The organism is Synechococcus sp. CBW1002 (assembly GCF_015840915.1).
Classification (GTDB): domain Bacteria; phylum Cyanobacteriota; class Cyanobacteriia; order PCC-6307; family Cyanobiaceae; genus CBW1002.
This window is the reverse complement of the sequence record NZ_CP060398.1, coordinates 1,632,534-1,687,689: the sequence shown is the minus strand read 5'-3', so window position 1 is coordinate 1,687,689 and position 55,156 is coordinate 1,632,534. Positions and strand designations below refer to the sequence as shown.

At 65.2% G+C, this 55,156-nt stretch carries 57 protein-coding genes, 2 tRNA genes and 2 pseudogenes (2 of these 61 only partly in view); 32 read left to right on the top strand and 29 right to left on the bottom strand.

Annotation, left to right across the window (positions count from 1 at the left end; genetic code table 11):
- On the bottom strand, positions 1–285 hold the 5' portion of the coding sequence (locus H8F24_RS08045) for a cell wall metabolism sensor histidine kinase WalK (protein WP_197171687.1). Its footprint begins 87 nt before the window's first position; 285 of the gene's 372 nt are visible here — the first part of the coding sequence; the start codon lies at positions 283–285; its stop codon lies beyond the left edge, outside the window.
- 154 nt (positions 286–439) lie between these two features.
- Between H8F24_RS08045 and H8F24_RS08040 the strand changes: the two genes are divergently transcribed.
- Entirely contained in the window at positions 440–1,399 is a 960-nt protein-coding gene (locus H8F24_RS08040) for an IS5 family transposase (protein WP_370594819.1), read from the top strand.
- A 180-nt stretch (positions 1,400–1,579) separates the two neighbouring features.
- On the opposite strand, the gene H8F24_RS08035 is transcribed toward H8F24_RS08040, so the two are convergent.
- Positions 1,580–3,178: a photosystem II high light acclimation radical SAM protein gene (locus H8F24_RS08035; protein ID WP_231598185.1), complete on the bottom strand. Its 1,599-nt coding sequence runs from the start codon at positions 3,176–3,178 to the stop codon at positions 1,580–1,582.
- Between the two features lie 262 nt (positions 3,179–3,440).
- On the opposite strand from H8F24_RS08035, the gene psbA reads away from it, so the two are divergent.
- Positions 3,441–4,520, top strand: coding sequence for a photosystem II q(b) protein (gene psbA, locus H8F24_RS08030; RefSeq protein WP_197156957.1), 1,080 nt, complete (start codon positions 3,441–3,443; stop codon positions 4,518–4,520).
- Between the two features lie 122 nt (positions 4,521–4,642).
- On the opposite strand, the gene H8F24_RS08025 is transcribed toward psbA, so the two are convergent.
- A complete protein-coding gene (locus tag H8F24_RS08025) occupies positions 4,643–5,536 on the bottom strand; it encodes an SMP-30/gluconolactonase/LRE family protein (protein ID WP_197171685.1) in 894 nt (297 codons plus the stop codon).
- 402 nt (positions 5,537–5,938) lie between these two features.
- Between H8F24_RS08025 and H8F24_RS08020 the strand changes: the two genes are divergently transcribed.
- Positions 5,939–6,514: a bile acid:sodium symporter gene (locus H8F24_RS08020; RefSeq protein WP_231598184.1), complete on the top strand. Its 576-nt coding sequence runs from the start codon at positions 5,939–5,941 to the stop codon at positions 6,512–6,514.
- 6 nt (positions 6,515–6,520) lie between these two features.
- Here the strand turns inward: H8F24_RS08020 and H8F24_RS20025 are convergent, their stop codons facing one another.
- Positions 6,521–7,360 (bottom strand): helix-turn-helix domain-containing protein, encoded by an 840-nt coding sequence (locus H8F24_RS20025; RefSeq protein WP_304623209.1) that lies wholly within the window; start codon positions 7,358–7,360, stop codon positions 6,521–6,523.
- Between the two features lie 197 nt (positions 7,361–7,557).
- Here H8F24_RS20025 and H8F24_RS08010 point away from each other — a divergent pair, with 197 nt between their 5' ends.
- The 5 genes from H8F24_RS08010 to H8F24_RS07990 all read left to right on the top strand — a co-directional run bounded on the left by H8F24_RS08010 (position 7,558) and on the right by H8F24_RS07990 (position 11,941).
- On the top strand, positions 7,558–9,060 hold the full coding sequence (locus tag H8F24_RS08010; RefSeq protein ID WP_197171683.1) for an arylsulfatase: 1,503 nt from the start codon (positions 7,558–7,560) through the stop codon (positions 9,058–9,060).
- 133 nt (positions 9,061–9,193) lie between these two features.
- A complete protein-coding gene (locus H8F24_RS08005; RefSeq protein WP_370594663.1) occupies positions 9,194–10,204 on the top strand; it encodes a formylglycine-generating enzyme family protein in 1,011 nt (336 codons plus the stop codon).
- Positions 10,205–10,207: 3 nt separating this feature from the next.
- A complete protein-coding gene (locus tag H8F24_RS08000; protein WP_370594664.1) occupies positions 10,208–10,624 on the top strand; it encodes a DUF1622 domain-containing protein in 417 nt (138 codons plus the stop codon).
- Positions 10,621–11,013, top strand: coding sequence for a YidH family protein (locus H8F24_RS07995; protein ID WP_197157172.1), 393 nt, complete (start codon positions 10,621–10,623; stop codon positions 11,011–11,013). The genes H8F24_RS08000 and H8F24_RS07995 overlap by 4 nt, the downstream gene beginning before the upstream one ends.
- A gap of 55 nt (positions 11,014–11,068) precedes the next feature.
- On the top strand, positions 11,069–11,941 hold the full coding sequence (locus H8F24_RS07990) for a bile acid:sodium symporter family protein (RefSeq protein ID WP_197171681.1): 873 nt from the start codon (positions 11,069–11,071) through the stop codon (positions 11,939–11,941).
- Between the two features lie 25 nt (positions 11,942–11,966).
- Here the strand turns inward: H8F24_RS07990 and H8F24_RS07985 are convergent, their stop codons facing one another.
- Both H8F24_RS07985 and H8F24_RS07980 read right to left on the bottom strand, forming a co-directional pair.
- Positions 11,967–13,214 carry a bifunctional 2-polyprenyl-6-hydroxyphenol methylase/3-demethylubiquinol 3-O-methyltransferase UbiG gene (locus H8F24_RS07985; protein ID WP_197171679.1) on the bottom strand — a complete coding sequence of 416 codons (1,248 nt, stop codon included), beginning with the start codon at positions 13,212–13,214 and terminating at the stop codon, positions 11,967–11,969.
- A gap of 43 nt (positions 13,215–13,257) precedes the next feature.
- On the bottom strand, positions 13,258–14,079 hold the full coding sequence (locus H8F24_RS07980) for a hypothetical protein (protein WP_231598183.1): 822 nt from the start codon (positions 14,077–14,079) through the stop codon (positions 13,258–13,260).
- Positions 14,080–14,697: 618 nt separating this feature from the next.
- Here H8F24_RS07980 and H8F24_RS07975 point away from each other — a divergent pair.
- Positions 14,698–16,080 (top strand): mechanosensitive ion channel family protein, encoded by a 1,383-nt coding sequence (locus H8F24_RS07975; RefSeq protein WP_231598182.1) that lies wholly within the window; start codon positions 14,698–14,700, stop codon positions 16,078–16,080.
- Positions 16,081–16,166: 86 nt separating this feature from the next.
- Positions 16,167–17,255, top strand: coding sequence for a chorismate synthase (gene aroC / locus H8F24_RS07970; RefSeq protein WP_197157183.1), 1,089 nt, complete (start codon positions 16,167–16,169; stop codon positions 17,253–17,255).
- A 47-nt stretch (positions 17,256–17,302) separates the two neighbouring features.
- Here the strand turns inward: aroC and H8F24_RS07965 are convergent, their stop codons facing one another.
- From H8F24_RS07965 to H8F24_RS07950, 4 genes are all read right to left on the bottom strand, one after another.
- Positions 17,303–17,983 carry a bifunctional 4-hydroxy-2-oxoglutarate aldolase/2-dehydro-3-deoxy-phosphogluconate aldolase gene (locus H8F24_RS07965; RefSeq protein ID WP_231598181.1) on the bottom strand — a complete coding sequence of 227 codons (681 nt, stop codon included), beginning with the start codon at positions 17,981–17,983 and terminating at the stop codon, positions 17,303–17,305.
- Between the two features lie 113 nt (positions 17,984–18,096).
- Positions 18,097–19,893 carry an ATP-dependent zinc metalloprotease FtsH3 gene (ftsH3, locus tag H8F24_RS07960; protein WP_370594724.1) on the bottom strand — a complete coding sequence of 599 codons (1,797 nt, stop codon included), beginning with the start codon at positions 19,891–19,893 and terminating at the stop codon, positions 18,097–18,099.
- A 139-nt stretch (positions 19,894–20,032) separates the two neighbouring features.
- Positions 20,033–21,211 (bottom strand): sulfate adenylyltransferase, encoded by a 1,179-nt coding sequence (gene sat, locus H8F24_RS07955; RefSeq protein ID WP_197171677.1) that lies wholly within the window; start codon positions 21,209–21,211, stop codon positions 20,033–20,035.
- 117 nt (positions 21,212–21,328) lie between these two features.
- Complete coding sequence (locus H8F24_RS07950) at positions 21,329–22,147, bottom strand: photosystem II manganese-stabilizing polypeptide (RefSeq protein ID WP_197157189.1); 819 nt, start codon at positions 22,145–22,147, stop codon at positions 21,329–21,331.
- Between the two features lie 162 nt (positions 22,148–22,309).
- Here H8F24_RS07950 and H8F24_RS07945 point away from each other — a divergent pair, with 162 nt between their 5' ends.
- A complete protein-coding gene (locus H8F24_RS07945; RefSeq protein ID WP_197171675.1) occupies positions 22,310–22,621 on the top strand; it encodes a hypothetical protein in 312 nt (103 codons plus the stop codon).
- On the opposite strand, the gene coaBC is transcribed toward H8F24_RS07945, so the two are convergent.
- Together coaBC and H8F24_RS07935 are read right to left on the bottom strand one after the other, a co-directional pair.
- The gene (gene coaBC / locus H8F24_RS07940) at positions 22,566–23,960 is read right to left on the bottom strand and encodes a bifunctional phosphopantothenoylcysteine decarboxylase/phosphopantothenate--cysteine ligase CoaBC (RefSeq protein WP_197171673.1); all 1,395 of its coding nucleotides are present in this window, start codon (positions 23,958–23,960) and stop codon (positions 22,566–22,568) included. The genes H8F24_RS07945 and coaBC overlap by 56 nt on opposite strands.
- Complete coding sequence (locus H8F24_RS07935; RefSeq protein ID WP_197157194.1) at positions 23,957–24,169, bottom strand: DUF2555 domain-containing protein; 213 nt, start codon at positions 24,167–24,169, stop codon at positions 23,957–23,959. The genes coaBC and H8F24_RS07935 overlap by 4 nt, the downstream gene beginning before the upstream one ends.
- 127 nt (positions 24,170–24,296) lie before the next feature.
- On the opposite strand from H8F24_RS07935, the gene H8F24_RS07930 reads away from it, so the two are divergent.
- A tRNA-Ala gene (locus tag H8F24_RS07930) sits at positions 24,297–24,369 on the top strand.
- Between the two features lie 221 nt (positions 24,370–24,590).
- On the opposite strand, the gene H8F24_RS07925 is transcribed toward H8F24_RS07930, so the two are convergent.
- Positions 24,591–24,773, bottom strand: a complete 183-nt coding sequence (locus H8F24_RS07925) for a hypothetical protein (protein ID WP_197157196.1) — start codon at positions 24,771–24,773, stop codon at positions 24,591–24,593.
- A gap of 284 nt (positions 24,774–25,057) precedes the next feature.
- On the opposite strand from H8F24_RS07925, the gene H8F24_RS07920 reads away from it, so the two are divergent.
- The 3 genes and pseudogenes from H8F24_RS07920 to H8F24_RS07910 form a co-directional block, all read left to right on the top strand.
- Positions 25,058–25,447 (top strand): helix-turn-helix domain-containing protein, encoded by a 390-nt coding sequence (locus tag H8F24_RS07920; protein WP_231598180.1) that lies wholly within the window; start codon positions 25,058–25,060, stop codon positions 25,445–25,447.
- Between the two features lie 100 nt (positions 25,448–25,547).
- A pseudogene (locus H8F24_RS07915) lies at positions 25,548–26,806 on the top strand (IS256 family transposase).
- 194 nt (positions 26,807–27,000) lie between these two features.
- A pseudogene (locus H8F24_RS07910) lies at positions 27,001–27,741 on the top strand (IS630 family transposase); the annotation flags it as partial.
- Here the strand turns inward: H8F24_RS07910 and H8F24_RS07905 are convergent.
- Both H8F24_RS07905 and H8F24_RS07900 read right to left on the bottom strand, forming a co-directional pair.
- A complete protein-coding gene (locus H8F24_RS07905; protein ID WP_197171671.1) occupies positions 27,685–28,155 on the bottom strand; it encodes a calcium-binding protein in 471 nt (156 codons plus the stop codon). The pseudogene H8F24_RS07910 and the gene H8F24_RS07905 overlap by 57 nt on opposite strands.
- A gap of 157 nt (positions 28,156–28,312) precedes the next feature.
- Positions 28,313–29,827 carry an IS66 family transposase gene (locus H8F24_RS07900; protein ID WP_197154224.1) on the bottom strand — a complete coding sequence of 505 codons (1,515 nt, stop codon included), beginning with the start codon at positions 29,825–29,827 and terminating at the stop codon, positions 28,313–28,315.
- An 87-nt stretch (positions 29,828–29,914) separates the two neighbouring features.
- Here H8F24_RS07900 and H8F24_RS07895 point away from each other — a divergent pair, with 87 nt between their 5' ends.
- The 4 genes from H8F24_RS07895 to H8F24_RS07880 all read left to right on the top strand — a co-directional run bounded on the left by H8F24_RS07895 (position 29,915) and on the right by H8F24_RS07880 (position 32,339).
- Positions 29,915–30,958 (top strand): IS5 family transposase, encoded by a 1,044-nt coding sequence (locus H8F24_RS07895; RefSeq protein ID WP_231597813.1) that lies wholly within the window; start codon positions 29,915–29,917, stop codon positions 30,956–30,958.
- A 372-nt stretch (positions 30,959–31,330) separates the two neighbouring features.
- Entirely contained in the window at positions 31,331–31,492 is a 162-nt protein-coding gene (locus H8F24_RS07890; protein ID WP_197172140.1) for a PCP reductase family protein, read from the top strand.
- 104 nt (positions 31,493–31,596) lie between these two features.
- Positions 31,597–31,794 (top strand): hypothetical protein, encoded by a 198-nt coding sequence (locus H8F24_RS07885; protein WP_197157265.1) that lies wholly within the window; start codon positions 31,597–31,599, stop codon positions 31,792–31,794.
- A 137-nt stretch (positions 31,795–31,931) separates the two neighbouring features.
- Positions 31,932–32,339 (top strand): DUF565 domain-containing protein, encoded by a 408-nt coding sequence (locus tag H8F24_RS07880; RefSeq protein ID WP_197171669.1) that lies wholly within the window; start codon positions 31,932–31,934, stop codon positions 32,337–32,339.
- On the opposite strand, the gene H8F24_RS07875 is transcribed toward H8F24_RS07880, so the two are convergent.
- Together H8F24_RS07875 and H8F24_RS07870 are read right to left on the bottom strand one after the other, a co-directional pair.
- Positions 32,303–33,361 (bottom strand): aspartate carbamoyltransferase catalytic subunit, encoded by a 1,059-nt coding sequence (locus tag H8F24_RS07875; protein WP_197172137.1) that lies wholly within the window; start codon positions 33,359–33,361, stop codon positions 32,303–32,305. The two genes, H8F24_RS07880 and H8F24_RS07875, sit on opposite strands and share 37 nt — an antisense overlap.
- 56 nt (positions 33,362–33,417) lie before the next feature.
- A complete protein-coding gene (locus H8F24_RS07870; protein ID WP_197171668.1) occupies positions 33,418–34,098 on the bottom strand; it encodes a DNA-3-methyladenine glycosylase in 681 nt (226 codons plus the stop codon).
- Between the two features lie 68 nt (positions 34,099–34,166).
- Here H8F24_RS07870 and H8F24_RS07865 point away from each other — a divergent pair, with 68 nt between their 5' ends.
- Complete coding sequence (locus tag H8F24_RS07865; RefSeq protein WP_197157276.1) at positions 34,167–34,310, top strand: hypothetical protein; 144 nt, start codon at positions 34,167–34,169, stop codon at positions 34,308–34,310.
- 17 nt (positions 34,311–34,327) lie between these two features.
- On the opposite strand, the gene H8F24_RS07860 is transcribed toward H8F24_RS07865, so the two are convergent.
- The gene (locus tag H8F24_RS07860; protein ID WP_197157278.1) at positions 34,328–34,630 is read right to left on the bottom strand and encodes a DUF6679 family protein; all 303 of its coding nucleotides are present in this window, start codon (positions 34,628–34,630) and stop codon (positions 34,328–34,330) included.
- Positions 34,631–34,693: 63 nt separating this feature from the next.
- On the opposite strand from H8F24_RS07860, the gene H8F24_RS07855 reads away from it, so the two are divergent.
- Both H8F24_RS07855 and gatC read left to right on the top strand, forming a co-directional pair.
- Positions 34,694–35,464 carry a creatininase family protein gene (locus H8F24_RS07855; protein WP_197157280.1) on the top strand — a complete coding sequence of 257 codons (771 nt, stop codon included), beginning with the start codon at positions 34,694–34,696 and terminating at the stop codon, positions 35,462–35,464.
- 37 nt (positions 35,465–35,501) lie between these two features.
- The gene (gene gatC, locus H8F24_RS07850) at positions 35,502–35,795 is read left to right on the top strand and encodes an Asp-tRNA(Asn)/Glu-tRNA(Gln) amidotransferase subunit GatC (protein ID WP_197157282.1); all 294 of its coding nucleotides are present in this window, start codon (positions 35,502–35,504) and stop codon (positions 35,793–35,795) included.
- 4 nt (positions 35,796–35,799) lie between these two features.
- Here gatC and crtR read toward each other — a convergent pair whose 3' ends face one another.
- Together crtR and H8F24_RS07840 are read right to left on the bottom strand one after the other, a co-directional pair.
- Entirely contained in the window at positions 35,800–36,834 is a 1,035-nt protein-coding gene (gene crtR, locus H8F24_RS07845; RefSeq protein ID WP_370594818.1) for a beta-carotene hydroxylase, read from the bottom strand.
- Between the two features lie 56 nt (positions 36,835–36,890).
- Positions 36,891–36,972 (bottom strand) — tRNA-Leu (locus H8F24_RS07840).
- 64 nt (positions 36,973–37,036) lie between these two features.
- Between H8F24_RS07840 and H8F24_RS20155 the strand changes: the two genes are divergently transcribed.
- Both H8F24_RS20155 and ileS read left to right on the top strand, forming a co-directional pair.
- Positions 37,037–38,014, top strand: a complete 978-nt coding sequence (locus H8F24_RS20155) for a Ycf66 family protein (protein WP_197171666.1) — start codon at positions 37,037–37,039, stop codon at positions 38,012–38,014.
- A 199-nt stretch (positions 38,015–38,213) separates the two neighbouring features.
- Complete coding sequence (ileS, locus tag H8F24_RS07830; RefSeq protein ID WP_304623211.1) at positions 38,214–41,099, top strand: isoleucine--tRNA ligase; 2,886 nt, start codon at positions 38,214–38,216, stop codon at positions 41,097–41,099.
- Between the two features lie 30 nt (positions 41,100–41,129).
- Here the strand turns inward: ileS and H8F24_RS07825 are convergent, their stop codons facing one another.
- The gene (locus H8F24_RS07825; protein ID WP_231598179.1) at positions 41,130–41,444 is read right to left on the bottom strand and encodes a hypothetical protein; all 315 of its coding nucleotides are present in this window, start codon (positions 41,442–41,444) and stop codon (positions 41,130–41,132) included.
- Positions 41,434–42,087 carry a DUF3177 family protein gene (locus H8F24_RS07820; protein ID WP_197171664.1) on the bottom strand — a complete coding sequence of 218 codons (654 nt, stop codon included), beginning with the start codon at positions 42,085–42,087 and terminating at the stop codon, positions 41,434–41,436. The genes H8F24_RS07825 and H8F24_RS07820 overlap by 11 nt, the downstream gene beginning before the upstream one ends.
- Positions 42,088–42,122: 35 nt before the next feature.
- On the opposite strand from H8F24_RS07820, the gene H8F24_RS07815 reads away from it, so the two are divergent.
- Genes H8F24_RS07815 through H8F24_RS07800 form a run of 4 tightly spaced genes read left to right on the top strand, consistent with a single transcriptional unit; the run spans position 42,123 to position 46,544 of the window.
- A complete protein-coding gene (locus tag H8F24_RS07815) occupies positions 42,123–43,409 on the top strand; it encodes an FIST N-terminal domain-containing protein (RefSeq protein WP_197171663.1) in 1,287 nt (428 codons plus the stop codon).
- A 26-nt stretch (positions 43,410–43,435) separates the two neighbouring features.
- Positions 43,436–44,170, top strand: coding sequence for a tRNA (guanosine(46)-N7)-methyltransferase TrmB (gene trmB, locus H8F24_RS07810; RefSeq protein WP_197172115.1), 735 nt, complete (start codon positions 43,436–43,438; stop codon positions 44,168–44,170).
- Entirely contained in the window at positions 44,167–45,486 is a 1,320-nt protein-coding gene (locus H8F24_RS07805) for an IctB family putative bicarbonate transporter (RefSeq protein ID WP_197171661.1), read from the top strand. The genes trmB and H8F24_RS07805 overlap by 4 nt, the downstream gene beginning before the upstream one ends.
- On the top strand, positions 45,486–46,544 hold the full coding sequence (locus tag H8F24_RS07800) for an N-acetylglucosamine kinase (protein ID WP_197171659.1): 1,059 nt from the start codon (positions 45,486–45,488) through the stop codon (positions 46,542–46,544). Before H8F24_RS07805 ends, H8F24_RS07800 begins: the two co-directional genes overlap by 1 nt.
- 4 nt (positions 46,545–46,548) lie before the next feature.
- Here H8F24_RS07800 and glmM read toward each other — a convergent pair whose 3' ends face one another.
- Positions 46,549–47,985, bottom strand: coding sequence for a phosphoglucosamine mutase (glmM, locus tag H8F24_RS07795; protein WP_197171657.1), 1,437 nt, complete (start codon positions 47,983–47,985; stop codon positions 46,549–46,551).
- 84 nt (positions 47,986–48,069) lie between these two features.
- Positions 48,070–48,297 carry a hypothetical protein gene (locus H8F24_RS07790; RefSeq protein ID WP_197171655.1) on the bottom strand — a complete coding sequence of 76 codons (228 nt, stop codon included), beginning with the start codon at positions 48,295–48,297 and terminating at the stop codon, positions 48,070–48,072.
- A gap of 64 nt (positions 48,298–48,361) precedes the next feature.
- Here H8F24_RS07790 and H8F24_RS07785 point away from each other — a divergent pair, with 64 nt between their 5' ends.
- Positions 48,362–50,437, top strand: coding sequence for a lytic transglycosylase domain-containing protein (locus H8F24_RS07785; protein WP_231598178.1), 2,076 nt, complete (start codon positions 48,362–48,364; stop codon positions 50,435–50,437).
- Here H8F24_RS07785 and H8F24_RS07780 read toward each other — a convergent pair.
- Both H8F24_RS07780 and H8F24_RS07775 read right to left on the bottom strand, forming a co-directional pair.
- Complete coding sequence (locus tag H8F24_RS07780; RefSeq protein WP_197157302.1) at positions 50,382–50,876, bottom strand: hypothetical protein; 495 nt, start codon at positions 50,874–50,876, stop codon at positions 50,382–50,384. The two genes, H8F24_RS07785 and H8F24_RS07780, sit on opposite strands and share 56 nt — an antisense overlap.
- A 13-nt stretch (positions 50,877–50,889) precedes the next feature.
- The gene (locus H8F24_RS07775; protein WP_197157304.1) at positions 50,890–51,303 is read right to left on the bottom strand and encodes an NIL domain-containing protein; all 414 of its coding nucleotides are present in this window, start codon (positions 51,301–51,303) and stop codon (positions 50,890–50,892) included.
- Between the two features lie 91 nt (positions 51,304–51,394).
- Here H8F24_RS07775 and H8F24_RS07770 point away from each other — a divergent pair, with 91 nt between their 5' ends.
- On the top strand, positions 51,395–51,958 hold the full coding sequence (locus H8F24_RS07770) for a thioredoxin domain-containing protein (RefSeq protein WP_197157306.1): 564 nt from the start codon (positions 51,395–51,397) through the stop codon (positions 51,956–51,958).
- Positions 51,959–51,992: 34 nt separating this feature from the next.
- The gene (gene thyX, locus H8F24_RS07765) at positions 51,993–52,718 is read left to right on the top strand and encodes an FAD-dependent thymidylate synthase (RefSeq protein WP_197171651.1); all 726 of its coding nucleotides are present in this window, start codon (positions 51,993–51,995) and stop codon (positions 52,716–52,718) included.
- A gap of 79 nt (positions 52,719–52,797) precedes the next feature.
- Here thyX and H8F24_RS07760 read toward each other — a convergent pair whose 3' ends face one another.
- The 3 genes from H8F24_RS07760 to H8F24_RS07750 form a co-directional block, all read right to left on the bottom strand.
- The gene (locus H8F24_RS07760) at positions 52,798–52,944 is read right to left on the bottom strand and encodes a hypothetical protein (RefSeq protein ID WP_197171650.1); all 147 of its coding nucleotides are present in this window, start codon (positions 52,942–52,944) and stop codon (positions 52,798–52,800) included.
- Positions 52,945–53,292: 348 nt separating this feature from the next.
- Complete coding sequence (gene dcd, locus H8F24_RS07755) at positions 53,293–53,886, bottom strand: dCTP deaminase (RefSeq protein WP_197171648.1); 594 nt, start codon at positions 53,884–53,886, stop codon at positions 53,293–53,295.
- Complete coding sequence (locus tag H8F24_RS07750) at positions 53,886–54,527, bottom strand: cob(I)yrinic acid a,c-diamide adenosyltransferase (RefSeq protein WP_197171646.1); 642 nt, start codon at positions 54,525–54,527, stop codon at positions 53,886–53,888. Before H8F24_RS07750 ends, dcd begins: the two co-directional genes overlap by 1 nt.
- 328 nt (positions 54,528–54,855) lie before the next feature.
- On the opposite strand from H8F24_RS07750, the gene ntcA reads away from it, so the two are divergent.
- Positions 54,856–55,156, top strand: the 5' end (the start) of a protein-coding gene (gene ntcA, locus H8F24_RS07745; RefSeq protein WP_197157314.1) for a global nitrogen regulator NtcA. 434 nt of this gene lie beyond the right edge of the window; 301 of the gene's 735 nt are visible here — the first part of the coding sequence; it begins with the start codon at positions 54,856–54,858; the stop codon falls past the right edge of the window.

The window sequence follows — 55,156 nt, the reverse complement described above, 5'->3', positions numbered from 1 at the left end:
CTGGGCAATCGCCAAACCCAGACCTGTGCCTCCCATCGCGCGGGAACGCGACTTTTCAACGCGGTAAAAGCGTTGAAATAAATGGGGCAGATGCTCTGCAGAGATGCCAGGCCCGGTATCACTCACGCTGACCTGAACGGAGCCCCGCTGAGCAACAGCTGTCACGGTGACAGCTCCCGAAGCGGGGGTGTGTTTCACAGCATTATCCAGCAGATTCAAAAACAATCGAATCAGATGATCTGGACTTCCCTGAATCTGGAGATCAGGGGCCAGATCAGTGACCAAGGGCACCTCGAAAAATCAGCAAGCTGGTTGATTACGATGGAATAGCGATAGAATCAGGAAATCAGACTGCATGCCAGCGGTGGGCAAAAGAGGGTTTTGGGACGAACAGCATAGGGTCGCAAAGCTCCAAGAGAAGAAGCCGGTTCTCTAGCGGCTGTCTGATTCGATCCCATGGGAAAAATTCCAGCCGATACTTGACCAAGGATACGCGCAGGATCGCAAGAGCAATGCAGGGCGTAAGCGGATTGATCCGCTGATCCTTTTCAAGATGCTTGTTCTCCAGCAGCTATTTAACCTCAGCGATGATGAGTTTGAGTTCCAGGTGAATGACAGGCATTCCTTTGAGGAGTTTGTCGGGCTGGGTGTGATGAACAGCATTCCTGATGCAACCACAGTCGCCTTGTTCAGGGAAAGGCTGCGCAAAGCAGGAGTGATTGAGGAGCTCTTCGAGATGCTCGAGGCATACCTCCGCTCACAGGGACTCCAAGCCCGTGGTGGTCAGATTATTGATGCGACTCTCGTACCTGTCCCCAAACAGCGCAACACCCGTGACGAGAACAAGGAAATCAAAGCAGGTAGGCTGCCGGAAGGCTGGGAAGAAAACCCAGATCGCCTGCGGCAGAAGGATCTAGACGCTCGCTGGGTTAAAAAGAACGGCATCAACTACTTCGGTTACAAGAACAGCATCTGCATTGACGTCGACCATGGCTTTATCCGCCGATATGCCATTACACCTGCCAATATTCATGACAGTCAGATGCTTCCACGGCTGCTGGATCCGGAGAATGAACATGATTATGTCTGGGCAGACTCAGCTTATTCAGGTGAGTGCTTTGAAGATCTGCTGAGCTTGGGGCGCTTCGAAAGCTTGATCCACGAAAAGGGCGCTCGCAATCACCCGCTCAGCGACGCCGCCAAGGACCTAAATCGCGTCAAGTCAGCCATCAGAGCGTGTGTGGAGCATGTCTTCGGCTGCATGACAATGTCAATGGGTGGGAAGCTGACGCGAAAGATTGGGCTGGCAAGGAACGAGGCATGGTGGGGGCTCAAGAATCTGGCCGTCAACTTCCTTCGCTATCTTCAGCGCATCAGCCATGAACCAGTGGTGGCATGAATCCTCGAAGGAGTGTCCGATAGCGCAGTAAAAAGCTCACTCGCCGATACAAAATTCTGCTGCATGCCGCCATTGGCGGCTTTTTGCATGCCTGAAGAACACTGGGAAACAGCTAATTTTTCGAGGCGCCCTAAAGACAGACGGTGTCAACCAGGCCCTGAGGCTGTGACGACGGCAGCATCAATGGGTGGCGGTGGCCATGGCCCGACGCCCTTCCACCGGCGCATGCAGTGCCTCCTCCAGGGGAGCGGTGCCGTAGTCGCGCTCCAGCAGGGCCATCACGGTGCGACCGAAATCAGCGGGGTTGCGTTCAAAGGCCTCCAGACAGATCCGGCCGAACGTGCTGCCCATCGGCTCGGGGTTCCAGAGCAGCTTGCGGGCCGTCCAGGGGAGCATGCTCATCGGGTCGTAGCCCGGCTGAATCAGGCCCTGCTCGAAGCCATACTGCTCGAGATGGGTGTGGGGCTGCAGGCCGATGAAGAAGATGGCTGGCTCCACCTTGTCGGCGCCGAAGATCCGCTCCAGTTCGCGGTGGTAAGCCACGGTCTGGCGGATCGTCTCGGGCCGCTCATCGATCACGTTGAACGAATAATTCACCGATACATGCTCGCGGAAGCCGGCCCGGGCCAGCAGGCGGCAGTTCTCTAAAACAGTGCGCAGGTTGTAGCCCATGCGCATCTTGCGCACCAACTCCTGGGATCCGGAGGTGATACCGATCTCGAAGTAGTCCATGCCGGTGGCCACCATCAGCTCCGCCAGCTCGGCATCGATGTTGTCGGCACGGATGTAGGCGGCCCAGCGGATGTCGGTCATGCCATTGGCCTGGATCGCCCGCAGCAGCTGCTTGGCGTCTTCGATGTAGCGGCGGGCGGGGATGAACTGGGCGTCGGTGAACCAGAAACCGCGAACGCCCCGGTCGTAGAGCTGCCGCATCTCCCGCACCACCTCCTCCACCGGGTTCACCCGCACCGCCTTGCCTTCCACCACGGTGTAAACGCAATAGCAGCAGTTGTGGGGACAGCCGCGCTTGGTCTGCACCCCCACGTAGAAATCGCCCCCTTCCAGATACCAGTTCAGCTGGGGCCAGATCGTTTCGATGTAGGCGTAGTCGCAGGCGGTCTTGCTCAAGCTCCGCGGCTGCTCGTGAATCAGACCAGGCCTTGGCGCCTCACCCACCACATAACAGCGCTCGCCGCTGAGGGAGTCCCCCCGCAGCAGCTTCTCCAGCAGGGGCTCGCCCTCCCCCACGGACACCACCGTGCCCCGGGGGAGGCTGCGGCCCAGCTGCTCGTAAAACACACTCACAGCGCCGCCACCGATCACGGCACGGGCCTCGGGCGCAAAGCGCCGCGCCCGCCGCAACCCGCGACGCACCAGCCGCAGGTTGCGCCACAGCTCGCCGTAGAAGGCACCCATCAGCCGCAGGCCGCCCATGGCACCGCGCAGCCTCCGCATGGGATTGCGGGCGTAGAACACCTCAAAGGAATTCTGCAGCGGATTGCCGCCACGGCCGTCCACCGGCGCATAGATCTGAATGTCTCGCCAGGAGAACACCAGCAGGGTGGGGCGGAAGGCCTCAATCGTGTGGAGCAGCACCCGCTCCACATCCAGCACCGGCAAGGCCGCCAGATCAAGAATGCGCTGCGGCAGCCCCGGGAAAACCTTGTGCAGGTGATCGGCCAGGTAGATGGGCCCGATCGGGAAGATGGGGTTGCAGGGCAGTCGCACCAGCAACACCCGGTGCTGGCTCGGGGCGCTCCGATCAGGCAGGGTGCTCACTCCGATCCGGCTCCGGCGGGGTCAATGGTTGACCGGGGTGGACGCTAACAAGCACGACCGGAGGGCGAGGGGGCCAGCCCAGGGGCAGAGGGAGGGGAAGCCGCCCCAGCCAGAAACTTCATGAACCCCCCTTTACAGATCCGCAACATTCCTTTACGCTCATGCACAGGCGGATCGCCTCTGTGGAGGGTTTCCCCTCAACGGAAATCCGTCCATACCTCTTCCGGAGCCTCCAGGCCCTGGATTACCAACCCCTGTTCTCATGACCACCACTCTCCAGCAGCGCCAAGGCGCTTCTGCGTGGAATCAGTTTTGCGAGTGGGTCACCTCCACCAACAACCGCCTCTATGTGGGCTGGTTCGGTGTGCTGATGATCCCGACGCTGCTGAGCGCCACCATCTGTTTCATCGTTGCCTTCATCGCCGCTCCCCCCGTCGACATCGACGGCATCCGTGAGCCCGTTGCCGGCAGCCTGATCTACGGCAACAACATCATCTCCGGTGCTGTTGTTCCCTCCAGCAACGCCATCGGCCTGCACTTCTACCCCATCTGGGAAGCCGCCAGCCTCGACGAGTGGCTGTACAACGGCGGTCCTTACCAGCTGGTGGTGTTCCACTTCCTGATCGGCGTCTTCGCCTACATGGGCCGCGAGTGGGAACTGTCCTACCGCCTCGGCATGCGCCCCTGGATCTGCGTCGCCTACAGCGCCCCCGTGGCCGCTGCCAGCGCCGTTTTCCTGATCTACCCCTTCGGTCAGGGTTCCTTCTCTGACGGCATGCCCCTCGGCATCTCGGGCACCTTCAACTACATGCTGGTGTTCCAGGCCGAGCACAACATCCTGATGCACCCCTTCCACATGCTGGGTGTGGCCGGTGTGTTCGGCGGCAGCCTGTTCTCCGCCATGCACGGCTCCCTGGTGACCTCGTCGCTGGTGCGTGAAACCACCGAGAGCGAGAGCCAGAACTATGGCTACAAGTTCGGCCAGGAAGAAGAGACCTACAACATCGTGGCTGCCCACGGTTACTTCGGTCGCCTGATCTTCCAATACGCCTCCTTCAACAACAGCCGCAGCCTCCACTTCTTCCTGGCCGCCTGGCCTGTGGTCGGCATCTGGTTCACCGCCCTGGGCGTGAGCACGATGGCCTTCAACCTGAACGGTTTCAACTTCAACCAGTCGATCCTCGACGGCCAGGGCCGCGTGGTGAACACCTGGGCTGATGTGCTGAACCGCGCTGGTCTGGGCATGGAAGTGATGCACGAGCGCAACGCTCACAACTTCCCCCTCGATCTGGCCGCAGCTGAAGCCACCCCGGTGGCTCTGATGGCTCCTTCGATCGGCTGAGGCTAAGCCTCTATCCAACAGGCATTCGAATCATCGATCGCCTTTCGGGCCCTTCTCCTCAGGAGAAGGGCTTTTTTTTGTCTTGGGCTCGGATCGATCTGATCCATCAGCCGGCAAAGCGATCAGCCGGCGAAGCGATCCGCCGCGGAGCCGCACACCCCCACATCCACGCAGAACAGGCCTCCAGCCAAGGGCTGCTGGGCACAGACCTCGGCCCCGAGGCCACGACGCGCCGTGGTGATGAACAGACGATCGAGGGACGGGCCTCCAAAGCAGCAGGAGGTGACCTGGCTGCAGGGCAGATCGACGATCCCGATGCAATCGCCGCTGCGGGGGTTCCAGCGGGTCACGGCCGAACCGCCGTACAGGGCGACCCAGAGCATGCCCTCCTGATCGATGGTCATGCCATCGGGCAGGGCGTTCCAGTCGGAGGGAATCTGCAGGCAGGATTGAGCTGGTCCGGCAAGCTCACCATCTGGAGTGAGGGGATAGGCCACCACCTGCAGGGTGGGGGAATCGATCAGATAGAGACAAGACGCCTCCAGGTCCCAGGCCAGTCCATTCGCAATGCTGAGGTTGGGCACCAGGCACCGACTCTGCAGCGACGGCTCCAGGCACCACAAGGCGCCAGCCCCCGGGGTGAAATCCAGGGCCATCGAGCCAGCCCAGAAGCGGCCCCAGGGGTCGCACTTGCCGTCGTTGAATCGGTTCAGGGGTTGCTGGAGTTCCTGATCGTGCAGCACCGTGAGCTGGCCGGAGCTGGGATCGAGTCGGTGGAAGCCGTTGGCGCAGGCCACCAGCAGATCTCCCCGCTCCGTGGGGACCACACAACCGACCATGGTGCCGAGATCGAGCCAGCGATTGTCCCGGGTCTCCACGTCAAACAGACCAACCCGACCTGCCTCGATATCCACCCAGAGCAGACGATTGGCCTCGGCCCACCAGGTCGGCCCCTCACCCAGCAGCGCGCGGGCGTCCAGAACGCACTCGGCGGACCATCGGGGGAGCGAAGCCATTGACGGATCACCGCTGGCCGGAGTCTGACGCGATGCTCTCTACTCGGCAGGAAAGGGTGGGGAATTTAGGTTGACGCCGCTGCCGATCACCCTCGGCCCTTCCAAGCTGAAGCTGAATGATCGCCACCATCACCCTGTTCACGATCATGTTCGCCCTGGGAATGGGCCTGCAGCCCCAGGCCTTCGGGGCAATCCTTGAACGACCGGTCCTGTTCGCCCGTGTGCTGGTGGGCTCCTGCGTGGTGGTGCCCCTGATCGCCCTCGGGCTGCTGCTGCTGCCGATCAGCGCCGCCCTCTCCACACCGGCTCGCCTGGCCATCGCCTTGATGGCGATCTGCCCGAGCGCACCTCTGACCCTGCGCAAGGCTGGCAAGAAGGGGGGGCGACCGGGAACTGGCTGCGGTGCTGCAGGTCGGCGCCGCCGTGACCGCGATCGTCTCGATCCCCGTTCTGGCGGATGTGTATCGGGCCGCCTTCGCGGTTCAAAGCTGGGATCTGGGCCCCCAGGAAGTGGCCCAGCAGGTGGGCCTGTCCCAGGTGCTGCCTCTGCTGCTGGGGTTGGTGCTGCGCCAGCGCTGGCCGCAATTGGCGCAGCAGTGGCAAGGGCCGCTCGACAAGCTCGCCAACGCCCTCCTGGTTCTGCTGCTGGCCGTGGTACTAGTCACCACGGGCCCCCTGCTCCTTCCCTTCGTGACCGCCAACTGGATCGCCCTGGGATTGATGGCAACCCTGGTGGCGCTTTGCCTGGGGCTGGGCTATGGCCTCGCGGGAGCCGCACGTCACGAGCGGATCACAGTCTCCCTGGTGACCTCGATGCGCAACCCGGGTCTGGCCCTGCTGTTTGCCGGCACCTATGCCCCTGAGATGCCAGCCATCAAGATTGCCATCCTCGTTTACGTGCTGGTCACCGTGGTGCTGTCGATTCCCTTGCTGCAGACGCTGAACCGTCAGCCAGTCCAGGCGAAGGCGAACAGTTGATGGGCGCTAACCGCCCCCAGCCAGGGTCTGGCTGGGAAGCTCGCCGAACAGGCGGCGGTAGTCGCGGGCGAAATGCCCCGCGTTGAGAAAGCCCCAGCGCAGGGCCAGGCCACCGATCGTCACCGCCCGGGGATCGGCCGTCAGCAGCTCGCGCCGGATGCCATGCAGGCGATGCAACTTGATGTAAGCCATCGGTCCCATGCCGAGATGCTCCTGGAAACCCTGGAGCAGGCTGCGGCGGCCAGCATGAAGCTGGCGGCAGAGGGCATCGAGCGTGATCGGCTCCTGGGGATGCTCCCGCACCCACTGCTGGGCCTGCTTGACCAGCTCAAGCCTGGTGGGAGCTGGGAGGAGGCTGGCCTGGCAGCTGGAGCCCTGAACCATCGCCTCCAGCACCAGGGGCAGCAGGTCGCGGCTGAGCCCTTCGGGCGGCGGCACGGGGCTGGTCAGCAGGGCCAGCAGGAACCCTCGCAGACGACGATGGCGTTCGGGGCTGATCGCGAGGCAATTCGACGCAAGACCGGTGGCTTCGATATCAGCCCAGCCGAGGTCGGTGCTGGAGCGTTTCAAACGACTGGGCTGCAACAGGATCACACCAAGATCCAGAACTTCCGGCGTGGAGAGGTGAACGTCCGAGCGAACATCGAGACCGAACAGCATGTCGGGACCCACGGCCACACCATGCGCCCGCAGCGGAGTAAGGCTGGGGCCAGGGCTCTGGGTGAGATCGAGGGCCAGCACCTGCTGATCAGCGGGCTTCGGTCCAGCGACATGGAGCCTGCGGTTGAGCTGTAACCGCATCAGCCGCAGAGGTCCGAGCCGCCTCAGGGCCAACTGTCCGCGCATGGGGCCATCAGACAGCTGGCAGATCTGCAGATCCAGGCCGGCCTCTGAGAGATGAACGGCCAGCTGTTCAACCCCGTCGAACGAACGCGGCCGATCCATGAAGGCTTGCACTTTTTGAGTGCCCCAAGCTTGCCACCCTCTGCACCATGGGTCAGTGGTGTTTTAGACGCCCTCTCCCGCGCCCCTGAGCGACAGCCATGCCCAACGGAAAGCCCAACGTCCTGATCCTCTGGGGCGACGACATCGGCCAGAGCAACCTCAGCTGCTACAGCGATGGGCTGATGGGGTACCAGACCCCCAACATCGACCGGGTGGCCAAAGAGGGAGCCCGCTTCATCCACTACTACGCCGAGCAGAGCTGCACCGCCGGCCGGGCAGCCTTCATCTCCGGCCAGAGCGTGCTCCGCACCGGCCTCAGCAAGGTGGGTCTGCCCGGCGCCAAGGTGGGCTACCAGGACGAAGATCCCACCATCGCCGAGCTGCTCAAGCCCCAGGGTTATCGCACCGGTCAGTTCGGCAAGAACCACTTCGGGGATCGGGATGAATACCTGCCCACGATGCACGGCTTCGACGAATTCTTCGGCAACCTCTATCACCTCAATGCCGAAGAAGAGCCGGAGCTGCGCGACTATCCCCCTGAATCGGATTATCCCAACTTTCGCAAGAACTTCGGCCCCCGCGGCGTGTTGCACTGCTGGGCGAATGGCGACGGCACCCAGCGCATCGAGAACACCGGTCCGCTCACCAGGAAGCGGATGGAGACAGCCGACGAAGAGTTCATGAAGGAGGCCAAGCGCTTCATCAGGGATGCAGTGGCCTCCGGCGAGCCCTTCTTCGTGTGGTTCAACACCACCCACATGCACTTCCGCACCCATGCCCGTCCTCAGGACATCGGCCGTTCAGGACGCTGGCAGTCGGAGTATCACGACGTGATGATCTACCACGATCAGTGCATCGGCGAGATGCTCGATCTGCTCGATGAGCTGGGCATCAGCGACGACACGATCGTGATGTACAGCACCGACAACGGTCCCCACATGAACAGCTGGCCCGATGCCGGCATGACCCCCTTCCGCAACGAGAAGAATTCCAACTGGGAAGGGGCCTACCGGGTGCCGTGCCTGGTGCGATGGCCCGGCCACATTGAAGCCGGCACCCTGCTGACCGGCATCGTCAGCCATCTCGACTGGCTGCCCACGATCCTGGCGGCCGCCGGCGAACCGGAGATCAAGCAGAAGTGCCTCGAGGGCTACCAGGTTGGCAACAAGACCTTCAAGGTGCACCTGGATGGCTACAACATGCTCGACTACTGGACCGGAAAAACGGACACCAGCCCTCGGATTGAATACTTCTACTTCTCCGACGACGGTGATCTCACGGCCATGCGCTACGACAACTGGAAGATCGTGTTCATGGAGCAGCGTGCCACCGGCACTCTGCAGATCTGGATGGAGCCTTTCACCGTGTTGCGCATCCCCAAGATCTTCAATCTGCTCACCGATCCCTATGAGCGGGCCGACATCACCTCCAACACCTATTTTGACTGGCTGCTCGACCATGTCTTCCTGCTGATTCCCGCCCAGGCGAGGGTGGCTGAGGCCCTGGAAACCCTCAAGGCCTTCCCACCCCGCCAGAAGGCGGCCAGCTTCACGGTGAGCGATGCAATGGACAAGATCACCTCCACCCTCGGAAGTTCCTGAGGCCGGCCATTGCCGTCAGGGCCCGTTTCCACCTGGGCCACTGTCTTCACAGCAGGCCTGTCTTCAGCGGCCATGTCATCAGCGACTCCGGCTTCAACGGCCCTGACACATCGCCCCTCTCTTATTGCTCCACTTGGCCAGAACCACCCGCCAGACCAGCACCATGCAGCCCGGGAAAAACCAACCCGGTCGCCCCCCGGCCCGTGACATGGTGTGGATTCCGGGGGGCGCCTTCTGGATGGGCTCCGATGATCACTACCCCGAGGAGGCTCCGGCCCACCGGGTGACCGTGGAGGGGTTCTGGATCGACCGAACCCTGGTCACCAACACCCAGTTCCAGAAGTTCGTGAAGGCCACCGGCCACATCACCCTGGCCGAACGGCCGGCCGATCCGGCCGACTATCCCGGCGCCGACCCGGCGATGCTGCAACCGTCCTCGATTGTGTTCGCACCGCCAGATCGGCCTGTGGGGACAGGAGATCCCTACCGCTGGTGGACCTACCAGCCCGGCGCCAACTGGCGCCATCCCGAAGGACCGGGCAGCTCGATCAAGGGGCGTGAACACCATCCTGTGGTGCACGTGGCCTATGAAGACGCGCAGGCCTACGCCACCTGGATCGGTAAACAACTTCCCACCGAGGCCGAGTGGGAGCGGGCCGCCCGCGGCGGGTTGGATCAGGTCGAGTTCGCCTGGGGGAGCGAGCTCCATCCGGGCGGCCGCATGCTCGCCAACACCTGGCAAGGGGAGTTTCCTCACCAAAACACCCGCGAAGACGGCTACGAGCGCACCTCCCCGGTGGGGGCATTCCCCGCCAATGGCTACGGCCTGTCTGACTGCATCGGCAACGTCTGGGAATGGACCGTGGATTGGTATCAGCACCACGGTGCCGATGCCGAGATCCAACGCCATCAGCGACAGCCGAAAGAGGGCTGCTGCACCATCCCCAACCCCAGGGGCGGCTCCCGCGAGGCCAGCATTGACCCCACCTCCCAGCACCTGGGCATTCCCCGCAAGGTGGTCAAAGGGGGCTCGTTCCTTTGCGCCCCCAGTTATTGCCGCCGCTATCGACCGGCGGCGCGCATGGCCCAGGGCATCGATACCTCGACGTGTCATATGGGCTTTCGCTGCATCGTGCGGAGCTGATCAGTGGCGCTGACAACCCTGATGAAGATGGGGATGAATCAGATCGCAGAAACGCTGCGGCTATGCCTGGAGTTTCTGTCGGTGTTGTGCGTGGCCACTGGCTTGGTGATCACGTTGCTGCAGGGATTCTGGCCGCAGGGATTTCGCCATCGCGTCAAGCGCCGCCAAGACCAGAGATCATTAAATCGAGCTCGTCTAACCTTCGGCAGCTGGCTGTCTTTAGCATTGGAATTTCAGCTGGGGGCCGACATCGTGGCTACAACCACGACACCATCAAAGCAAAACCTGATCCAATTAGCCACCATTGCCGTGATCAGAACCTTCCTGAATATCTTTCTGGCGAGGGAACTTGAAGCAGAGCAAACTTTTGAAGACAACACCAGAAAGCTGGCAACGGTTCTCGGCCAGGAATCAAAATGACCGCCAATCTCAACAACGAACTAGCCAAGGAGCGCAGCCGGGCAGCCGCCGAGCGCACCATGATGGCCTGGATCCGCACCTGCCTGTCGCTGATCAGTTTCGGGTTCGGCCTCGACAAGATCATCGGCGCCATCGAGCGCTCGCGCTTTGAAGGCAGCTCCCATGCCAGCATGAGTGTGCGATTGGTGGCAATCGGATTCGTACTCACAGGCATTCTGGCGATGGCAGCGGCAACTCGCCAGCACCTGCGCGTGCTTAAACGATTGATGCGTGACGACTTCGTTTATGTCAATCAGACATCGATCGCCATCTTCACGGCTGTCGCACTGACTCTGATCGGCATCGTTGCCCTGGCCCTGTTGATTTCCGGAGCCTCTGTCTCCCGATGATGAGCTGAAACCTCAGGCCGCCTCGTAACACTTCAGTTCTGCTGCATCATTCACCATGCCTCCCATCATCACCTGGTTGGTGAGTGCCACCATCTTTACGGTCATGTTTGCCCTGGGGCTGGGGCTGCACGGATCCTCATTCGCCTTGACGCGGCATCACCCCGGTGTGCTCAGCCGGATCCTGATCGGCACCTGCCTGCTGGTTCCCCTCACAGGGCTTCTGCTGCTGGAGCTTCCTGTGGCGGAAGATCTTTCCACCGCGGCCAAGTTCGCCATTGCTCTGATGGTGATCTGCCCGAGCGCCCCTCTGGCACTGCGTCGGGCGAGTGCGCAGAGCAGATCTGCCGAGCTGGCGGCCCGGATTCAGGTATCGGCAGCCATAGTGGCGATTATCACAATTCCCTTGCTGGCGCAACTGTTCACCGCGATCAAACCGGTGACGGGGTGGAACATCAGCCCGGTTGAAGTCGCCCTGCAGGTCACCCGGGTTCAACTGATACCGCTGGCAGCGGGGCTGCTGGTGAAAACCTGGAGACCCGCATGGGCAGAGCGATGGAGCAGCACCATCAACAAAGTGGCCACGGCGCTGCTGGTGCTGATGATCGTGGTGTTACTTGTGATGACAAGCGGCGACCTGATTCCATTCCTGACGAAGAATAGTCTCGGCCTTGTCTTCATGATCGCCATGGTCGTGATCAGCTTCGGCATCGGCTATGGCTTGGCCGGGCCTGGACCGAACGAACGACCAGTTGTCGCTTTGGTGACGAGCACAAGGAACCTGGGACTGGCAGCTCAGCTTGCCGTGGTTTATGGGTCAACCATTCAAGGGCTGATTCCTGCCGTGCTGTCGTACACATTGATCAGCCTGGTGTTCTCCACTATTCTCCTGAATCTGTTGGCGCGCCGAACAAACAGCCCGCTGAGCTGAGTCATCCCCAAGGGGGGCAGACACTTCAGTTGGGGGCGTCTTTGCTGGGTGATCCATCGAACACAATCTGGTCATACTGCCAAAGGCGCCTGAAGAAACGAAGGGCCCGCTTCTCACCGCTAGCCATCTTCGCCGTCTGCACAATCTCGCCCAGGGTTCGCTCCCCATCGATTGCGCCCAACAAACTGGCCTGGTCGCTGTCGATCGGGAGGATCAGATCAGAGCAGGTATGGGCCTGGTTGAGCAGGATCGCCGTTGCACCAGCTGGAAGTCGCTCCCGTACCTTCAGCGTCCAGGGAATCCGAAGCGGGATCAGACCTCTCCAGCCATCATCACGGCGAGAACGCTGCTGCGGAGCCAGGGGATCGGGCCGGTTGATTCCAGCATCCTCCTGCCGAAAAGCCGTGAAATAGTGCTTGGTGATCGTTCCCCGGAACAGTTCCACCGCCGCATGCTGGGACGGAGACGGCAGCGCTCCCAGCTGCGCAGCATGGGGTGTCTGCGCCACCACACCACACTGGGGCAGATAGGGAGCCTGCTCCATCCAACGGCCAAAGGCCATGCCGCATCGGTCGAGCCACGCATGCAACTGGGGAACGCTGTAGGCCCGGTCCTGGGGATGGAGGAGCGCGTCGGCGAGCGCATCAGGATGCAGAAAGTCCTTGGTGGCGCGCATCACACTGGCGAGGGGATGCTGCGGGGGAAGCGTCTGCAACGTGGCACTGAGAGCCTCGAGGTCCTGATCGGAACTGCCGATGTCCAGCAAACGGCAATAGTCCTGCAGCATGTAGAGGCCCGATCGTCCGTAGAGGGCATAGACCATCAACTGCATGGCCCCCTGGGGATTCAGCGCATCCCGCAGCGCCTTCAATCCCTGGTCAGGATCAGGCAAGTGATGCAGCACACCGGTGCAGATGATCTGATCAAACCTCTGGTTCAGCTCACCAATCTGCTCAATCGGCAGTTGATGGAGCTTCAGGTTGGTGATTCCGTGTTTCTGCTGAAGCAGGCGTGTATGGCAGAGGCTGGCTTCGCTGATGTCGATCCCCACCACCCTTGCATCTGGCTCCCTCAGGGCGATCGCTGCAGCCTGGGAGGTGCCGCAGCCTGCCACCAGAATCGTGCGGGAGGCCCGATAGGGAAGGGTCGGCCAGAGCAGGCGAAACATCACCCGGCGTCGCAAGGGATCGCGATAGAGCTCGACGAGGCGATCGAGATCCTTCGGAGGCGCAGGATAGGGATGGCGTTCGTAGAACGTTTGAACGGCAGTCATCAACGAGGCGCCATCAAGCAAGAAACCGTGGTGTGAGGCCCTTTCAGAAGAAGAACTTCAGGCCCACCTCGACACCGTTCTGATAACTGGTATACCCACTGGCTCGACTGCTGGCGCCGTTGTCGTAGTCAATCCCCAGATAACGCCAGGAGACATTGAGATCCGTATTGTTGCCCACCGCATAGCCAAGGCCCACCTGGGCATTGCCGGATAGATCCCTGGCGCCGGAGAGCCCCCAGCCCCCCAAATCGGCACGGGCGAAGGCGCGCAGCTTCGGCGAGAGAAACACCGTGGCCTGGGTACCCACCAGAGGTTGCACCCAGGTTCGGCCGAAGCTGCCCTCCCGTTCCACACGCAGCCCACGGTCACCATTGCCACGCACCTGAGCCGAGACATCCAGGTTGGCCTGGAGCAGCCGAATCCCGGCATAGGGAATCACGCTGTAAGCCCCCGGCTTGCCGATCGCGGATTCCGGCGCACCGAAGCGGTAGCGGAGGGCCAGGTCATACATCCCCTGAATGGCGGTGAGCGACCCCTGCCCGGTGAAACGCCCCCGACTGGTGGTGCGAGTGGTCTGATCCCCGACCCGGGCATAGCTGAGATCGGTCAGCAGACCGATGCGGCCATATTCAACGCTGCCACGTGCAGACGTGGCCGACTGGAGGCGTGAGATCAAGTCGCCGAGATCAAGATCCGTGTCGGCCGAGAAGCCCCGAATCGTTGTGGTACCGGTCAGGCGAATCGGCAGAAATCCATACAATTCAACCGTGCTCGCCCAGACCTTTGGATCCGCCTCGATTCGGGCCTCCTCAGGGACCGGCATGGGCGACTCCGCCGGAGCCTCCTCGATGGGTTGTGCCTCCAAGGGCTCAGTCCATCCAGGCAAACCTGTGGTGATCAGCCAGACCCCCAGAACACATCCACCAAGCCGATCCGTTGCGAACCGAACTGATCGATTCATTCGACAGGGCCCGTCTAGAAGCATGCGGTAGTAGAAACGTACCCAATCTTACCTCAGCAAACTGGTCAGATTCGGGGCCAAAGCCCGTTGCCCATTCGTAACAAGCAGCCCCGCAGCAGCGCCACTCTCCTAAACCTGATCCACTCAGGAGTCGTCCGGCTCCCCCACCGTCCCCAGATCCCACCGATGGTCAGGTTTTGGCTGCGTCCTTGGTTTCGGCTGTTCCATGCCCTCCTGATCGCACCCCGGCCACCGAGGCGGGCAGGACGAGCGGGGCTGACGCTGGCGGCGGGGCTGTTGGCGGGGCTATTGGTTTGGGGTGGCATGGAGGGCCTGTCAACGACCGCCACAGTTGCTGCTCCAGCCACGGACAGCAAGCCATGGTGCAGCGCAAAACCGGTGTGGTTCACCCTCGAAGGACGCCAGGTCCTCGAGCTTCGCTCGGCAATCGGCGCCCAGGAGCCCTCCGACGTGGCCCGCAGAGGCAGCTTCATGCTCAAGAAACTGGCAGATAACAACAGAGTGCAGCCCAAGCAGATTGAAGTACTGGAAGACAATCCCTATACCCTGATCGGCATCCGCGGAGCTGGTTCAGATCCATTCCTGCGGCTGATGGCCGTGGATGATCGGGTCGCCCAGTGTTTTGATCTCAGCCGTCAACAACTAGCCATCCGCTACCGCGATCAGCTCCGGGGAGCCATCAGCTCTTACCGCAGCAACAACAGTCTCTCCAGTTGGTTGCGGGGCACAGCACTGGCTCTCCTGGTGCTCGGAATTTACGTGCTCTGGATCCGCTGGCAAGCCGCATTGCATACGCGCCTTCAGCAGAGCATTTCTCAACTGGATGGAATCAGGCTAGGTCGATTCCAGATCGGCACCAATGCTCTTCTAAGTACAGCCCAGATCACACGAGTTCTGACCCTACTCCTGCGCTTTGTCCACTGGGGTCTGCTACTGCTGATCAGCTACCTGCTGATTCCTCTGCTGCTCGGACTGTTTCCACCCACCAGCGCCATGGCGGAAGGCCTGCGGGAACAACTGCTCAGCGTGGTGAGTGCCGTCTTCAACGGGGTGGTGAGTTCCATCCCGGATCTACTCGCGATCGTGTTGATCCTGGCCCTCACCATCGGCGTGATGCGGCTCAGCACCTTCTGCTTCCGCGCCCTGGAGCGCGGCCACCTGCGCTTCGCCTGGTTTTACCCCGAGTGGGCGCGGCCAACGGGCCGGATCGCGGCCGTTCTGATCCTGGTGGGCGGTCTGGTGATCGCCTATCCCTACATCCCCGGCACCAGCACCAAGGCCTTCCAGGGTGCCGGCCTGTTCGTGGGCGTGCTGGCCGCCCTCGGCTCCAGCGCGATCGCCTCCAACATCATCAGCGGCCTGATGCTGATCTACACCCGCGCCTTCACCGAGGGGGATCGGGTGATGATCGATGGCGTGGTGGGACTGGTACAGGAACGGGATCTGTTGGTGACCCGGATTCGCACACCACGCAACGAACTGGTGAGCATTCCCAATGCCGCGGTGATTGCCGCCTCCGTGACCAACTACAGCTTCTCCCGGCGAGAGTTGAGCACTCCCGTCGCCCTGTCCACCACAATCACCATCGGCTACGACGTGCCGTGGAGAAAAGTGCATGAGCTGATGCTTTCGGCCGCCAGGAGTGCACCGGGAATTTCAGAGGAGATCGAACCGTTCGTGCTGCAGACCGCGCTTAACGACTTCCATATCAGTTATGAGCTCACCGCCTTCGTCAAAGACGTGGATCTCTACCGACGCACCCTCTCGGACGTGTTGGCCGCGCTGCAGGATTGCTTCGCGGCCGCCGAGGTGGAGATTCTCTCGCCCGGCTATCACGCCATCCGCAACGGCAATGCCAGCACCTTGCCCAAGGGCGAAGGCTGAACCCCAGCGGCTCAAAGCAAAGTGTCCCGTCGCCTTCGCTGCGGCGGCAGGAGCGTCCCCTACGCTCGCGTCAACGTGACGCCGCCATGGGCAGCAGCTTCGGCACCCTGTTTCGCATCAGCACCTTCGGCGAATCCCACGGCGGCGGCGTCGGGGTGATCGTCGACGGCTGCCCGCCGCGGCTGCCACTCGATCTGGAAGCCATCCAGGCCGAACTGGACCGACGCAAACCGGGGCAGAGCCGCATCACCACACCGCGCAAGGAGGATGACCGGGTCGAGATCCTCAGCGGCCTGCTGGACGGTGTGACCCTGGGCACCCCCATCGCCATGGTGGTGCGCAACAAGGATCAGCGCCCCGGCGACTACAAGGAGATGGCGGTGGCCTTTCGGCCGTCCCACGCCGATGCCACCTACCAGGCCAAATACGGCATTCAGGCCCGCAGCGGCGGTGGCAGGGCATCGGCGCGGGAAACCATCGGCCGGGTGGCTGCCGGCGCCATTGCCAAGCAACTGCTGGCCCATTGCCATGGCACCGAGGTGCTGGCCTGGGTGAAGCGGATCCACACCATCGAGGCGGCCATCAACCCGGCGGCGGTGACCCTGGAGAAGGTGGAAGCCAACATCGTGCGCTGCCCCGATGGCGAGAGCGCCGCGCGCATGATCGAGCGGATCGAAGCGATCGGGCGCGACGGGGATTCCTGCGGCGGCGTGATCGAGTGCGTGGTGCGCCAGGCCCCGATGGGGCTCGGCATGCCGGTGTTCGACAAGCTCGAAGCCGACCTGGCCAAGGCTGTGATGTCGCTGCCTGCCACCAAGGGCTTCGAGATCGGCTCCGGCTTCGGCGGCACCCTGCTCAAGGGGAGCGAGCACAACGACGCCTTCCTGCCCAGCGACGAGGGACGCCTGCACACGGCCACCAACAACTCCGGCGGGATCCAGGGGGGCATCAGCAACGGTGAGGACATCGTGCTGCGGGTGGCCTTCAAGCCCACCGCCACAATCCGCAAGGAACAACAGACGATCGACGCCAGCGGCGCCGCCACAACCCTGGCCGCCAAGGGGCGCCACGACCCCTGTGTGCTGCCGCGAGCGGTGCCTATGGTGGAGGCCATGGTGGCCTTGGTACTGGCCGACCACCTGCTGCGTCAGCAGGGCCAGTGCAGCCTCTGGTGAACGCAGCAGCGCCACCAGGATGCAGGTTGAGATCAGTCAGTCGCGGTTCAATCTGCCGCCGTCGCCGCTTCTGAGGCCGGCCCGATGCGGCCGAGCTCGACAAGCAGGAGCCGCAAGGGCTCCAGAGGCTGGACGGCTGCGTCAGCCTCCTCCCCCGGGCAAGGCAAGTTGTCTGAACGATCCAGGCAGAGCGAGGAGCCCAGGGCCACCGCATCGACGCCGCTGCGCAGCCAGGGGATCACATCCGCAGGCGACAGGCCGCCTGCAGCGATGCAGAACGGCAGGGTGCCGAGCGGCGCTCGCAGGCCTGACCAGTAGGCACTCCCCAGGGCATTCGCCGGAAAGAGCTTCACCAGCGGAGACCCGAGCAACCGGGCCTGATGCACTTCAGTGGGGCTCATCACGCCAGGCACCAGGGTGATGCCGGCCGCAGCCGCCTGCTGCACCAACTCGCCATCCAGGATCGGCGACACCACGTAGGAAAAACCCGCCGCTGAGCAATCAGCCAGGGCTTCGACCGTGCAGACCGAGGCCGCCCCAAGCCTCAGACCTGGAAAGGCGGCGATCAACTCGCGGCATTGGGGGCGCCAGTGCGGAGACTCCTGGAACGCCAGTTCAACATGACGCAGGCCCAGTTCGACCAGCCGCTCCAGAAGCGGAGCGGCATCAAGCGGGGCTTGGGGACGTAGAACCAGCAGCAGCGGCTGCCTCCGCAAGCTGGGAATCAAGCCGGCCGGATCAGCGGCAACCGCAGCAGAGGGCCTCAAAGGAGAATCACAGCGAGACGGATCCACCGGTGCCAGTGCCGGTGCCGGTCAAGCGCACCGGATCAACAGATCGGTCACACGTATTCGGCCACACGCACATCGCGGCGCACCAGCAACTCCTGCAGATCCTCGGCGTCCACAGTCTCCTTCTCCACCAGCATTTCGGCCAGTTCGTCAAGGACGGGGCGGTTGGAGCTCAACACCTCGTTGGCTCGCTTGTAGGCCTCAGCTACCAGCTCGCTCACCTCCTCATCGATCGCAGCAGCGGTGTCTTCGGAGAAATCGCGCTCGGCAGCAATATCGCGGCCAAGGAACATGCCCCCCTGACTGCGGCCCAGGGCCACAGGGCCGAGCCGATCGCTCATGCCGAAACGGGTCACCATCTGGCGGGCCACCCGAGCCACCTGCTGCAGGTCGTTGGAAGCGCCGGTAGTCACCTCATCTTCGCCGTAGACGATCTCCTCAGCGACACGGCCGCCCAGGGCAACGGCCATCTGGTTCTGGAGATAGGCGCGGGAATAGAGGCCAGACTCCATGCGTTCTTCGCTGGGGGTGAAGAAGGTGAGGCCGCCAGCGTTGCCGCGGGGAATGATCGAGATCTTCTGCACCGGGTCGTAATCCGGCATCAACGCGCCCACCAGGGCATGGCCGGCTTCGTGATACGCCACCAGGCGCTTGCGCTTCTCACTCATCACCCGATCCTTCTTCTCCGGACCAGCCATCACCCGCTCGATGGCATCGTTCACCTCATCCATGGAGATCTCAGTGAGCTGGTGACGGGCCGCCAGGATCGCCGCCTCATTGAGCAGGTTGGCCAGGTCAGCCCCGGTGAAACCGGGGGTGCGGCGGGCGACCTTGTCGAGGTCTACATCCTTGGCCAGGGTCTTGCCGCGGGCGTGCACCTCAAGAATCTGGAGGCGGCCGGAGTAATCGGGCCGGTCCACCACCACCTGGCGATCGAAACGACCGGGACGCATCAGGGCCTGATCCAGCACATCCGGACGGTTGGTGGCCGCCACGATGATGATGCCGGTGTTGCCCTCGAAGCCATCCATCTCGGTGAGCAGCTGGTTGAGGGTCTGCTCCCGTTCGTCGTTGCCACCACCAAGGCCGGCGCCGCGCTGACGACCCACCGCATCGATCTCGTCGATGAATACGATGCAGGGAGCATTCTTCTTGGCCTGCTCGAACAGGTCCCGCACGCGGCTGGCGCCGACGCCCACGAACATCTCCACGAATTCCGAACCGGAAATCGAGAAGAAGGGCACGCCGGCCTCGCCGGCAACGGCTTTGGCCAGCAGGGTCTTGCCGGTGCCAGGAGGGCCCACCAGCAGCACGCCTTTGGGAATCTTGGCGCCAACGGCCGTGAAGCGGTCCGGATTCTTGAGGAAGTCGACCACCTCGGTGAGCTCGAGCTTGGCCCCTTCAATGCCGGCCACATCGCCGAAGGTGACCTGGGTCTGGGGCTCCATCTGCACCCGCGCCTTGCTCTTGCCGAAGCTCATCGCCGGGTTACCGCCACCGCCCTGGGCGCGGCGCAGCAGGAAGAACAGACCACCGAGCAGCAGCAGCGGGAAGATCAGGCTGCCCACGGCCTGCTGCCAGGCCGCCGGCTCGCGGCTGGGCTGCACGGCGATGTCCACATCATGATCGGTGAGCAGCTTCAGCAGATCCTTGTCAGGAGCGAGGTTGACCACGGCGCGGCGGCCGTCGTTCTCGACCACCTGGGCGGTGCCCCGGTCAGGGGAGATCAGCACGCGCGAGACCTCGTTGCCCTGAACCGCCTCGACGAAATCGCTGTAGCGGAGCGTGCGGGGCGCATTGGCCGGATCGGGACGATCCAGGAAGGCGGTGCCCACCGCAATCACCACCACGGCCAACAGGACGTAAAGCCCCGCATTGCGCCAACCCTTCTTCGCCACTCGACTCTCCGCTCAAGGAAGTAAAGGAATGTTAACCGCCCTCAGGATCGGGCGGTTGGGGGCTCCTTTGGGAGCCTGGGCCTGACGCTCAGCCGGCCGCCTCCCGCAGCACGTCGACCACGCTCCGGAAAGCGAACCACTCGGGGATCTCCTCGCCGCCGCGCAGCATCTGGCGGAACTGAGTGCCGCTGAGCTTCCTCACGTGCAGGCCGCGAGCCTCAGCGTGCTCGGCGGTCACGTAGCCCTCCTCCTCCGTGTAGACGAGGTTGAGCGACGGCACGGTCTCCATCCCCAGTTCAGAGGCATTGTCGCGGGCGAAATCCTGAGCCTGGTAGGGACCGTAGAAATCGTCACCACTCAGGGATGACTTGCAGCCGGCCATGTCGCGGCCGATGATGAAGTGGGTGCAGCCGTAGTTCTTGCGGATGATCATGTGCTGCAGAGCCTCCCGCGGGCCGGCCATGTGCATCGAGTACGGCAGATAGGCCCAGCGGATCCGGGGGTTGTTCACCTCCGCCGCCAGCCGCTCGTAGGTCTGGAACCGCACGGCACCGGAGATGTCGTCGTCCTGGGTGGGGCCGCAGGTGGGGTGTACCAGCACCACGCCGCCCTTGCTGACGTTGGTGGCGTCCAAGGCCCGCGTGAACAGTTCGTAGTGGGCCCGGTGGATGGGGTTGCGGCACTGGAACGCCACCACGTCTTCCCCCGGCGGCAGGGTGGCGCGCACCTCAGCCGGCGTCTTGCAGGGGAAGACGCGGGTCGGCAGCTCCAGCCCCTGCACCCGTCCACCCAGGTAGTAGCGGCCACGCTCGGTGGCGATCATCCGCACGGCCGGGTGCTCCAGGGAGGTGGTGCCATAGCAACCCTTGGCCTCCTTGACCTTGTCCGGCTCCCAGCGGCTTTCGACCGTGAGCACCGCCAGATCCTGGCCTCGGTAGGTGAGCAGCAGCCGATCGCCCACGGCGATCGAGGCATCGCTGGTGTCGAACACGATCGGCAGACCGAACAGCAGACCGCTGGTGGTGCGGTGCGTCTCGACCACTGCGTCGTAATCCTCCTGGTGCATGAAGCCGCGCAGCGGCGAGAAGCCCCCAACCACCAGCAGTTCCACGTCACAGGCGTTGCGGTCGCTGCACTCCACCACTCGATCCACGCCCGCCTTGAGCGCCTCTCGCTCGGCCGCCAGCACCATCAGATCCACCAGGCTGCCGCCATGCGGGCCGATCAGACCCTGGGCAGCGGGAGTCGCGGACTCGGCAACCGACATGGAGATCCCAAAAAACGTTGTGACGATTCTCCCAGACCAGCCCGAAGCGGCTCCGGGGGTGGCCATGAAAAAGGGGCCTCGAAGGCCCCTACGCACTTCAATCAGCCGGTCAGGGGATCAGACCTGCTCAAGGCGGCCGTAAAGCTCGCCGCTGATCTTCACATCCACAGCCTGCTTACCACCCATGTCGGTGTCGGAGGGCTGAACGGCCGTGAACACACCGGCGAATTCACCACTGGAGGGATCCACCTTGGTGATGGAAAACTCCATGGTGCCGGTGCCGTCGATATAGCGCTTCACGTTCTCCTTCACCAGCTCCTCATCGTCGCCCACGGGCACCAGACCCACAGCACTGCTGTAGCCGGTGGTCAGGCCGCGGCCCTTGGGATCGAGAAAGTTGCTGGTGCGGTAGCTCGGGGCGCGGTAGCTACCGGTGAAGTCGGTGCTGGTGCTGATGGCGGCGCCATCGGCCTGGGCCACCAGCTCCTTGCTGGAGAACATGAAGGGCACTTCCTCGCCCCCTGGCATCAGAACGGTGATCGGCTGGAAGTCGATCCCGCCGAGTTCCTTGAAGGTGAGTTGATCGCCGTCCACGGAGAGGTCGCCGTAGACCTGATCCAGGCTGGAGGTGTAGCGGGTCAGGATTCTGCCGGCCACGAACTGCGCTTCCTGACGCTTGTTAGCCGGTTCTCCTTTGACGAAGACTTCATTGGGGTGCAGGCAGATTTCGCGCAGCTGGTACTTCGTGCCGGCATCGAGGCTGATCGAGCCGCGGGCCGAATCCGGCAGGGTGGGGCAATTGTTGGCGAGACCCGTGTTGTGGATGTCGTCATAGGTGAGGTTGGCCCGATCAACAGCCTTGGCCCCACCGCTGCACGCGGTCACCAGGGTCAGGCACAGGGCCAGCACGAGGGCCAGCAGGGGACGGAAACGCATCGGGAGAAGCCGCAGGGGCGGAGGATGGAAGGCGGGAGAGAGGAGAACAGGAAGCGCCGAGGCGGATCTTACCGGTGGCAAACCCGCATTCCCGGTAGCATCACAAGGCTCTCAACAACCTGTATGGGGGGAGCCGTCCCCTTTGACAAGAAGCGTCACCGCATGAGTCTCACGAGCCAGCAGCAGGACCACCTCCGCACCCAGCTGGCTGCTCTCGAAACCATGGCCGCAGAGCTGCGCAACGACCCCGAGTCCCTGCTGGATCTGCTGCGCCAGCTGGAGCAGACCCATCGCTCGATTCAGGATGGTCCCTTCCGCGGCAGCCTGCCGGCCGATCGCAACAGGCTGTTCGGTGTTCTGAAGCGCATGGAGGAGACCGGCGGCTGGCCCTACATCCCCCGCCTGCAGCTGCGCACCTTCATGGATCTGCTGCAACAGGATCGCCCTGAGGAGGAGCACCCCCTGGCGGCTTGAACGGTCGCTGTGGGAGCAACACAGCCAGGGCATCCAGCAACCGATGGGCGACCGCCAGCTTGCTGGCCGGTCCGATCGGTGTGACGGCCTCGCCCGGGCCCAGCAGCCAGCCCTGGTTGGTAGCCGAGCCAAAGCCGGCGCCAACCTGATCAATGGGATTGGCGAAGAGCAACTCACACCCTTTCCGGGCGAACTTTGCGTGGGCCTGGGGCAGCACATCGCCGGAGTGGGCTGCAAAGCCGAGAATCGGCTGGCCATCGGGCCGCAGCTCCTGGCGGCGCCTCATCAGGCCCGCCAGCAGATCAGGCACCGGTTCCCAGCCGCCCTGGAGAAGCGCCTCCAGCTCATGCTTGGCCGGCTTGTCCGCCAGGGGCTTGGCGCGGCGGTGATCGGCCACGGCGGCAGCCATGACGATGGCGTCGTGGCCAGCCTGGCGAGCCTCCAGTTCCTGCTCCAGCTCGGCGGCGGTGGTGATGGCATGGCAGCTGAGACCATCGAGCAGCTGCGGATCCAGCGCCAGCGGACCATGCAGCAGGGTCACAGCCGCCCCCCGCAGACGGGCCGCCTGGGCCAGCAGTACCCCCATCCGGCCGGTGCTGGGATTGGTGAGGCAGCGGGCCGGGTCGAGAAACTCCCGGGTGGGGCCGGCGGTCACCAGCAGCTGGCGGCCGTGCCAGTCCCGCCGCCACCCGTGCAGGGCCAGCGATTCGAGCGCCAGCAGCAGTTGGGCGGGTTCGGCCATGCGCCCGTCACCCACCCGGTCACAGGCGAGCAATCCGGCGGCGGGGCCCAGAGGCAACACCCGCTCGAACCCCTGCAACATCTCCCAGTTGCGCCGCACCGCCGGAGAGCCCCACATCGCCGTGTTCATGGCCGCAGCAGCCACCACCGGCGCCTCGCAGGCCAGCAGAACGCAGGAGAGCAGGGTGTCGCCCAGGCCATGCACCCAGCGGGCCAGGCTGGAGGCACTCAGGGGAGCCAACAGCACCAGCTCCGCCCATTCGGCCAGCTCCACATGCAGAGGCCGTGACTCCTGCCTGCTCCAGGCATCGGCCTCGAGCAGGCAGGGGTGCCGGCTGAGACTGGCCAGGGCCACAGGACTGACCAGCTGAGCCGCGCTGGGGGTCAAGACGCAACGCACCAGGGCGCCCCGCTTGGCGAGGGCGCTCACCAGGAGCGGCAGTTTCACAGCGGCGATGCTGCCGCTGATCAGCACCAGGATCCGGCGACCCTCCAGCGGGTCAAACCCGGGAAGCGCAGCCACGGCGGGGAGGGGGAAGGGGGCCGGCAAGGGAGTGGAGCGGACAAACGCAGACGGAGCGACTGTCGAGCCGCTCATTCCTCGTCGAAAGGCTCCTGATCCACCAGGTGGACGTAGGGCTTGACCAGCTCAGGTCGATGGATCGCCAGGGCCCGCAACAGGTGCCAGTCCCCCAGGCCCGCGAAGGGCGTGGGGTAGTCGTCTTCCTCGAGGCGCCGGGCAAGCTCAGCAATGCCGACCTCGTCGAAGGCCTCGAGCTGCTCAGGGGTGATCGAAGCCGGGCCCATGGCGGAAAACAGATCGTCAGTTTGATCCTGCCAGGGATGCCGCGGCCGATGATGGTAAAACTGATGGTTGAGGTGGCCGCTGCGAAGCGATCACCCGCCCATGCACCACCACCTGGGAGTGCGTAATGGGGAATTAGCTCAGCTGGTAGAGCGCTGCGATCGCACCGCAGAGGTCAGGGGTTCGAGTCCCCTATTCTCCATCAATGCCAAAGGCTTTAAGCCACCTGGAAACTTTCGAGTTCAATCTTGCATCGGCCAATGCAGCTGCATGATTCGCCGTTGCCGCAGCGTTGATCAAATTCCAACGACCAGAACAGCGGGCCTTGCTACATCCGACACCGCTGAATAGAACGGTGAAAATAGAAGCCCGAAAGCGAGCAGAGGGGCGTAGCGAGCTAGCCCCATCTGTCACATCGTGGATTCAGACAGGAATCAAGTCTGTTGCCATATTGGGATTCTGCAGGAAGAAATCGGGGGTGATTTTGGCGAAGAAATCATCCGCCGTGGCACCGAGGACAAAGTTTGAACCTGCGCCAGCACCAAGACTTGCAGGGGTGATATTTTGAACAAATCCAATGAAGTTGCCTGACTTGAAGCCGATCAACGTTCCAGCAACTCCATCAAGCACAGTATTCGTAAATTCAAGCTCCGAAAAGGATGCAACACCCGGGAGAACAATTTTATCTCTATTCCCACCCACAAGTGAGAAATCAGTGATGACATCGACTTCAAAGGCATTGGGGGAGGTATTGGCGGCGTCGGTTGGCAGGACAAATCGATCATTACCTGCCCCCCCATTCAGAAAATCCTTGCCTAGTATGCCGTCCCGGAAATAACAGTTAGAATCGAGAGTGTCACCCGAGGTGCCTTGTGGCGCTTGGTCGTCCGATGCCTCCGCTGGTCCTCAGCGAGGACGAGGTTCAGCAGTTGCGGGCCCTTGCAAATTCCCGGTCGTTGCCGCATTCGATCGTGCAGCGCGCTCAGATCGTGCTGGCCTGCGGTGCCGGCGAGACCAACACCGCCATCGCCAAACGGATGGGGCTGACGGGGATGACCGTTGGCAAGTGGCGCAAGCGGTACCGGGAGCTGGGCCTGGAGGGCCTGCATGACGAGCTGCGGCCGGGTAGGCCTCGCACCTACGAGGACGACACGGTGGCGGAGGTGATCAACCGGGCACTGCAGACCAAGCCCACCGATGGCAGCACCCAGTGGTCTGCGCGCTCCCTCGAGCAGCGTCCCGTGGAGTGGTGTAACTCAGGAGGAGCAGCCCCTGCGTAGCCGGGGCTGACGGCTCGCCTCCCTCAGTTCTCTGTTATGGCAATGGGTGGGCCGGTCTGTGACCCTGTTCGGAGCACTACCACCAAACCGAACACAGACCATGACCCTTTCCCATAGTGGCGCCTCCGAGCTGAGACAGCTCATGGAGGGCACCACCGCTGGCGCGTTGATCCCGGAGATCGTGCGTCGGGGCTTTCAGGACCTGCTGGAGGCCGAGGTTTCCGCGCTCACCGGAGCCCAACTCCACGAGCGTTGCCCCGATCAGCGCTCTACGCACCGCAACGGCTACCGCAGGCGACTGCTCACCACCCAGGTGGGCGACCTGACCCTGGCCATCCCAAAGCTGAGGCAGGGCAGCTTCTTGCCCGACTGGCTGGCGCCCCGACGGCGGATCGACAAGGCCCTCTACGCCGTGGTGATGGAGGCCTACACCGGCGGAATCTCCACCCGCAAAGTCGACGCCCTGGTGGAGGCTCTGGGCGGCGACTTTGCGGCATCTCCAAATCGGAAGTGAGTCGCATCTGCCAGGGCCTTGATGAGCAGGTCAAAGCCTTTCTGGGCCGGCCACTGGAGCATGCCAGCTTCCCCTACGTCTACCTCGACGCGACCTACCTTCACGGCCGTCTGGGCCGCAACCTGCAGGTGGTCTCCCGGGCGGTGGTGGTGGCGATCGGGATCAATGCCCTCGGCTACCGCGAGGTACTGGGAATCGCCGTGGGCGACAGCGAAGCCGAGGGCTTCTGGCGCCAGTTCCTGGGCTCACTCAAAGAGCGTGGCCTGACTGGCACGCGGCTGGTGATTTCGGATGCCCACCTGGGGCTGACAGCCGCGATCAAGCGCATGTTCCAGGGCAGCAGCTGGCAGCGGTGCCGAGTGCACTTCCTGCGCAACCTCCTGAGTCATGTCCCAAAGGTTGGCCAGGACATGGTGGCGGCGGCGATGAAAGCGGTGTTCGTGATCCAGAAGCCTGAGCAGGTCAGAGCCCACTGGCAGCAGGTCACCGAGATGCTGCGCAAGCAGTTCCCCGGCGCCGTGCCCGTGATGGAAGCCGCCCGGGACGACGTGCTGGCCTTCCTGCACTTCCCCCAGGAGCACTGGCGCAAGATCTGGAGTACCAACCCGCTCGAGCGCCTCAACAAGGAGATCAAACGCCGCACCAACGTGGTCGGCATCTTCCCCAATGACGCCGCGATCGTGCGGTTGGTGGGCAGTCAGCTGCTGGAGCAGCAGGAGGAATGGCAGCTGGAGCGCCGCCGCTTCTTCTCCGAGGCCACCATGGCCAAAATCCCCGAGCTCGAGGAAATGTTGAAGCCCACCGATGGTGATCCGGCCAAGCGGGCGGCAGTAGCCATGAGCTGAAACGCACCAACTCCTTCCTCGATCTACACGAATCCCCTCGATCGCTGAGTTGCACATTCAGCGATCAGGGTTCATAGTGGAACGATGGAGCTGCGCAATCAGCTCCCAAGCAGTCATCCCCTGACTGCTCCTGATCACCCTCCTGAAAGGGTCACAGGACCTCCTGAGTTACACCACTCGCAGGGGCGCTACCCTCCCTCGCGGCTGCCACCGGCATCTCCAAAACCACCGTTCACCGCTGGCTGCAGACTTTCTCGGTCCAGCCCCACCGGCAGAAGTCGTTCAAGCTCTCCACCGACCCGTTCTTTGTGGAGAAGGTCCGCGACATCGTCGGCCTGTACCTGAACCCTCCGGATAAGGCGATGGTGCTCTGCGTCGACGAGAAGACGCAGATCCAGGCACTGGACCGCACCCAGCCGCTGTTGCCCATGGGCCTGGGTTACGTGGAGGGCGTCACCCACGACTACATCCGCCACGGCACCACCACGCTGTTCGCTGCTCTGGATGTGGCAACAGGCGAGGTGATCACCCAATGCAAGCCCCGCCATAGGCATCAGGAGTTCCTGGGGTTCCTGCGCCAGATCGAGAAGTCGGTCCCCGAGGAGCTTGATGTCCACTTGATCGTCGACAACTACTGCACCCACAAGCACGCCAAGGTGAGGGCCTGGCTGGCGCAGCGGCCCCGCTTCCACGTGCACTACACACCGACCTACGCCTCCTGGATCAACCAGGTGGAGCGTTGGTTTGGGATCATCACCCAGCGGGCGATCCGACGCGGCAGCTTCTCCAGCGTCAAGGAGTTGATCTCCAAGATCGAGCAATTCGTGGCGGCCTACAACAAGACCAAGGCGCCGTTCAACTGGACGGCCACAGCGGATTCAATCCTGGAGAAGCTCCAGCGACTTTGCTCGCAGATCTCCGGGACGGCACACTAGATCACCGGTGACAATATCGTCTCCTGCTTCACCGAAAACAAAATCGTTACCTGCACCACCTCGAACAATATCATTACCAGCCCCGCCACTGACATTGTCGTTACCAACATTCCCGTTGAGCCAATCCGCCCCTGCGTCGCCGGCAAGGAAATCATTTTCATTGCCGCCAAGGTATTTGTCTCGCCCGGTGCCGCCAACCAAAAAATCGTTGCCGAGGTTTCCGTTTACATCGTTAAACCAGCCAGGGATGGGGATGCTCGAGCCGGTAACCTGATCGTCTCCACCATTCATTCTGGTGGGCTGACCAAGAGAATCAGGGAAGTTCTTAAGGGATACGGTATCAGCCAGGTTGGAAAAATCCCATCTACCATCAGGGCCGAGAATTTGCTGATTTTGGATCGGGGAAGCAGCCATGAGCCATTTTTGAAGTCATTTTATCTTAACGGCTCCGGCCGCCTTCGGAGCAAAGGCATTTGTATCCGTTCAGGGGCCGTTACGCAGCAGCGCAGCATTCCACCCTTGATCGCTGATCAACGAGCAACCACAGACACCACGATCGATGACGGCCGGCTCAGGGATTCGGCAACAGCGATGGCATCTCACCGCCACGATGATGGGCGATCAAGGCCTGCTCCAGGAACTGCCAGATATCACGGCCCTGTTGCCGCAGGCTGGTGGTGACCGTGAGCAACCTGCTGCGGCAGATCGCACCCTGGCGGGATTGGACGCCATGGCTGATCTTGCGCTGAATCACCGAATGGCGCAGGGCACGCTCGGCTGCGTTGTTGGTGGGCTCGATCCCTTCAATCTCCAGGAAGGTCCAGAGGCCATCGCTCACTTGCAGCAACTGATGGCAGGTACGCACCGTCTTGGCCCACGGCGTTCGCTCGCCGCGCTGGCAGCCCAGCTCCACAACCCGCTGCAGCGTGCCCACAAACGCCTGGCGGATCGGCCGACAGCCCTGCTGCAACGTGGACCAGTCGATCGTTCCGTCTTTGTAGCGGTGCCACTGGGCAAACAGCTGCTGCTGCAGGCCCAGCAGCTCCGCTCCAATCTCACCGCTGGCGCCCTGACGGTCAGCGATGGCAGTGAGATCGCGGATCACGTGCGCCCAGCACAGCTGGCGCTGCTCCAGCGGGAGATGGTTGTAGGCGGAGAAGCGATCGCTCACCACAATTCCGCCAAAGGCATTCCCGAGCAGGTCGATCGCGGCGGCAGCCGAGCGGCTCAGGCTCTGCAAGAACACTGTCACCCCCATGGCGGTCACCATGACCCACTCCCAGCCGCGCCGGCCATCGGGGTTGCCCCCATCGGCATTACCGGTGGGGGCACCGGTTTCATCGACATAGACCACCGACTGCTGACGGGCAAACGCAAGGGCCTCCTGCATGGGCTGCTCCAGTGCTGCACTCAAGCGCTGGCGGATAGTGGCCATCGCTCCCCGGCTGATCTGTACCCCCAGCAGCTGATCCAGCAGCGCCTGGGTCTTGCTGAAACTCAACGGGAAGGCACTACCCAGCAGACCCACCAGAGCACTGAGCCGGGGACCGTAATGGCTTACTTCCACCTCCGCCGGTAACGAGGCACAGGTGCTGGTGGAACAGCAGGGGCAGACCAGGCGGTGCAGCCGGTGCTCGATCACCAGAGGCGTGATCGGTGGAATCTCGATCACCTGGTGCCTCAAGGGCTCGGGATCCTGACCCTGTAGCAACGTGCCGCAGCGGCGGCAGGCCTGGGGGTGGTGCTCGACCACCTCATCCACCCGCTCGATCGGCAGCAGCTCCGGCCCAGATCCGGGATGGCCCGGCTGGCCGCCGCGCTTGCGGCCACTGCCCTTGCGTCGTTCGGGCGGCTTAAACCCCTGGCCATCACTGGAGGGAGGCTTGGAAGAATTGCGGGAGCTGCGGCCGATCCGCTCGCGCAGATGGGCCAGTTCGGTCGCCAGGGCGGTGAGCTGGATGCGGAGCTGCTCGATCTCCTGTTGCTGCCTCTGGCACTGACTGACCAGCTCAAGAAATCCAGCCTTCACTCCCACCGGGGTGGCGGCCCAATCGGCTTCTGAAATCCCGGCCGGTGGGGTGGTCATCGCAAGGAGTCTCTTACGGGCACCTCGAAAAATCAGCAAGCTGGTTGATTACGATGAAATAGCGATAGAATCAGGAAGTCAGACTGTATGCCAGCGGTGGGCCAAAGAGGTTTTTGGGACGAACAGCAAAGGGTCGCAAAGCTCCAGGAGAAGAAGCCGGTTCTCAAGCGGCTGTCTGATTCGATCCCATGGGATAAATTCCAGCCGATACTTGACCAAGGATACGCGCAGGATCGCAAGAGCAATGCAGGGCGTAAGCGGATTGATCCGCTGATCCTTTTCAAGATGCTTGTTCTCCAGCAGCTATTTAACCTCAGCGATGACGAGCTTGAGTTCCAGGTGAATGACAGGCGTTCCTTTGAGGAGTTTGTGGGACTGGGTGTGATGAACAACATTCCTGACGCAACCACAGTCGCCTTGTTCAGGGAGAGGCTGCGCAAAGCAGGAGTGATTGGGGAGCTCTTCGAGATGTTCGAGGCATACCTCCGCTCACAGGGACTCCAAGCCCGTGGTGGTCAGATTATTGATGCGACTCTCGTACCTGTTCCCAAACAGCGCAACACCCGTGACGAGAACAAGGAAATCAAAGCTGGTAGGCTGCCGGAAGGCTGGGAAGAAAACCCAGATCGCCTGCGGCAGAAGGATCTAGACGCTCGCTGGGTTAAAAAGAACGGCATCAACTACTTCGGTTACAAGAACAGCATCTGCATTGACGTCGACCATGGCTTTATCCGCCGATATGCTATTACACCTGCCAATATTCATGACAGTCAGATGCTTCCACGGCTGCTGGATCCGGAGAATGAACATGATTATGTCTGGGCAGACTCAGCTTATTCAGGTGAGTGCTTTGAAGATCTGCTGAGCTTGGGGCGCTTCGAAAGCTTGATCCACGATAAGGGCGCTCGCAATCACCCGCTCAGCGCCGCCGCCAAGGACCTTAATCGCGTCAAGTCAGCCATTAGAGCTTGTGTGGAGCATGTCTTCGGCTGCATGACAATGTCAATGGGTGGGAAGCTGACGCGAAAGATTGGGCTGGCAAGGAACGAGGCATGGTGGGGGCTCAAGAATCTGGCCTTCAACTTCCTTCGCTATCTTCAGCGCATCAGCCATGCACCAGTGGTGGCATGAATCCTCGAAGGAGTATCCGATAGCGCAGTAAAAAGCTCAGTCGCCGATACAAAATTCTGCTGCCTGCCGCCATTGGCGGCTTTTTGCATGCCTGCAGAACACTGGGAAACAGCTAATTTTTCGAGGTGCCCTTACTGAGATGCAACCAGGAATCAAGCCACCGTCAAGGGTTCAGCAAGCCCGATGTTCGTTGCGAGCTGTCCCGACTCCTGAACGGGTACAGGCATTTGAACTCTTAATCATTGATCAGAGAGAAGTCGACCGCATCAGAGTTCCGAATTGAGTCCCATCCTTTCGCGACGTCTCTGATCGGTTTGATTACTCTGATCTCAAAGCACTCCTCTTCACACCTCGCACAAGGCCATGGCTGCTCTGGAATGGAGTTCAGATGCTGAAGTTGAGTTGAAGGAGGTCCCCTTCTTCGTTCGGCCAGCGGTGCGCCGGCGCATCGAACGGCTCGCCGCCGATGCGGGCCTGGAGCGGATCGAGGTTGCCTTCTACGAGCAGGCCAAGGCACAGTTCGGCGAGAAGTGAGCGGATCTGGCCCGCGCTGATCCGATCCCGGCTCCCTCACGCCCAGCCGTGGTGGGAAGGGCGATGGGGTAAAAGAGAGGTCTGATCCGTTCCCTACCGTTGCGATGTCGCAGTCCAAGCGTGAGCAGGTGGTCAGTCATCTGCGCTACATCCGCCAGGAACTGCGCGAGATGCACCAAGGTGTGATGGAGGACGGACTGCTTCCTGAAGCTGGTGAGGTGAGGGGTGTCATGGCCCAGATGGAGGCCCTGCTCGAATTGCTGGAAGGCAAGGGCTCCCGCAAGAAAGACAGCGAGGGCTGATCCCGGCTTCCAGCGACCAGCCCGTCAGCACGCAGGGCAGGTCTCAGGCTGAGGCCCACCCAATGTGACGGCTATCCTGCCGCTCTGCCGTGCGGTTCACTGGGCTCCGGCTCACTGGACCTGGTAACGGCCGCCCGATGCAAACTCCCTTCCCGGCTCGCCGCTCCAGCCCCGCCCAGCGAATCGAGCAGACCCCTGAGGCAGGATCGTTGCGGCCACGACCGACACGCCTGCAGAGCCGGGTGGTCGACGCAGGCGCGACCCTGACCGGCTGGGCCAGTAATCCCTGGCGACGGCTGGCCCTGCTGCTGATCGTCCTGCTGCTCGGCTTCGTGATCGGCGGTGGCGTCGGCACCATCTGCGGTGCCCTCTCCATCATTGACCACCTGGCGGCCCTGTTCTGCGTGATCGCGATGGAATTCGCCATCCGGGCCCGCCGCTGGTTGCTGCGGCAGCGTGGTGATCATCTGGGGCTGGAACTGCTGGACATGGGCCGGATCGGCCTGCTTTACGGCCTGCTGCTGGACGGCTTCAAGCTGTTCTGAGCTCCGGCCCCATCCCCTGCGGCCAGCAGATAGAGCAGGGCCATCCGCACCGGGATGCCATTGCGGACCTGCTCCTCCACCAGGTTGGCCCCAGGATCGTCGAGCAGATCGCCGGCCATTTCCACGCCACGGTTGACCGGGCCGGGATGGAGCAGGGGAACCGGCCGGCCACACAGGGCCAGGCGATCGCGGCTGAGGCCATAGAGGCGGTGGTACGTGTCGATGCTGGAGAGGAGTTGCTGCTGCATCCGCTCTTTCTGCAGACGCAGGGTCATCACCGCATCGGCCCCAGGCAACGCCTCCTCAAGGGAGCGCACCACCTGGATCGAGCCACGTCGGGGCACAGGATCCTCATGCTGGCCAGGGGGCGGAGCCGCCACGAAGTCGGCGAAGGCCTCGGGTACCAGAGTGGGCGGACCACAAAGCACCACATCCGCGCCACAGGCGGTGAGGGCCCAGAGATTGGAGCGCGCGACACGCGAGTGCATCACATCTCCCACGATCGCGACCCGCCGGCCCCGCAGGCCTTCGGGCGATGGGGCCAGCGGATCAAAGTGGCGGGCAAGTGTGAACAGATCCAGCAGACCCTGGCTGGGATGGCTGTGCAGCCCATCGCCGGCATTGAGCACCGCCACCCTTTCGCCGGACTGATCGAGATCGCGCGCCAGGCAGGCAGGCACGCCGGCGCAGCGATGGCGTACCACCAGCACCGTCGATCCCATCGCCACATAGGTGCGGGCGGTATCAAGCAGGCTCTCGCCCTTGCTGAGCGAGCTGGAGGACGGGGAGAAACTCTGAACGTCAGCGGAGAGGCGCTTGGCGGCCAGCTCGAAGCTGCTGCGCGTGCGGGTGCTCGGTTCGAAGAAGAGGGTGGTCATCAACCGGCCCTGCAGCGCCGGCAGCTTGCGAGCGCCTGCATCAGGCAGAGAACGAAAGCGCTGAGCCAGCTCCAGCACGGTGGCGAAATCCTGCAGCGAGAACGCCGCCAGGTCGATCACATGGCGGTGGTTCCAGCCGCTCAAGGGGCCGCGGTCGCGCAGAACACCCCACAAGGTAGGGCTCTGCCGAGCAGCAGGGCTCAGACATCCAGCAGGACGGCCGGATCCAGGGCAAACGCCAGCGGCGGCTTCCGATCACCGCGCACGCGGCGGCTGACACTGCGACTGCCGCGCAGATACCAGCGCCAGGGCAGCTCCTGGGCGGAAGAGATGCCGATGCGGGGGCACTGGCACAACGGGTCTTCCCCACGGCTGCGGCACTGATCGAGCCAGTCCTGCAGCCGCGAGGGAACCGGCGCCAGCCACACCCCCGACTCAGGCGCCACGGAGCGGCCATCCAGGCTGCGATCCAGGCCGAAACGGCGGGCCAGCAGAGCGGGGCCTGCCGCCACCCGCTCCGGTTCGCCGGGCAGCGCCACCGCCCGCAGCAGCACGCCGTTGGCCCAGTCTCTGCGGCCGGTCACCACGTTGACGCAGTGGTGCAGGCCGTAGGTGAGATAGACGTAAAACCGCCCAGGCTCACCGAACAGCGTTGCATTGGCTGGACTACGGCGGCGATGACCATGGCAGGCCGGCTCGCTCTGGCAGTAGGCCTCCGTTTCCACGATCAGCCCCCGCAGCGCGGTTCCATCCGGCAAGCGCCGCACCAGCAGGCTGCCGATCAGCTCCGGCGCCACCGTTTCGGCCGGGCGCACAAAGAACCCCTGGGGCAGGGGTGCCGGCAGCCGGGTCACAGGCGCGAGGTCACGAGACGCCACCATCCTGACCGGGGACCCCACAGCAGCTGCGTCTGTCGACAGACTGGGGCCATCAATGAGCGAGTGCCCCCGTGACCGATCCGAGCTCCAGCTTCAATCCAGGCCTCGTGGTGCTGGTCGTGAGCGTGCTGTTCTGTCTCACCACCCTGTTCTTCGGCACCAAGGGCGGCTACTACGACACCGACGCCTACGACGGCAACGGCACGGCCCACTGACCCCACCTGGGGGCTGTTCAGGAGCCCTGGCTGCCAAGCCGTTCCGCTTCAGGGCAGTCCTCGGAGGTCAGCAGATCGTCGGCCGTGTTGGTGCGGCACACGTAGGCCAGGCGGGTGCTGACGGCGCCGATCGAATCGAGACGCACGCTCTCCTCCCAACTGTGCAGCTCGTCGTCGTCTTCGGCGTCGTAGCGCAGGGTGACGAGATCACCATCGATCTCCAGGATGCGCGCCTCTTCGATCCAGCGCTGCTGATCGCGCAGAAACACCCACACCGGGCGCTTCTCACAACAGAACTGTTGGAGCTTGCGGTGCAGCATGGTCCCTCCGGGCTGCAGGCCCATTGATCCTAAGCAGATCCATCCAGGTTGCCGCTGTTCACCATGACCATCTCCCCCAGCACCGAAGCCATCCGCCTGCAGCTGCGCAGCTGGCCGGAGGTGGAGACCTACCTGACGCACTGCAAGGGGGTGATCGTGCCGCTCGGCTCCACGGAGCAGCACGGACCCACGGGCGCCATCGGCACCGATGCCCTCACCGCTGAAGCCGTGGCCCTGGAAGTGGGCCGCCGCACCGGTGTGCTGGTCACGCCGACCCAGGCCTTCGGCATGGCGGAGCACCACCTCGATTTCGCCGGCACGATCAGCCTGCAGCCGGCCACGCTGCTGGCTGTGCTCCACGACGTGGTGCTGTCGCTGGCGCGCCATGGCTTTGAGCGGATCTTCGTGATCAACGGCCACGGCGGCAACATCGCCACGGCCCGGGCCGCCTTCGCCCAGGCCTACGGCACCGCCACCGCCCGGGGGCTGCCCCACCCGGAACGGCTGCGCTGCCGTCTGGCCAACTGGTTCACCGCCGCACCGGTGATGCGTGAAGCCCGGCAACGCTATGGCGAGAAGGAAGGCCATCACGCCACCCCCAGCGAAATCGCCCTGACCCTGCACCTGGAGCCGAGCCTGGTGGAGAAGCAGCGGCCCCTGCCGGAACCGGCGCCGGCCGGCCCGATTCATGGCCCAGCCGATTTCCGCCGGCGCCATCCCGATGGCCGCATGGGTTCCGATCCCTTCCTGGCCAGTCCTGACCACGGCAAGACCTTTCTGGATCTGGCGGCCACGGCCCTGGCGGAGGATCTCACCGCCTTCCTGGCCGAGTAAGTTCCCCCTCAGCCTCCCCCCCGACCCGGGTGCAGCGATGAGCAGGATCACGGCCGACGATGTACGCAAGGTGGCCCACCTGGCCCGCCTCGATCTCCCCGAGGAGAAGATCACCACCTACACCGGCCAGCTCGAGCGCATTCTCGATTACGTGGCCCATCTCCAGCAGGTCGACACCGAAGGCGTTGAGCCCACCACCCGGGCCGTCGAAGTGGTGAATGTGACCCGAGCCGATGCGGTGGACACCACTGCGGAGCGCGAGCAGCTTCTGGATCTGGCGCCACAGCGCGAGGGCGACTTCTTCCGCGTGCCGCGCATCCTGGCTGAGTAAGGGCTCAGCGGACCGGCGACACCGCCGTTCGATGCAGCAGCTCCAACACCCTGCGGCGGGCATGGCGGGTCGGCATCAGAGCAGCCAGAGGCCTGAGTCGACTGCGGCGCTTCTTGTGGCTGCGCACGCCGAGAAAGATGTCGTAGAGAAAATTGAGACCATCGGTGCGGGTCTCGAACAAACCGAGACGCTGAGGTGATCCCTTGGCGTCAAGAATGTGGCGGGTGGCGTGATAGGCGTCCTGGTACTCAAACCAGGGAATCGATGGCCAGAGATGGTGAATCAGGTGATAGTTCTGCCCCATGATCAGCAGGTTCATCAACCGGCCCGGGTAAACGCGGGCGTTGTGCCAGCGGTTGCGCGACTGAAAGGGCCGGTGAGGCAGATAATCGAAGAACAGACCCAGGGTGACCCCCACCATCAGCGCCGGTGCGAACCAGCAGTTGAAGACGAAATCCTGGAAGCCATACTTCAACGACGCCAGCACGATGGCAAAGAAGAGGCCGCGAGCCAGACCCCACTCCAGTAATTCATAGCGGCGCCAGAGGTGATGCCGGAAGAAGAAGACCTCGTGATAGAAAAAACGCGGTGCGATCAGCCACAGCGGTCCAAACGTGGAGACGATGTGATCGGGATCGTGTTTGGGATCGTTCACATGGGCGTGATGCTGCAGATGCACCCGCGTGAACACCGGAAAGCTGAAGCCGAGCAGCATCGCCGCCCCATGGCCCATCACCGCGTTCCAGAAGCGGCTGGGATGGGCGGCGTTGTGGCAGGCATCGTGAATCACGGTGCCCTCCAGATGCAGAGCCAGGAAGCCGAGGGCCAGCAGCACCGGCAGGGGCCAACCGGCGCCGAACCAGCCCCAGATGGTGAGCCCTGCCAGGGCATAGCCCCCCAGGAACAACCCCACGGTGGGATTCCAGGCATCCGGCGGGTCGAGGAACTCTCGCGGCACCGCACTGGAAGGGGAACGCCTCAGCACCTGGGTGGCAGGGGTCTGAATCGAACGCGCCTCAGTCGCCAGCGGAGATTCCATCATCGTCTGCTGATGCACCTGAGGCCAAAAGGTCACACAACCTAAAAAACCGGGAATGCCCACCGGGGGACTTGAACCCCCACAGCCTGAGCCACTGGAACCTAAACCCAGCGCGTCTACCAATTCCGCCAGGTGGGCGTGTGGCGACTCTAGGGAGTGTCGGGGAACAGCTTCCACAATGGGGGCCGTACGCCACACCGCCATGCTCGCCACCCTGGGGGGAAGCCTGGCCCTGCTGCTGGGGCTGGCTGTTCTGTTGCTGCCGCTGCTGGCCCAGGAGCTGAGCCGTCCCCGCGACGCAGTGTGGGGGGCGGTGGTGCTGCTGCTGGGGCTGGTGCTGGTCACCAGCGCCGACCGCCTGGTGGGAGCGCCGATGGTGGCCGTGCTCTGCGGCGGCCTGCTGATCGGCCGCCTCGGCAGCGAGGTGGGCCAGGCCCGCTGGCGTCAGCTCACCCCCGAAGAGCAGCAGCGGCTCTGGTCGTTGGAGCGGTGGCGAACCAGCCTGCAGCAACTGCTGGTGGCGGTCGGCAAGCTGATCGAGCTGGTGATGGGCCTGGCAACGGGACTGGCCAGCTGGATCCAGGAGCGGCGCCAACCGCGCAGCGTCACCAAGCGCTGGGTGCGGCAGGAGCCTGGGGCCACGGACAGCTCAAGGGACAGTTCTGACCAGGAAGCCAGCGCCGACATGGACTCCAACCCTGGGGCCGAGCGCAACCCCGGTGCTGATGGCCTGCAGGGCCAGGAGCCCGCGCCCCAGCACAGCCCCGAGACCGATGGGGCCACCAAGCACCAGCCTGCGCTGGAAACCAGCCCAGAGTCCGACGGATCGATCCCTCCCCTGACTGCCCCCAGGCATGAGGCCGAAACCCAGCCGGCGGGGACAGCTGCAGCGCCCAGCCCTGCCCCGGAGGACGACCTCAACCCCTCCGACTCCGACCTCACCCCGGAGCCATCAGAACCGCAAATTCCTGTTTCGGTTCCGGAGGCTGCTTCGGTTCAGACACCGACAGCAGCGGACCCTGAAACCGGCCCCGAAGCCGGCGAAACCGAAACCGAAGCTGAAACCGAAGCCGAAGCCGATCCCGCAACCAAAGCCCAGATCGCGGCGGGATCGGCCCCAGTGGTGCGCAGCTTCGAGGATGTCGACGCGCTGCTCCGCTCCACGCCAGAAGCACCCTGACACCGAAGACACCGGCGTGCCAGAGCGCCGTCACGCCGGGGCAAATGCAGCGGGACGGGATAATCGCGCCTTGCTGCACCGAGGCGTCGTGACCGCCAGCCCGGCCTCCCCCTCGTCCTCCGATCCGGCTGCGGCCGCGGGCCCCACCGCAGAGGTGTCCTACAAGGACACCCTCAACCTCCTGCAGACGCCCTTCGGCATGCGGGCCAATGCCAAGGTGCGGGAGCCGGAGCTGCAGCGTTTCTGGGCCGAGCAGCGGATCTACGAGCGTCTCAGCCGCGAGAATCCGGGAGAACGCTTCACCCTGCATGACGGGCCGCCCTACGCCAATGGCGCCCTGCACGCGGGTCACGCCCTCAACAAGATCCTCAAGGACATCATCAACAAAACCGCCCTGTTGCAGGGCAGGCGCTGCCGCTTCGTGCCGGGCTGGGACTGCCACGGCCTGCCGATCGAGCTGAAGGTGCTGCAGAGCCTCAGCAGCAGCGAACGCCAGGCCCTCACGCCGATCGCGCTGCGGCGCAAGGCCCACGCCTATGCGCTCGAGCAGGTGGAGGGCCAGAAGGCCGGGTTTCGCCGCTGGGGCATCTGGGCCGACTGGGACCAGCCCTACCTGACCCTGCACAAGGCGTACGAGGCGGCCCAGATCGGCGTGTTCGGTCAGATGGTGCTGGCCGGGCACATCTACCGGGGGCTCAAACCGGTGCACTGGAGCCCCAGCTCCCGCACCGCTCTGGCGGAGGCCGAGCTGGAGTACCCCGACGGGCACACCTCCCCGAGCGTCTTCGTCGCCTTTCCGGTGGTGGAGCTGCCCGAGCCGCTGCGCCAGGGCCTGCACAACGCCGGCGTGACCCTTGAAGGCGCTGGCTCCCTGGCGGTGGCGATCTGGACCACCACGCCCTGGACCCTGCCGGCCAACCTGGCAGTGTCGGTGAACGACCGACTCGACTACGCCATCTGCCGCATCGGCCAGGGCGGAGGCGGTAGCCAACACCGCGCTGCCCACTTGGTGGTGGCGGCCGATCTGGCCGCCAGCCTGGAGCACACCCTGGGGCTGAGTCTCGAACCCATCCTTCGGGTCAAGGGCGCGGAGCTGGAGGGCATCACTTACCAGCACCCCCTGCTGGATCGCAGCAGCCCGGTGGTGATCGGCGGCGAATACATCACCACCGAAGCAGGCACCGGCCTGGTGCACACCGCCCCCGGCCATGGCGTGGACGACTTCAACACCGGCCGCAAGTACGGCCTGGCGGTGCTCTGCCCGGTCGATGAGGCCGGCAACCTCACCGCCGAAGCCGGTCCATTCGCCGGCCTGAATGTGCTGAAGGAGGCCAATGGGGCCATCATCACCGCCCTGCGGGATGCCGGCGCCCTGCTGGCGGAGCAGCGCTACGAACACCGCTATCCCTACGACTGGCGCACCAAGAAACCGACGATCTTCCGGGCCACGGAACAGTGGTTCGCGTCAGTGGACGGCTTTCGCGACCAGGCCCTCGCCTCGATCGCCGCCGTAGACTGGCTGCCCGAGAGCGGCCGCAATCGCATCGAGGCGATGGTGCGGGACCGGGGCGATTGGTGCATCTCGCGCCAGCGCACCTGGGGTGTGCCGATCCCCGTGTTCTATCACCGCAGCAGCGGTGAGGTGCTGCTCAACGCCGACACCCTCGACCACATCCAGGCCCTGATCGCCGAGCACGGCTCCGACGTGTGGTGGGAGCGCGATGAGGCAGGCCTGCTGCCACCCGCCTATGCCGACCAGGCCGATCAATGGCGCAAGGGCAGCGACACCATGGATGTGTGGTTCGATTCCGGCTCCTCCTGGGCCGGCGTGCTCGGCGGCCTTGCCGCCGCTGACGCCCCGGCGGAGGCCTCGCCCCTGAACTATCCCGCCGACCTCTACCTGGAGGGCTCGGACCAGCACCGCGGCTGGTTCCAGAGCAGCCTGCTCACCTCGGTGGCCGTCAATGGCCACGCCCCCTATCGGCGGGTGCTCACCCACGGCTTCACCCTGGATGAGAAGGGCCGCAAGATGAGCAAATCCCTGGGCAACGTGGTCGACCCGGCGGTCCTGGTGGAAGGCGGCAAGAACGCCAAGCAGGATCCCGCCTATGGGGCCGATGTCCTGCGGCTGTGGGTGAGTTCGGTCGACTATTCGGCCGACGTGCCCCTCGGTCCGGGGATCGTCAAGCAACTGGCGGATGTGTACCGCAAAGTGCGCAATACGGCCCGCTATCTGCTGGGCAACCTCCACGACTTCGATCCGCGGCCCGTGGCCGAGGGCGGCGATGCGATCGCCTACGCCGAGCTGCCGCTGCTGGACCGCTGGATGCTGCAGCGCACCGCCGCCCTGATCGATGCGGTGACGGGCGACTTCGAGCGCTTCGAGTTCTACCGCTTCTTTCAGGCGCTGCAGAACTTCTGCGTGGTGGATCTCTCCAACGTCTACCTCGACATCGCCAAGGATCGGCTCTACGTGAGCGGCGCTGCCGAATTCCGCCGCCGCAGCTGTCAGACCGTGCTGAGCCTGGTGCTGGAGCGTCTGGCGGGGCTGATCGCACCGGTGCTCTGCCACATGGCTGAAGACATCTGGCAGAACCTTCCCTACCCCGTGGCCGAGGTCTCGGTGTTTGAGCGGGGCTGGCCCACGGCGCCAGCGGACTGGGCCGCACCCGAACTGGAGAGCTCCATGGAGCGGATTCTCGAGCTGCGCGCCCTGGTGAACCGCCAGCTGGAGAGCTGCCGGGCCGAAGGGAAGCTCGGTGCCTCCCTTGAAGCCCAGGTGCACCTGGAGCTCGGCGCCGGTGAGGCCGCAGCGGCCCTGCAACCCTGCCTCGACTGGCTGGCGGGTTCAGCCGCGCCAAGCGTCGACAACCTGGCCGACTGGCTGCTGGTCTCAGCTCTGCAGCTGGGCGGTGCTCCCCCTGACGCGGTGCTGGCCGAGGCCAGCGCAGGCGGCATCCAGGTGCGGATTGCCCGGGCCGAGGGCGAGAAATGCGAGCGCTGCTGGCATTACGAAACCGACATCGGCCAGCACACCCTGCACCCCAGCCTCTGCGGCCGCTGCGTGGCGGTGCTGACCACCTGAATTGAGCCGGAGTTCAGCCGGCCAGGCACCTCAGCACCAGCGGGCCGGGTCCAACAGCAGCTCCATCGGCACCGGCCCCAGCAGCACCTGCTCGGCACCGGGCCGCAGGGGGCCCACCAGCAGTTCGGCGGCTTCGATCCGTGCGCCCGGCGGCAACGCCGACTGGTCGGGATCGACCTCTGTGGGGTGCGTGGTGCTGCTGGAAAATCCGCGGAACACCAGCAGCTCCAGGGGGTCCTCGCCGAGGGAACCCCGCAGCCGCAGCACCCGATCGGGCCGGTCCCGGCTGATCTCCTCCAGCCTGGCCAGCACCCCACAGCCGGCAGCGCCCGTCTCAGAACTCACCGGCCACCCTCCCCTGCTTGGGCAGCCGCACCAGCAGCCACTGCAACAGCCCCACCCCATAGCCCACCAGGGCCAGGTAGCCCACGAAGGCCGCCACCGCCGGCGTCCAGTCGGCGCCGAAGACGAAGTCAAAGACCCGGTCGACGCCCCCATGAATGCCCTGCGGCGCCTCCAGCCAGGCACGGCAGAGGGTGCGCTCCAGGGCAGCCCCACCCCCCAGGCAGGGAAGCGCCGTGGTCGCCAGGCCCGCCCCGAGCAGGGCCAGCACCGTGAGGCTCCAGCGCCAGAGGCGCAGGGTGAGCGGCAAGGGACGCCAGGGCGGCAGGTCGGCCAGTTCCTCGTTGAGATCGACCCAGAACCACAGGGACGCCACGATCATCAGCGGCGCAATCACCAGCAGGGCGTAGCCGAGCGGACGGCGATCGGTGAGCAGCAACAGGGCCACCAGCAGCAGGCTGGCCACCTTCCAGTAGATCGTGAGGAGCCGCACCAGGGCCGTCTCCCGACGCAGCGCCGCCCAGACCAGCAGCACCAGCGGCAGCCCCAGGGCGAACACGCTGGCGAGCCGCACATCCAGCCACACCAGCGAGCGATACAGGAGATCGGACTCGAACACGGCGGCGGCGGTACGGGAAGACGCCATTATCCGCAGCCTGCCTGAGGCGATAGGGTCCGCCCATGGCCGCATTCCCATTCCTGCGCTGGCTCGAGCCAGCTGAGCCGGCTGCCTGGTGTCGCAGCGCGCTCTCCCAGGAGGCCTCCCTCGAGGCCGCGGTGGATGCCGTCGCCGGCCAACTGAGCAGCAAGGAAGAAGCCGATCTGGCCCTGGTGTTTGTCTCGAGCGCCTACGCCAGTGACCTGCCACGTCTGCTGCCACTGCTCAGCCAGCGGCTGCGCTCCAACCATTGGCTCGGCTGTGTCGGCGGCGGTGTGGTGGGCACCGACCCTGCCGGGGTGCCGCGGGAGCTGGAGCGCGAGCCGGCCCTGAGCGTGACCCTGCTGCGCCTGCCCGGTGCAAGGCTGCACCCGTTCCAGATCGACACCAGCCAGCTGCCTGATCTGGACGGCCCCGCCGAACCCTGGATCGATCGGGTCGGCACCGCCGCAGGCGCGTCTGCCTCGATGCTGCTGCTGGTGGATCCCTCCAGTCCGGCCATCAACGACCTGATCAGTGGCCTCGACTACGCCTTTGCGGGGGTCGACAAGGTGGGAGGCATCGCCGGACAGCACAGCGCCAGCCATGGCTCCCTGCTGTTTGACGGCTCGGTCTGCACCGGCGCGGTGGGCTGTCTGATCGAAGGAGCCTGGCGGCTCGATGCAGTGGTGGCTCAGGGCTGCCGGCCGATCGGCCCGGTGTTCGAAGTGGAGCAGGCCCAGCGCAACGTAGTGCTGGAAGTGAGCCTCGGCCAGCGGCGCAACACCCCCGTGGCCGCCCTGCAGGAAATCCTCACGGCCCTCACCCCGGAGGAGCGGGAGCTCGTCAAGCACTCCCTGTTCCTGGGTGTGGGGCGCAGCAACTTCAGCCTCAGCAGCAGCAGCGAAGACTCGGCGGCCTTCCTGGTGCGCAACCTGATCGGCGTCGATCCCCGCAATGGCGCCGTGGCCGTGGCGGAGCGGATGCGGGTGGGCCAGCAGGTGCAGTTCCAGCTGCGCGATGCCGCCGCCTCCAGCCAGGAGCTGCGCCAGCTGCTGGCCAGCCAGGCTGAACGGGAGCCGGAGCCACTGGCGGCATTGGTCTTTGCCTGTCTGGGCCGGGGCCAGGGCCTCTACGGCCGCCCGGACGGGGATGTGAGCCTCTGCCGCGCCGCCTTCGCGACGGTGCCGATCGCCGGGGCGTTCTGCAACGGCGAAATCGGGCCGGTGGCGGGCAACACGCACCTGCATGGCTACACCGCCAGCATCGGCTTCCTGGTGCCCCAGGAACCCGTGGACCCGGTCGCCTCAGCAGCCGAAGCGGCGGCCTGAGCGCCGGAAGCGACACTGCCGCCATGGTGCGTCAACACGTCAATCCCCTCAGCCGCCGCCACCAGCTGCCGCGGCCCCTGCCACCACTGAACGACCTGTTCGCCGATCCGTCCCTGCCGCTTCGGCTCGACATCGGCTCGGCCCGCGGCCGCTTCCTGCTGGCCCTGGCCCAGGTGGATCCGGGCTGGAACCATCTCGGCGTCGAGATCCGCAGGCCCTTGGTGGAGGCCGCCGAGGCCGACCGCCAGGTCCTGGGCCTCAGCAACCTCCACTTCCTGCTCTGCAACGCCAATGTGAGCCTGCAGGACTGGCTCAGGGCCCTGCCGGAGGGCAGGCTGGAGCGGGTCACGATCCAGTTCCCCGACCCCTGGTTCAAGACGAAGCATCACAAGCGGCGGGTGCTGCAGCCCGCCCTGCTGCACGCGATCGCAGCCGCCCTGGCGCCGGGCCGGGAGCTGTTCATCCAGAGCGACGTGCTGGCCGTGATCGAGCCGATGGTGGACCTGATCGAGGCCAGCGCCTGCTTCACCCGTCCGCCGCAGGACCGGCGCCCCTGGCGCGACCACAACCCCCTGCCGGTGCCGACCGAACGGGAGCGACTGGTGCTGGAGCAGGGGCTTCCGGTGTACCGCGTGCTCTATCAACGCGCCCTGACGCCCGCCCCCGGATTGGAGGAGAGGGTGGCGCTGGCCGCCGATAATCCCGCCACTGAGCCGGTGCACACCACCGACTCCTGCGCCGCGGAGCCACCAGCCCCTTGACCTCCCCTGCCCCCACCCCCTGGCTGCTGCGCTGGCAGGGGGTTCTGGCCAACACCCCCGCCGGCCCCCTCAGCAGCCGGATGCCCCTGGTGGCGGGGGTGGTGCTCTGCGCCCTGATGGCCGGCCTGCCGCTGGTGACCCGCGCAGGGCTGAGCCTGCTGATCCTGGCCAGCGGCCTGCTCTGGCTGGTGTGGGCCCTGCGGACGCCGGCGCGGGGCCTGAGCCCGATCAATGGCTGGCTGCTGGTGGTGCTGGCCCTGGCGGTGCTGGCCACGGGCTTCTCGCCGGTCCCGGCTGCCGCAGCCAAGGGGTTGCTGAAACTGCTCAGCTACATGGCCGTCTATGCCCTGATGCGCCAGCTGCTGGCCGCCGCTCCGGTGTGGTGGGACCGGATCGTGGCAGCGCTGCTGGCCGGCGAGCTGGTGACCAGCGTGATCGGCCTGCGGCAGCTCTACGCCAACACCAGCGAACTGGCCCGCTGGGCCGATCCGAACTCAGTGGCCAGCGGAACGGTGCGGATCTACAGCACCCTGGAGAACCCCAACCTGCTGGGGGGCTATCTCCTGCCGATCCTGCCCCTGGCGATCGTGGCCCTGCTGCGCTGGCCCGGCCTGGCCCGCAAGCTCTATGCTCTCGCCTCCCTGGTGCTGGGTGCTTCAGCTCTGGTGCTCACCTACAGCCGCGGCGCCTGGATGGGGATGGTGGCCTCCCTTGCCGTGATCGGCCTGCTGCTGGCGATCCGCCAGACCCAGACCTGGCCCCTGCTGTGGCGGCGCCTGTTTCCGCTGTTGCTGCTGGGAGGCGGGGCCCTGATTCTGGTGCTGCTCGTCACCCAGGTGGAGCCCCTGCGGGTGCGGGCGATGAGCCTGCTGGTGGGCCGCGAGGACAGCTCCAACAACTTCCGCATCAACGTCTGGCTGGCGGCCCTGGACATGATCCGCGACAGGCCATGGCTGGGGATCGGGCCGGGCAACACGGCCTTCAACCTGATCTACCCGCTCTATCAGCAACCCAAGTTCAACGCCCTCAGCACCTACTCGATCCCCCTGGAGCTGGCCGTGGAAGCGGGGATTCCCGGTCTGCTGGCCGGCATCGGCCTCGCTCTGGCAAGCATCAGGGCCGGGCTGGCCCAGTGGCGTCAGTCCGGCGTGCTGGCCCTGCCCTGCCTGGCCTCGGTGGCGGTGATCGCCGGGCTGATGGTGCAGGGCCTCACCGACACGATCTTCTTCCGGCCGGAGGTGCAGCTGATCGCCTGGTTCTGCCTGGCCACCCTCGCGGCCGCCCCACCGCCCGTCCGGCCCGCGAACAGCCCCTGATGACCGGGTCGCCACCACCACTGCAACCGCGGAGCCTGATCGCCGGCTTCGACGCCGGCCAGAGCCACACCCGCTGCCGCCTGGCGCTGCCCCTGCCGGCGGCCGTGGCCAGGGAGACCGGGGCTGAACCATCAGCGGCTGGACAGGCAGAGAGCGTGATCGTGGCGGAAGGCGAGGGTCCGGGCGTCTGGCACCTGGCGGCACCGGATGGCCCGGAGCGCTTCCGTGCGGCCCTGCAGCTCAGCCTTCAGAGCGCTCTGGAACGGCTGCCGGCCGAGGCGCAGGCCCAGGCAGGTCGGCAGCCCCTGTTGGCGGCGGCGATCGGCGCCAGCGGGATCGAGCAGGGAACCGCCGTGCAGGAGGAGGGCCGACGCCTCGCCGCTCAGGCCCTGCAGCTGCCCCTGGAACGGCTGGAGGTGACCGGCGATGAGCGCACCGCCCTGCATGGCGCCTTCGCGGGTGGGGCCGGCATCCTGGTGATCAGCGGCACCGGCACGATCGCCGTGGGCCAGGACGGCCAGGGCCGCAGCCACCGCTGCGGCGGCTGGGGCTGGCTGCTCGATGGTGCCGGCTCCGCGATGGACATCGGCCGCGATGGCCTGGCCCTGAGCCTGCGCATGGCCGATGGCCGCGCCCCGGAGTCCGAGCTACGGCGGGCCCTGTGGCAGGCCCTGGACCTGGGTGTGGAGGATCCCCAGGCGCCTCAGCGGATCAAGACCCTGGTGGTGCAGCCGCAGTTCGGCGCCGCTGGCTTCGCCGCCCTGGCGCCTGTGGTGCACGACCTGGCCAGGCACGGCGATGCCGGGGCGGCGGCGATCCTTGAGGCCAACGCCACCGCCCTGGCGGCAATGGTCACGGCGGTGGCCGTGGCCCTTGCGCTGCAGAACCCGGCCGTGGTGACCAGCGGCGGGGCCCTGCGCCACCTGGAGGGCCTGCACCAGCGTTTCGCCCAGCGGCTGCAGGAGCGTCTGGGCGGCGCCCATCTGGTGGACCCGCGGGGCGATGCCTGCGCCGGTGCCCTCCAGCTCGCCCAGCAGCTGGCGGATCAGGCAGCCTGAGCCCTCAGGCCGCACAGAGGTGCGCTTCGGCCTCGGCCGCCAGGTGGTGAGTCCAGTGATCCACCTGGCCCTGTTCGGCCGCCTCCACCATCACCCGCAGCAGGGGCTCGGTGCCGCTGGCCCGCACCAGCACCCGTCCCTGACCCTCCATCGCCTGCTCGGCCGCCTCCACCGCACGACGCAGCGGCTCACACTGCTGCCACTGCTGCCGCCGCTGCCGATCGGGCACGGTCACGTTGACGAGCCGCTGGGGGTAGGGCCGGAAGCTGCTCTCAAGCCAATCGGCCAGGCTCAGGCCGGCCTGGTGCAGGCGGGTGGCCACCTGCAGGGCGGTGAGCAGGCCATCGCCGCTCATGCCATGGCGGGCCGAGAGGATGTGACCCGACTGCTCACCACCGAGACCCGCCCCCAGCTCCTCCATCGCCTGGTGGACGTACTGATCCCCCACGGCGGTGCGCTCCAGCACCCCGCCACGGGCCTGCCAGGCACGCTCGAAGCCCAGGTTGGACATCACCGTGGCCACAATGCGGTTCTGGGGCAGCTGATCGGCCTCCTGCAGGGCCGTGCCCCAGAGGTAGAGGATCTGATCGCCGTCCACCACCCGACCCTGGCCATCGACGGCCAGCATGCGGTCGGCATCGCCATCGAAGGCGAATCCCATGGCGGCACCGCTGGCGAGCACGGCCTGCCGCAGCGGCTCGAGATGGGTACTGCCACAGCCCATATTGATGCGGTGGCCATCCGGCTCGCCGTGCAGCACGGTCACCGCGGCACCGAGGTCACGGAAGACCGCCTCCCCACAGGCGGCGGCCGATCCCCAGCAGAGGTCGAGCACCACCGGGCACCCATCCAGTCGCCTCCCCTCGACGCTGGCCAGCAGACCCTGCCGATAGACCTCCAGCAGGTCGCCCCGCTCATAGGCAGAGCCGAACGTCTCGGAGCCGCTGGCAATGTTGCCGCTAGTGCTGGGGCCGCCGATCGGAGCTTCGGCCTCAGTCTCCGGCGTGCCCCGCAGACCGCGCTCGATCGCCTCCTGCTGGTCGCGGCTGAGCTTGGCGCCGGAAGCCCCGAACACCTTGATGCCGTTGTCGTGGGGAGGGTTGTGGCTGGCCGAGACCATCAGCCCACCAGCCAGCCCGAGGCGGCGGATCGTGCCGGGCACCGCCGGTGTGGGGCAGAGACCCAGGTTCCAGACCTCCCGACCCGCGGCGGTCAGACCGGCGGTGAGGGCCGCCACCAGCATCGGTCCGCTGGTGCGCGAATCACTGCCGATCACCACCGGGCCGTCGGTGCGCAGCACCCGCCCGCACCAGTAGCCCACCTGCAGCGCCAGGGCCGGGGTCACGCAGGTACCGACGCGGCCGCGGATTCCGTCCGTGCCGAAGCCGGTGACGGCGTCACCCAGGGGTGCACCGATCGGAGGGGGCAGCGGCCCGGGCATGGCAACGCAATCGATGGCGGGCAGCAGGTTAAGCGCCGTGTCCCGCCCCGCCCTCGCCATCACCGCCAGCGGCACGACTCCGGGTCAGCGCCAGCGACGCGGCCAGCAGGCCCAGCGCAGCAGCTCCGCCACCGCCCAGAGCAGCAGCAGGCCCACACTCCAGCCCGGCAACCAGCGGAAAGGCGGATAGGGCCGCAGCAGCAGCACGAGCCCGGCCGCCCCCCAGATCTGCCGGGAGCGCCGCCGCTGGGCCGCTCCCGGCAGGGTGGTGAGCAACGGCGGCAAGGGCGGCAGGGACGGCAACCGCGGCATCGACCGAGCCGGCGGCACCGGCGGCGGAGGGATCCCCAGAATGCCGGCAGCTGGCCCGCACGCCGTGCCCCGTTTCCCCCTGCTGATCGCGGCGACCACCCTGGGGACCGGCGCGGCGCTCCTCGGTGGCGGCGCCCTGCTGCAGTGGCTGCGCCCACCCCTGACTCCCGCCGTCTCCAGTGCTGCACTGACCAGGGCGGCGCGCTGGGACCCGGATCCCTGGCGGCGGCGGGAGGCGGCGCTCCTGCTGCACGCCCGCCTGGGCGAGGAGCCACGCCAACGGAGGCAGCTCCTGCGCCACCAGGGCTGGGGAGCCGATCCCCTCGCCGCCGTGGTGCTCAAACAGGACGCCCTGGCCGCGGAAGCCCTGGGCGACAGCAACGCCGCCACCCAGCTCTGGCAGCAACAACTGCGCCGCTTCCCCGGCGCCCCGAGCAGTGCCGATGCCCTCTACGCCCTCGGAAGGGAACAGCCGATCCAGCGGCAACGGCTGCGGCAGCGCTTCCCCGCCCATCCAGCGGCCCTGGCCGCCGCCCTTGAGGCCGGCGATCAGGGCCAGGCCCTGCTGGATGGCGCCAGCCATCTGGCCCGCTGGGGAGCCCGCTGGCCCGGCGCGATCGGGCCGATCCGCGCGGCCTGTGCCCTCAAGAATCCAGCACCGAACGCGGGTCAACGGGATCAGCTGGCCGGCGGCCTCGCCCAGTTGGGCGACGGCCAGGCCGCCCTGGCCTGCCTGAGGGGTGGCCGCGGCTCCAACGCCACCGAGCTGAGCCTGGCCCAGGCCCTGCTGCGGGGCACTGCCACCGACAACGCCCTGGGCCAGGGGCGCCTGCTGGAGCTGGTCCGCCGCGCCCCGCAGGCCCCCGAGGCCGATGAAGCCGTGCGGCTGCTGGTCCTGCAGCCGCAGACCGACGCGTTGCTGGCGCAACTGCCACCCCGCTGGCGCTCCAGTGCGCCGGTGCAGGCTCACGCGGTCCTGGCAGGCGGAGGCCGTGGCGCCCAGGCGGTGCTGCGGCGCTGGCCCACGGATCGGGCCAGCTGGGATCTGCAGTGGGAGCTGGCCCGCTCCGCCCTCCTGGCAGGGCGATGGGCCGACGCCAGCCAGCTGCTGAGCACGATCACCCCGGAAACCCTGCCGGCACCGCTGGCGGCCCGGGCCAGCTTCTGGCTGGGCTACGCCCAGGTCCGCCAGGGGGACCGCCAGGCGGGGCTCATCCGCTGGCAGGAGCTGCGCCGGCAGTGGCCCGGGGGCTACTACGCCTGGCGGGCCGCCGCCCAGCTGGGAGATCCCGCCGCCGACACCCTGCTGGACGCACAGGCCACCCCCCTGCCCAACCCCGGCGAACCTGCCGCCAGCGGCGAGCCCTGGTGGCCCCTGCGGAGCGGTGATCCCGGGCTCGATACCCTCTGGCGCCTCGATCAACGGCTCGAGGCCTGGGAGCAATGGCGCCAGCGCCGTGGCAACGTGCCGCCCGGCGACAGCGCCACCCTGCTGGTGGAGGGGCGGCTGCGCCAGGGTGTCGGCGACGACTGGACAGGCCTCGGGCAGCTGGAGCTGGCCTCCCTGCGGCTCGCCCCGGATCCCTGCGGGCTGCAGCCCCTGCTGGAGCGCAGCCTCCACCCCAAGCGCTTCCTGCCGGAATTTCAGATGGCGGCAGCCCCCGTAGGGCTGCCCGTGAGCCTGCTGCTGGCGGTGGCCAAGCAGGAATCACGTTTCACCCCATCCGTGCACTCTCCCGCTGACGCCGTGGGGCTGCTGCAACTGCTGCCCAGTACCGCTTCAGAGCTGGCGGGCCGGCCGATGAGCAGCCGGGAGCTGGAGGATCCCGGCCTCAACACCCGCCTCGGCGCCCTCTATCTGCACCAACTGGCTCGCCAGTGGGATCAGCAGCTCCTGCCGATGATCGCCAGCTACAACGCCGGCCCGGGGGCCGTGACCGGCTGGCTGGCCGACCCGGCTGAACGGCGCCGCCTGCGGGACGAACCGGAACTCTGGGTGGAGGCGATCCCCTATCCGGAAACGCGGCTCTACGTGAAGAAGGTGCTGGGCAACCTCTGGAGTTACAGCCAGGGGACTGCCACGATCAGGCCGAAGCCCCCAACGCCTGGCCGTGGGTGCTCAGCCAGCGTCCTGCCATGAGCCCTCCCAGCACCAGGATGTTGAGCACAAGAACCATGGTGGTGGAGGAGGGCACCACCCGGATCCGCACCAGATCCAGACGGGCCAGCAGCACCGCCGGCGCCAGGATCAGCACGTTGGCCAGGATGTTGAGGTGCAGCAGGTACAGACCAGCCAGGGTGACCAGCAGCAGGCTGACCACCAGGCTCACCACCCGACTGGCGGCCATGAGCTGAGAAAGACGGAACAGGAGGAGATCCGGCATGGTGCAGATCACCACCACCACAACGGCGTGCAGGTACTCCACCAGCAGGATGAAATGGCCGGGGCTTGAAAAGCGCTGGCTCAATTCCGGCAGGGTAAGGGTCCAGTGCATTCCGAGATAGACACTCACCCCGATCAGCAGGAGCACGAGGGGAGCCCGGAACGGCAGGGCGATCAGGCGCAGCACTGAATTCATGGCCGATCCAGGGTCATGGCTGATCCAGCACCAGGGCGATGGCCTCAAGCGGGCAGCTGGGGATGCACTGCTCGCAGACGAGGCAGCGGTCCGCCTCGAAGTTCAGCCTCCAGGCCGGTGCTTCGCAGCGCAGGGCACCACTGGGACAGATGGCGGTGCAGATGCCGCAATCGACGCAACGATCCGCGTCGATCCGAATCTCCCCAGGGGCACGGTTGAGCGCCAGCCCCTGGCTCTCCAGCCAGACCTCAGCAGCCTCCAGTTCGTCGATGTCGCCGGAGAGCTCCACCACCATGGTGCCGCTCTGATTCGGCGCGATCTGGGCCCGCAGAATCTTGGCGGCGATGTCGAAATCCACAGCGAGCCGGTAGGTGATCGGCTGGTGCACCGCTTCCCGCGGGAAATGCAGCGTGAGACGTCGTTTCACGGGGCCGCATCCTTCGGGTCGGACGCTAGCAAGGTCTTCAGGTCAGGGCTGACGCTGAACTGCCAGAGTGCCGGTCGGCTCCCTGCGGCAGATGGCGAACCCAAGCGATCCTTCCCCGCCCTCGATCCCCCTGGGCCGACGCGAGCGTGTGCTGCTGGCGATGATCGCCGCGGCACTGGCGGTGGCGTTGGTGTGGTTACGGGGAGGTCTCCATCCGGAAGCCCCGCTGGAGCAGCTGGCCCGCCGGTCGCTGGATCTGCCGGTGGCCCTGAGCAATGGCCGGCCCAGCCTGGTGGAGTTCTACGCCGACTGGTGCGAGGCCTGCCGATCGATGGCGCCGGCCATGGAGGCGGTGGAGCGGCAGCATCGTGATCGCCTCAACGTGGTGCTGCTCAATGTCGATAATCCGCGCTGGCTGCCGGAGATCGAGCGCTACGAGGTGAATGGCATTCCCCAGCTGGAACTGTTCGACAACAACGGGCAATCCGTGGGCCGCTCCCTCGGAGCCCGCAGCGCCCCTGAGCTCAACGCCCTGGTCGAGGCGTTGATCGATGGCACGCCGCTGCCGCGCCTGGCCGGCGTCGGCGCCGTGAGCACTCTGGCCGACACGGCCCAGGCACCGGCCGTGATGGCGGATCCCCGCAGCCACGGCTGACGCCCTGCCCACCCAAGCACCCACGCCCCTCCCCATGGATCCCCGCTTCCGGGTCGCCCTGATCGCCGCCACTCCCGAGCCGCAGCGGTGCGTCTATGCGGCCATGCATCAGGACTACAGCGAGGGCTTCGTCGCCGCCGACCCCGGCAGCTGGCCCGAGGAGGCCAAGGCCGGGGAGATCTGCATCAAGCGTCTGCTGGCAGGTGAGCGCGGCCACTTCGGACCACTGGAGCATGCGCAGATTGTTCTCAATGTGGGCTGGTTCCCCCACTCGGTGATGCAGCAGGCCCGCACGCATCGGGTGGGTGTGAGCTTCGATGTGCAATCGATGCGTTACACGGGCGAACGCATCTGCCGCGCCGCCGATGGGGCGATGGAGCTGGAGGAGGTGTTCTACCTGCGGCCGGTGGGCTCTTACAGCGACCGTCAGGGCAAGCGCTACCTCTACAGCGAGGAGCAGCGGGCGATCGATCTGCAGCTCTGCCAACAGGCCGCTGAGCGCTACCGCGACCTGCTGGCGGCTGGCTTTGCCGAAGAGCATGCCCGCGGCATCCTGCCATTCGATTACCGCCAGCACTTTGTGGTGAGCTTTTCGCTGCGGGCCTTCCTCCACTTTCTCGATCTGCGGGCCAAGCTCGATGCCCAACAGGAAATCCGCGCCCTCTGCGATCTGATGTGGCCCCACCTGGAGCGATGGGCACCTGAATTTGCTGACTGGTACGCGAAAAGCCGGCTGCACAAGGCCCGTCTTGCCCCCTGAGCAGCGATCCTTCGCCAAACTTGAAGTTGCCTGATCGCCTCTCTACCTGGCAGCTCCCGTGTTCCCTCCCGTCCGCGACTCACTGCTCCTGACCCTGCTCGGGATGGCTGTGGCCACAGGCGGGCTGGCCGGATCGGCAGGCCATGCCCAGATGCTTCTGGATGCGGCAGGGGCCGGATCGGTCCAAGGCATTCTGCAGCAGCAGGGTGGGGCAGGCTATGGCCAAGTCCTGGACAAGATTCGCCAGCGCCTCTCCAACGAGTCCGGGGCAACACTCAGAAATCCACAGAGTGCCGCGGGCTCAGGGAGCAGCAGCACCCCCCCGGTCGACACCTCCGGGGCGGCAGTGGCAGCACCCACCACAGGCTCAGATCCAGTGTTCTGGATCAACGACCAGCCCGTCCTCCTGTGCAGCAGCGGTTTTCCCTGCCTGGGCGCTATTCAGCGAGCCATGGGGTTGAACGGACGCTCACGGAACAGAGCATGGCGCCATTGATCCTCATGGCCTGGCAGGCCATGAGGACCGCAGAGCAGCAGGATGACGGGCTCTTCATTGCCCGGGCTACCAGTCGGTTCAGACCCTGGCCAGGGTGACCCGCTCGGGCTGATCCTGATACTTTCCGGCACGATCCTGGTAGGTGGTGTCGCAGGGATCGCCTTCGAAGAACAGCAGTTGACAGATACCTTCGTTGGCATAGATGCGGCAATCTGCGCCGGAAGAATTGCTGAATTCAAGCGTGAGATGGCCCTCCCACCCCGCTTCAGCGGGTGTGGTGTTGACGATGATGCCAAGCCGGGCGTAAGTGCTCTTTCCCAGGCAAATTACCGTGATGTTGGGCGGCACCCTCAGCTTCTCCATCGCAACGCCAAGGCCATAGGAATGGGCCGGCAGAATGAAAAAGGCGCCATCGATGTCCTCATGCAGGGGGGCCGGCTCCAGATTGGCTGGATTGAACCGCTTCGGGTTCATTACCGTGCCGGGGACATGGCGAAAGATCAGAAACTCCTGCGACGACAGACGCAGGTCGTAGCCATAGGAGGAACAACCAAAGCTGAGCACCGGTGCGCTGGAGGTCTCGGGTTCGAGATGCCTCACCAGATGGTCTTCAAAGGGATGGATCATGCCGGCATCGGCCCGCTCCTTGATCCAGCGGTCGTTCTTGAGCATCAGCCGCGGCGCAGTTGGGTGACCTGATCGGCCATGGCCATCAGAGCGGCGGGCATCGCCGGGCCCGTCAGGATGACATCCAGCTGAGCCGGCCGCTGTTCCAGCACCTCGGTGACATCCAGAAGAGACAGATAACCCAGCTCGATCGCCAGCCCCAGTTCATCAAGCACCATCAGATCCACGGCGCCCGCCAGCAGCTGCTGGCGGCTGAAATCCCACACCTCCCGGACAGCCGCCAGGGCAAGGTCCTGCTCGGCTTCAGCCTGCAGGGGCGCCGCAAGGCAGGCGGGCACCGCCGGCCGCAGCCACTGCAGGCGGCCGCAAAGCCAGAGACTGCGGCCCAGCCCCTGATCCACGCCACCTTTGAGAAACTGACTCACCAGGACGCGACTGCCCAGACCCGCCGTGCGCAGGGCCTGGCTGAACACGGCGCCGAAGCTGCCGCGGAAAGGGGCTGTGTGCACCTGAAGCAGCCCTTCGGCCTGGGGCACGGGCCGAAGGGGCACTACAGCGCGAGTCGCTGGGCGGACAGGGTCAGTTCGCTGCTCAGGCCGGGCCTCCAGCCGCTGACCCCGGACAGAGATGTCACCCCGCTGGGAGGGGCGATGGCTGCCCTGGGGGCTGGCAAGACTGGCGGTCATGGACATCCCGGAGGGCGATGGGGCCGGGCGAGCGGATCATTCCGGCCGACCTGGACAGGGACCGAAGCGATGGGATCGGACGCTGCGCTGGAACCTGAATGTAGCGGCATCTGCGCCCTGGACAAGCCACACACACCATCCCTGGTGGGAACAGACGGTTTCGCGGAAACGGCGGCACAGGCTGCGACAGGCGTCAACAGCCGCACAGGCCCAGAGCGCCAGGGGCTGGCGAGCGGGAGCGGAAGCGGAGGCCCTGACAGCAACCGTGTTGGTTGCTACAAGAAAGAGCAGGGTCGCTCCGTAGCTTCCCAGTTCCTGCCCCGCCGTCATGGTCGGCGCTACTCGCGGCTTCAGCCGTTACGCCCCCCCTCCCCCCAGCGGCTCCGCTGGCACCGGGTCGGGTGTGTCCGGCGGAGCCGGAGCCACCCTTCTCGAAGTGATGCGCGGTCTCGGCGGCAGCAGCGTCGAGACCGTGGAGCGTGGCAAAACCATTTTCTTTCCCGGAGATCCGGCCGAACGGGTCTATCTGCTGCGTCGCGGCGCCGTGCGGTTATCGCGGGTCTACGAATCCGGTGAAGAAATCACCGTGGCACTGCTGCGGGAAAACAGTCTGTTCGGTGTGCTGTCGC

Bases quoted from the DNA above. Each gene is read 5' to 3' on its own strand.
- psbA (WP_197156957.1), top strand. From the start codon at position 3,441: ATGACCACCACTCTCCAGCAGCGCCAAGGCGCTTCTGCGTGGAATCAG.
- H8F24_RS08025 (WP_197171685.1), bottom strand. From the start codon at position 5,536: ATGGCTTCGCTCCCCCGATGGTCCGCCGAGTGCGTTCTGGACGCCCGC.
- H8F24_RS20025 (WP_304623209.1), bottom strand. From the start codon at position 7,360: ATGCGCGGACAGTTGGCCCTGAGGCGGCTCGGACCTCTGCGGCTGATG.
- H8F24_RS08010 (WP_197171683.1), top strand. From the start codon at position 7,558: ATGCCCAACGGAAAGCCCAACGTCCTGATCCTCTGGGGCGACGACATC.
- H8F24_RS07995 (WP_197157172.1), top strand. From the start codon at position 10,621: ATGACCGCCAATCTCAACAACGAACTAGCCAAGGAGCGCAGCCGGGCA.
- H8F24_RS07990 (WP_197171681.1), top strand. From the start codon at position 11,069: ATGCCTCCCATCATCACCTGGTTGGTGAGTGCCACCATCTTTACGGTC.
- H8F24_RS07985 (WP_197171679.1), bottom strand. From the start codon at position 13,214: ATGACTGCCGTTCAAACGTTCTACGAACGCCATCCCTATCCTGCGCCT.
- aroC (WP_197157183.1), top strand. From the start codon at position 16,167: ATGGGCAGCAGCTTCGGCACCCTGTTTCGCATCAGCACCTTCGGCGAA.
- sat (WP_197171677.1), bottom strand. From the start codon at position 21,211: ATGTCGGTTGCCGAGTCCGCGACTCCCGCTGCCCAGGGTCTGATCGGC.
- H8F24_RS07950 (WP_197157189.1), bottom strand. From the start codon at position 22,147: ATGCGTTTCCGTCCCCTGCTGGCCCTCGTGCTGGCCCTGTGCCTGACC.
- H8F24_RS07945 (WP_197171675.1), top strand. From the start codon at position 22,310: ATGAGTCTCACGAGCCAGCAGCAGGACCACCTCCGCACCCAGCTGGCT.
- coaBC (WP_197171673.1), bottom strand. From the start codon at position 23,960: ATGAGCGGCTCGACAGTCGCTCCGTCTGCGTTTGTCCGCTCCACTCCC.
- H8F24_RS07935 (WP_197157194.1), bottom strand. From the start codon at position 24,169: ATGGGCCCGGCTTCGATCACCCCTGAGCAGCTCGAGGCCTTCGACGAG.
- H8F24_RS07920 (WP_231598180.1), top strand. From the start codon at position 25,058: ATGCCTCCGCTGGTCCTCAGCGAGGACGAGGTTCAGCAGTTGCGGGCC.
- H8F24_RS07905 (WP_197171671.1), bottom strand. From the start codon at position 28,155: ATGGCTGCTTCCCCGATCCAAAATCAGCAAATTCTCGGCCCTGATGGT.
- H8F24_RS07900 (WP_197154224.1), bottom strand. From the start codon at position 29,827: ATGACCACCCCACCGGCCGGGATTTCAGAAGCCGATTGGGCCGCCACC.
- H8F24_RS07895 (WP_231597813.1), top strand. From the start codon at position 29,915: ATGCCAGCGGTGGGCCAAAGAGGTTTTTGGGACGAACAGCAAAGGGTC.
- H8F24_RS07885 (WP_197157265.1), top strand. From the start codon at position 31,597: ATGTCGCAGTCCAAGCGTGAGCAGGTGGTCAGTCATCTGCGCTACATC.
- H8F24_RS07880 (WP_197171669.1), top strand. From the start codon at position 31,932: ATGCAAACTCCCTTCCCGGCTCGCCGCTCCAGCCCCGCCCAGCGAATC.
- H8F24_RS07870 (WP_197171668.1), bottom strand. From the start codon at position 34,098: ATGGTGGCGTCTCGTGACCTCGCGCCTGTGACCCGGCTGCCGGCACCC.
- H8F24_RS07860 (WP_197157278.1), bottom strand. From the start codon at position 34,630: ATGCTGCACCGCAAGCTCCAACAGTTCTGTTGTGAGAAGCGCCCGGTG.
- H8F24_RS07855 (WP_197157280.1), top strand. From the start codon at position 34,694: ATGACCATCTCCCCCAGCACCGAAGCCATCCGCCTGCAGCTGCGCAGC.
- gatC (WP_197157282.1), top strand. From the start codon at position 35,502: ATGAGCAGGATCACGGCCGACGATGTACGCAAGGTGGCCCACCTGGCC.
- crtR (WP_370594818.1), bottom strand. From the start codon at position 36,834: ATGGAATCTCCGCTGGCGACTGAGGCGCGTTCGATTCAGACCCCTGCC.
- H8F24_RS20155 (WP_197171666.1), top strand. From the start codon at position 37,037: ATGCTCGCCACCCTGGGGGGAAGCCTGGCCCTGCTGCTGGGGCTGGCT.
- ileS (WP_304623211.1), top strand. From the start codon at position 38,214: ATGCGGGCCAATGCCAAGGTGCGGGAGCCGGAGCTGCAGCGTTTCTGG.
- H8F24_RS07820 (WP_197171664.1), bottom strand. From the start codon at position 42,087: ATGGCGTCTTCCCGTACCGCCGCCGCCGTGTTCGAGTCCGATCTCCTG.
- H8F24_RS07815 (WP_197171663.1), top strand. From the start codon at position 42,123: ATGGCCGCATTCCCATTCCTGCGCTGGCTCGAGCCAGCTGAGCCGGCT.
- H8F24_RS07800 (WP_197171659.1), top strand. From the start codon at position 45,486: ATGACCGGGTCGCCACCACCACTGCAACCGCGGAGCCTGATCGCCGGC.
- glmM (WP_197171657.1), bottom strand. From the start codon at position 47,985: ATGCCCGGGCCGCTGCCCCCTCCGATCGGTGCACCCCTGGGTGACGCC.
- H8F24_RS07790 (WP_197171655.1), bottom strand. From the start codon at position 48,297: ATGCCGCGGTTGCCGTCCCTGCCGCCCTTGCCGCCGTTGCTCACCACC.
- H8F24_RS07780 (WP_197157302.1), bottom strand. From the start codon at position 50,876: ATGAATTCAGTGCTGCGCCTGATCGCCCTGCCGTTCCGGGCTCCCCTC.
- H8F24_RS07770 (WP_197157306.1), top strand. From the start codon at position 51,395: ATGGCGAACCCAAGCGATCCTTCCCCGCCCTCGATCCCCCTGGGCCGA.
- thyX (WP_197171651.1), top strand. From the start codon at position 51,993: ATGGATCCCCGCTTCCGGGTCGCCCTGATCGCCGCCACTCCCGAGCCG.
- dcd (WP_197171648.1), bottom strand. From the start codon at position 53,886: ATGCTCAAGAACGACCGCTGGATCAAGGAGCGGGCCGATGCCGGCATG.
- H8F24_RS07750 (WP_197171646.1), bottom strand. From the start codon at position 54,527: ATGACCGCCAGTCTTGCCAGCCCCCAGGGCAGCCATCGCCCCTCCCAG.